Below are 55,122 nucleotides of genomic sequence, written 5' to 3'. Positions count from 1 at the left end.
CATTGCGCTTCACCGACCCGTAGACCTCTCCTTCAACCATGAACGAGCCATCTCGCTCTACGTCGATGATGCTCGGGGACACTCGGTTTCCGTTCACGTAGAACAGACCGAAGGCCAACTGCCAGTTTCCGAACCCTGCTGCGCCGAGGTAGGAGGCCTTCTTGATGTCCATCAGGCAGCCGACTTCGACGCCCGTGAGCTGACGGGCCGCGAACTCCCCGCTCGACTCGCTGATGATCCCGGCGCGGTGCGTGTGGCCGCAGACCACGTTCTTCTGGAACTTCCGCGCGGCGTTCATCGCGGTACCGCCAGCAAAGCGGGAGAGACTGATGCCCTTGGCGTGCCCGTGGGTGGCCGTCCAGCCCGGGGCGAAGTCGTACTTGAGGGGCTCGAAGTCGATGCCGAACTCGTCCAGTCGAAGCAGGTGGGGTTCCTGGAAGATGACCTCGTCATACATGGCCGGGCAGCGCTCCACGAGGTACTTGTGGGGCCGCTCGCCATGGTTGGACCCTAGGAGGGTGACCTTCTTGTCGTAGCCCTTGCGGAGCGGGCGGACGTGGTTGGCGACTGTGTAGCCGGCCTCTTCCTTGACGCTCATCCCGTACTCGGCGCGCTTGCCTGCGGACCAGCGGCCAGGGGCCGTGTAGTCGGTGATGTCGCCAATGTTGATCACCTCGTCCGGCTGGTAGTCGTGAATGAAGTTGATCAGGTTCCTGTTCGCCGCCTTGTGCTCCAGCGGCATTTGCAGGTCGGACACGATCACGATGCGCTTCACTTGCTGATCCTCTCGATCTCGCGGGAGATGTAGAACTTGGCCTTTTCGAGGTCCTGAACCGTCTTGTCGGAGTCCTTGAGACCCGCACGCCAGATGTACTTGATGGCGTTACCGAGGCAGAAGTTCAGGTGCTCTGTGATCTCGATGCACTCCGTCCCACTGGGGTGTGCTGTGTAGTGACTCGGGTGATTCACCACATCTTCCATGGATGTCAAGTCGAAGTCCGCAGAAAGATCCGCAGCCGCCTCGCGTCCACTGACGAACTTCGCCATCACATACCCACCTTGCTCAGCAGGGCTTCACGGCCCATGTCCTTGTGCGTCCTGTTCACGTCCATGCCCGGCGCCATCGGGACCTCCAGGGCGTTGGGGAGGAGCTTCGCTACGTGCTGGGCGAACCCCCTGCCGGCCTCGTCGCCATCGGAGAGGACGAACACCGTGCGGTAGCCGATGAACAGCTCCGTAAAGTAGTCCTTCCAGCCGTTCACTCCCTGAATCCCCACGGCCGGGATGCCGCACATCTCGGCCGTCCACGTGTCGGCCTCGCCCTCGCATATCGCGATCACGTCGGAGGAGCGGACGATGGCCTCGGTGTTATAGATCCGCGGGGTGTCGCTGGCCATCGACTGCATCTTGCCGTGGCCCACGTGGACTTCGTCCTTGGAGTCCCGGAAGGACCCGTCAGGGTTGCGCACGCACTCGTCCCGGATACAGCGGAAGCGCAGGGCCGCCACGCTCCAGATACCCGTCGCCCCTCGTCGGAGGTAGGGCACGCAGATCGTTCCCCGGTACTTGTCGAAGCCGCTAGGAGCCGAATCGTCGACGTACCCGAGACGGAACTTGTCGAGCTGGTCCGGCACCAGGCCCCGATGCACCAAATACTCTTCGGCCGGGCTCCCCTCGAACTGCTTGCGGGCCCGTACCGCGACCTCCATCAGCAATGTCTTGCGCTCTTCTGTGAGCCTCACGGAACGTGCAGCCTTCCTTGGTCATGATGATCGAGTAAGCCGAGCCCTTGAACGGGCATGCTTGGCAATTGATGCAGCCACGGTCGTAGTTGACGCTGGCCGATGGCCTGTCCTCCTCGTGTGCGGGGCACAGGCACTGAATCCATCCGGGCCGGTAGTCGGGGGCTTCCCAGTGCGGGTAATACCGCTCTACGACTTCCCGGATCGGCCCCGCCGGCTCCCGCTGCTCAGCGGGCCGACTGCCGAAGAGTCCCATCCAAACTTCCAAACTTCCTAACTTCCACGGGGAACACCCTGTGGGCCTGTGACATGAGGTTCCAGGTCGGATCCAACTGACCTACCGTCACGCGGAGATTCGAGCGCTGCGCCCGCCCAGTCCGCCGAGGTCCGTACTGGTCATCCATATTGACTGTCACTCACTCTTTCCATGGATGTCAAGTTGACTGCCGATAAAAACGCTGCCCGATCAACCGAACAGCGGGAGGGTCTTCCAGGTACGCGGCTGCACTTCTCGCGATCTCGGGATCATCCCGAAGCCCCTTGGCAAGCAACTGCCGATTGCACCTCGCACAGCAAAGTCCGCGCACCACCCCGGTCTTGTGGCAGTGGTCCACATCGAGGCGCTTCGAGCGGGACTGTCGGCAGATCGCACACGTCCCGCCTTGAAGGCGATACAGCTCGTCGTACTCCCCGGCCGCGAGGCCGTACGTCGCTTGGACTCTCGATTCGTGGGAGGACTTCGACCTTGCCTTCCGCTGGCACGTAGCGCAGATACGCCCCCGACTTCCAGAGTAGAACCTCAGCGCCCGACACCTGCCGCACCTCTCACACCTCTTAAATCCCGTCTTACACGCGGTAGACACTGCATTCCTTCCCGTAGGGCTGCCCGTTGAGGTACGTGTCGTGGCACACCGTGTAGTTCGACCGCTTGGGGGTCGGGGGCTTGGGCTTCGCCGGAGCCGGCACCTGTGTGGGCCTGGGCACCTGAGGCTTCTCCTGCACCTTGGGCGCTTCGGCCGGCGCTTGGGACGCCTCACTGGGGCTCGCCGTCGCGCTGGGGGCCGGCGGGCCCTCCGGGGTCCGACTCGGCTCGGGCGAGGGAGTCTCCTGTTCGGCCACCGCGGACTCCGGCTTGGCCTGCTCCTGGTCCTCGATGTGGAGGTACAGGCCGGTGATGAACACCGTCAGCCCGAGCACCAGGGCGGCCAGGGCCTTAGCGAACATCCCTTACCACCGAACCATCTCCAGTCGCCCCGTCAGGTCACTGGCAACCTCAGCGGACCCGTGTGGGATGCCGTACGCCTGACACCAGCGCTTGAGGGCTACGGCCAGCGTCGAACCCGTGGCTTCGATGTAGCGCCCGTTTCCGTTGAAGTCGGCGTAGACGGTCCACACACGCCCTTCCTTCGTCCCGTAGATCGACCAGTCACCCGAGTCGTCGTGCCGCTCCGCGACGTGCCCCACGGCACGATTCCGCTCCACGATGTCGATCACTGCGTCAGTCATGTTCACTCCCTCTCTCACTTCCGACCTTACTTTACATCCATGATGAACTCAACTCCATGGATGTCTAGTACGAGACCGAAGAAAAGGCGTCGTCGGTAAACGTCATGGTTGAACCGTCGAAGCCGAGTTCAACGAAGGTGTTGCCTGATGAATCAGACCGCCCAGCACGGTTCTTCACCGTGGATACCGCAAGCGTGGACTCATCCGGCTTGTGCAGCGTCAGCACGAGGGCAGGAACCCGCGTGATCTGTCCCTTGACCCCGTTCATGGGGATCGGACTATCTCCGTTGTTGTGGGGGCCCGTGGTGTGGTGGAGGCCGGCCACGTGGGCCCCGGTGACCCGCGCCATGTCGTTGGCCCAGTCCATGAGGCTCTCCAGGCCCGAGAAGGGGTCTTCCTCGTTACCCGCTCCCCCACCACGGATGTTCGTGATGTTGTCGAGCACGATCATGTGCGCGTCCTCGTTGTAGAGCTCGTACCAGGCGGACACGGTCCGCTCGACGTCGGCAACACTCGGGCTCGCGTTGTAGTTGAAGCGGATGGGGTTCTGGTCGAGGGTGGCCGCATAGTCGTAGATCCGCTCGCCACGGACGATCTCCTTGGACTCGTCCATCCGGAGACCGGTCAGCATGGACAGGGCCCGCGAGAGCTGGATGTCCGCACTGGAGTCCGCGCTGAAGTAGATGGCCGGGATGGGCTTGTCGGCCTTGATGATCCGGGCCAGGGTGTACGCGCTCTTACCCGTACCGCCTCCCGCCACGGTTAGCGACAGCTGTCCACGGATGTACTGCGTACCTGCACGCCCCATGGACTTGAACGCTTCCGGCAACGGCTCACCGCTATCACCGCGGGCTCGTGCCGACTGACTCAGGGTGTACAACCCGATCTCCTCTCATTCGTTGGTCTAGACCCGTTATCGCTGCCGACAAGGGGTGTCGTTCTTGACCTTGCGGTGCAGCTCGTCTCGGCCTGGTGCGAAGTGGCTGGCCGCGAAGGAAAGGCCGGCCCGCATCGAGGAGACCTCTCGCCGGAGCCCTTCGATCGAGGAGTGGAAGATGTCCGTGCGGTTCTCCAGCATGGTCCGCAGCTCCTGCTGCTCCCACTTGACGCGGGTGACCTGGCTCCGAAGGACTGCCCGCTCCTCAGCCGCCGCCTTGATGTGATCCATCATGTCCTGGTGCACGGACTCGATGTCCGTGGTGTCCATGCCGCCCTGCTCTCGGAGCATGGCCGCTATACGGTTGAGCTTGACTTCCATGGAGGCCAGGACATCAACCTTGACCTCTTCAGCGCGGTCCTCGATGTGCCGCTCGGTCGTCACGATCATCTGCGCACACGCCCCGGCAACGTCCGCCCGGGTCGCGTTCTCCCAACCGTCGACAACGTTGTCTTCAGCTACTTCCGCCGCCGCATCCACGTCGCAGGTCTGGATCATTTCGGCAGTGATCATCTCAGCGAAAGACTTGATCATGAGTGCTTCCCTATTCATGACTGGTTTTGGTTTTTATGACGGCTTTACGAGTGTGGACTAGACCTTTCGGCCTGTGCAAGCCAGAACCGAACGATCTGTAGTGATGTAAGAACCAGAGGGCTAAAGCCCTTGCCGGCCACGGGACTTTAGTCCCAGAAGATCATGCCGAGTACTGGCAACTTCGCTGCACCGGGCAGCGTCCGCAGGCTTCTCCCGGGGTGGGACGATAGTCCCCGGCCTTGATCCTCTGATCGGCAGTCACGAATACTTCCGCGATCTTGTCGGAGTTGGCTTCGAGCTTCCGGACACGGGACGGACGGCCCGTCTTCCCTGCCCAGAAGTCACCCGTGATGCACTCCGTGCCGTACTTCCGGTTGATGGCCACGGCGTACGTGTCGAGCTGGAACGTGTCGTCCATGCCCGGGATGGCCCCGGTCTTGATGTCCCGCACCCGAACATCCCCCTTGGGGTGGTCGATGACCTGGTCGATGAAGCCCAGCACCTTGACCCCGTCGAACTCAAGATCAAACCTTGCCTCGATGGCCGGCGAGTTGGTGACGGGATCGACCCATACCCGCTCACCGGGGTTGTCCTTGTACCACTGGAGATACTTCGCCACCTGGTCGAGCCCCACCCCGTACCGGCGATCCAGGTCCGTGAACCCCTGGTAGGGGCCGCTGGCCTGCCACCCCTCCTCGTCCGGCTCCCGCTCCAGGGCATCGTTCGCCATCCGGGTGTAGACCTTCGCGAACTCCGCCTGGGCGTCCTCCAGGGCCGCTGTGCGCCCGCTCTTCTCCCAGAGTTCCGCGGCCGCGTGGACGGCCACCCCCATGGGGAGCCAGGCCGCTTGCAGCTCCGGCTCCCGGGCTATCCGTGCGAGGTAGAACGCGTACGGGCACTGGTTGTACTGCTTGACCTGACTCACGCTCCGAGGCTTCGTCTTGTACGCTTCGGCCCGCTCTTCGATCGTCTTGCTCACGTTTCTAACCTCCCATTCTTTTTCCATGGATGTCAAGTTGATGTTCAATGTGAAGCCCCCACACGGGGGCTGTCACACCTTCTAGACCTAGAGACCTTCGAGGGTCAGCGCGGCCCGCTGTTCTTCCGTGATCTCACCGTGAGGCCGGACAACCAAGCCCGATTCCTCCGGCGTCCGCTCGTCGAACGCCCACCCACCGCACTTGGCTACCTCGTTCGGGGGCTGCTCGGGGTCGAAGATCAGGATCAGGCTTCGCACGGCCCGGAGTCCCCGCCACCACCCCTCAAGCTCCGTCTGCTTCGTCTTGCTCAGTGCGTTCGGGTCGAGGTGGTGCAGCAGGTGTGCCGACAGCAGGTTGTACTGGTTGCACTTCTGCATGGCGGTCGGAACCTGGAAGGGCCGGAGCGCCTTGGCCTTCTCCCGGGAGGTCATGCCCAACTGCCGCTTGTCTCCGTTGATGTGGAAGTACACGCCCTGCCGGGAGATGCCGAACAGCTTGGCGATTTCCGCCACAGGCATGGGCTGCGCCATGGTCCGCAGCTCACGGATGCTTTCCGGACTGACCCCCGCCAGACGCACTCGCTCGATGATCTGATCACGAGTCTCGCTCATAGTCCTTACACCTTGCACTGGTTAAGTCGCTTCCGTCTTACCGATCCCAGCGAAATCTGTGACGGCCGTCGCGATTACCAGAACAGTGTAGATCATTCCCATCGTGGATGTCAAGCTAAACAATGCAGTTCCCATGAACGTTGAACCAAATCCTACCGATACCAGAGATCCGGCTTCTCGCTTTCTTGAACTTGCAGCCATGAGAATCACAGTTGCCGGAAGAGAAGACACAAGAGCTTCAAGCCCATTCATCGGTAAGAAATTCCCTTGATTGCTTCTATGAAGTCTTCCGGCCACTCATCCGTAGGCATGATGGTCCCGCACCGATAGCGCGGGAAGCCCCACACATTGAACGGGACGACCTCCCGGCGACCACCCCCCACATCGTCGGTCCGGTAGGTGATGACGTAGCCGTCCCTGTCTGCGAGTTCAGTCGCTTCATGCCAGTCAGCCTTGACCGATTCCCAGTCCGCCCACCCCTGGTGGTAGTGACTGCCACCCGCGTGAGTGATGGTCACGGCGTACTGCCCCGGCTCTCCGATGGTGCCATATGTTCGGGTCATGGTTCAAATCTCCATGGATGTCTAGTAGCGGACCTGACTTCAAGATCAACTAAATGCCGGCCGGGGGCTTGCTCCCGGCGACCAGGGGGGTCGTTCCCGCGGCCTCAAGGGCCGCTGCCACGTCCCAGTGCGGTATCTCGTTCCGGTAGTCGGCCACCTGCACGTACCCGCCGGGCAGTACCGACATCGTGTAGTCGGGGCAGTCCTCCCGCGTGATGGGACGCTCCTCCTGGACCACGTACACACAGATCCGGGGGTCAGCGCCCGGAGACTGGTCATGCCACCGGCGAGCGAAGCTGAACGTATGCTCCATGCGCTCTGCCCAGAGGTAGGGGCCCACCTCGCTCACGTCGGAACCGGCGTTGACGAACTCGACTGCATACATCCCTAGTTCCTGATCTCTCGCTCGCGCATCGTGTGGTGGGGGTCTTGCATCTGCCAGTCCCCGTGGCCGTCGCAGTAGGCCGTACTCAGCCACCTACGAATGCCGTACCGCTCCATGTCCATCCAGCGGGTAGCGGGCTCTCCGCACTGGTGACAGCCGATACCGCCCCCGTCCAGAGCCTTGAACCACTGGACCGACCCTTTGGTGCCGCCCTTACCCATCAGGCGCTCACAGAGGCAAGCAGGTTCCGCGCTTCGCAAACGACCTGCTCGGCCGCCGCCGCAACGGCAGGGTCTTCCTCGATTTCCTCCGCTACCTCCTCAGTGAAGTGCATCAGCCCGGCCCGGATGAGCGTGTCGGGAGCAACCCCGTTCAGCCGCCCCAGGTGGAACAGGTTGGCCATGAGGTCCCCGGCGACCTCCCGCATGATGTCCCCACCCAGGTTGCGTGCCCCTATGGCGTCCTCGAAATACTCGTCCTGCCCCGTGTACCGCCCGAACTCTTCCAAGGCGCTCAGCGCCCACTCAGCACGCGTAAGGTTCGCTTCCATGGGGCCTTCGTCGTAGATGCTCATTGGTGTGTCTCCTTCGCAGAGTGTTGGGGGTCTTACTAGCCGCGCACGAGCGGCGCATGGCCGTCGAGAATCGCTACGTGCTTGAGGTAGTCGGCCGTCTTCCCGCCGAACTTCTCGACTGCCATTTCGTCGGAGTAGTCGCTAGCGTCGCCGGGGTTGTCCGCCCACACGTGGAACACCGTGGGCTCATCTCCCGCGTACGCCCGTAGGTCATCCGCTCCCGGTTCCCACCACTCGCACTTCCAGTCCAGAACGACCGTGTACGGGTTGACACCCCTTGCGCCCGTCGGTCGCACCGGGCCGCACCCTCCGCAGTTCTCCATCACGTGACCGCTTCAACTTCCTTGAAAAAGTCCATGATTGTGAGCTGCCCCGCGTTCCGCAGGTCGTCATGGAACTTGTCCGCGACCGCCCGCTTAACGGTGTCCACGTATTCGGACAGGTCTATGAAGTGGTCGCAGAACGAGCACTCAATGTCTTCCGTGGTCTCGTCAATGTCCCCGGAAAGCGCCCGGTAGTAGACCTCATCCCTGCATTCATGCGTGGATGCATCACAGGAACACGACTCGTCCGCGTAGCACTCGCGCTCTGACGGGTGGTTCTCTTCGTACTCGATCTCCGACGCCCGGTCCTCATCCAGGTACCCGTACGAGGCCAAGCAACCCTCTACCTCCTCCACTACCTCCACGACGCGCGCACAGTTCATGTCGTAGATGAAGGAGCGTCCCGGACCGTAGTCCCAGTGGGCCGCCTCAGGGTCCACGCGCTCAAGCTCAGAGATGATGTGCTCCGCGTTGGATGCGTACTTAGCGAACGCCCACGTCTCGCCGTAGTAGTGACGGGAGGAGGTTTCGCTAGACACCGGCCCATCGTCGTAAGGCTCGGTGATCATGCCGATCGCCTGCCACCCGTTCGACTCTGCCGCTTCCTCGAACTCCCACCGGCTGTAGCTGTAGTTCCGGCTAGCCCACTTGGTCACGTTCTCGTGAAACTCGATGCCCATTGCCCCGACCTCTTCCCTGTTTGTTACGCGCTAATTCCGGAAACTACGGCTTCGAGTTTCTTGGCCCAGCCGATCAAAAATTCCCTGTCCTCCCACGCCTGTTCGTTCTCCAGGAAGTCAAGGTCATCCGTATCCGCCCCGTCATCCGCGTTGTTGTACACGGGGTCATAGCTCGGAACCTCCGACTTGCGCTCCTCAATGTGCGCACCTTGCAACCATTTGAACTCTGCGACGAACTCGCGCACGGCCTCGACTGCGACAACGCTTTGATCCTGCATGGCCAGACTCTCCAGTTTCTTCATGGATGACAAGTTGCAGACCTGTTAAACAGGTCACCTCTAGTGCGAGGAAAACACGTACCCGCTACGAGTGATCGAGTGGTCACAGTTCCACGCGACTACGTCAATGCTCGGAGACCAGCCACGGCACGAATCCTGAGCCGCCCGATACTCTTCATCGGTTTCCATGAGCTGTTCATGGGCGAAGTCCTCCATGCTGTCCCACTGGCCACGGAAGCACTCTTCGAAGCGGCTGCCCGCTTCCTCTACGTCCCACGACAGCAGTGCCAGGTACTCCATGAACGCTGCGGTGTCCGACTCGTGTATGCCGTTCTCATCCATCACTCGGTAAGCGTTCAGGACGGCCCACAGCGGCTGGTCACAGTCCACGTGCGGAAACCAGTCCCCCGCGAATCCGCGGAGGTCCTCAGCGTCGAACTCGTGCTCTTCCGCGAAGATCGCGATCGTCTTCATGACACCCATGATCGTTGCCCTGTCTCTCGTGTAGTGGCTGGCTAGGTGCGCTCAGAAGCCCTTGCGGAAAATGACCCGCAGTGCATCAAGGCTGTTGGCTCGAAGGTCCCTCACGGCCCGCTCGTGAGCCGTGAGCGCACGCTCTACGGTCCGCGTGGTCAGGTTGTAGGTGTCGCCCTGCTTAAGGGTGATGCTCACGCCGTAGCTCCCGTGTGGGTTAGATGAAGTGGGGGCGAATCTCAGACTCGGGCAGATAGATCGTGCCGCGCTCACTGCGGCACTGATAGCTCATCTCGCCTGTCAGGTAGTGGGAGCCGTACTCATCCCACACAACGTACTCAACCCCGTTGAACATGAACCGCTTGTCAATCACGTGTGCGGTGTCTTTCGTGTGCTGCGTTGTTCTGACATTGAGAACACTACGGATGTTCTCCATGGGTGTCAAGTCAGGTTCTTCGCGCGCATATAGGGGACAAGCGTGTACACGTAGAACTGAGCGACTGGCGTCACATGCACACACTCAAGGTAGTGCAGTACTCAACGTTTCATCAATCAAAGCTAAACGATTGAAGAACTCAACGTTGAACAATTCAATCATGAACAATCAAAGGTTCAACACTTCACACACTCAAGCACTTAGGCAATCACTACACGCACACACATGGGCACAAGGGGTAGAGGTAGGTGGGCCATGCGCATGGTGAATGCATAAGTATTTGATTCATTTCATATCAATTCAAAGAGAAATCAAAACCAAAATGAAAATGAAAATAGAACGAAAATTCAAGGCAAGTTTTAAGGCGCGAAAAGTTTTCGAGGAAAAAGCAACGACATGGAGGGGTGGGGGGTACCCGAGATCAATTCAATTCCCGGCCGATGCGTCATAGCGGCTCCCATTGGCTACGGGTCCCCTGACGTTGAGTAAGTGCCGAATGACACTGCGCTTTCACCGCTAATCACCTCGAACTCCCTCCAGGTGAATTAGTGGGCGCCGGCCACAGTCCTCGCAGGTCAGCCCCCATTTCGAAACTCGCAGGTCAGAGAGGCGCAGGCTGCGCCTGCATGGTTATGCATGTGAACTGCGTCACCGACCTGTGTAGGTGGGGCCCGATGCACCGCTATGTAAGAAGTGAGGGTGGAACGCAGTGACACACGAGCCCAAGGAGGAGCGAGGTACGAGCGACGACGCGGGGCGAGTCACAGCCCTAAGGCCGCGCCTGAAACGCGGCCACTGAGTACAGAGACTAAGCAGCCCCTCGAAGGGCTGCTCTTGAGTAACTGATTAGCAGCCTCCTAAAGGCTGCTCTGAACTCTCTCCAAAAAGAACTGCTCCTGTTGGTCGCAGTTCCAAAAGGGTTCTCTCAACTTCACCTCACCTACCGGACCCCCTGAAGGGGTCCTCCTCAAACTTCCAAACTTCCTAACTTCCTAGGTGCGTGGCTCATGTCTGCTTCTCCTCCTGGACCTCGCTGGTCTCCTCCTGCTCCTCGTGCTCCTCTCCGCTCGCACGGCTGGGGAGGCCGGCAGGGTGAGCGCGAGGACCTGGGGCCTGGCTGGCGGAGACGTCGAGCTGCCGCCTGGCGAGAGGCCGGCGGGCTGTGTCAGCACCTCCGGTACGACACAGGGCTTCCGTGCGTCGCGGCTGGCGCCGCTGTCGACCACATCATCCCGGTGTCTCAGGGAGGCTCCAGCGAGCCTTCCAACCTCCAGGTGCTGTGCAAGTACCACCACGACAGGAAGACGGCCCTGGAGGCCGCGGAGGGGCGTCGTAAAGCCCGAGCGGCTCGCGACATACCGCGCGGGAAGCGCGTTCTTGGGTCCCTCTGATCCTGTGATCCAGTTCACCTTCCGCGGGTGACCTAATCACCTCGATGCACCCCTATATACAAGTGAGGGAAGAAAAACTTCCCGCTCCAATTTGAGTCGAGCGCCTTGAATGGGTCTGTCCTCGAATTGATGCTTCGGTTGAGAACCCCCGTTGAGATCCCTCCGGGGGTTCTCCCGTTGTTCCACTCATTTAAGGATGCAGAGAGCATGTGCGATGTCCGGTAAGTCTCGCAAGAAGTCCTCGTTCGAGGATCGCGCCGAGCGACTGCAAAAGGTCGAGATGAAGCAGGCCCGAGAGTTCGAGAACTACCTTGACGAGTTCAACGAGGTGTTTGACGACTCGGACCCTGCTGATGCTGGCGAGCACTGGTCGGCTCGCGACGAGGAGGTCTAGTGGCTCGGAACGGTTTCAGCGGCCCGGCCCCCAAGCGGCCGGAGGAGCGTCGACGCGTCAACAAGGACGTCATTGACCTCAAGATCGCACCCAAGCACTACGCGAACGTGGCCAAGGGCCGTGACGGCTTCGATGACTCCTGGCACCCGATCGCCCAGCGGATCTACCTCTCCTTCGTGGAGTCGCCGCAGTCGTTCTTCTTCGAGCCCTCGGACTGGGCTCAGCTTCGCCTGGTGGTCGAGTCCGCGCACATCTCGCTGACTCGGTACTACGACCGCGTGTCCATCGACATGGTGACTGCGGTCATCGACGCCCTACAGGACTTCCTAACGACGGAGGCGACCAGGCGCCGAGTGCGGGTGGCCGTTGAACCGACTCCGGTCGAGTGGCCGGCCTCCGAGGAGCACTGGCACGAGATCGCGAAGGCGTGGTTCGAGTCCCTGGCCAAGTCGGGCCAGGCCGCCTTCTACCAGCAGTCGGACATCGCGTTCGCCACCTACGTGGCTGAGGTGATGGACCGCTACCTGTCGGCCGGCATCAAGATGTCCGGTCGGCTCCTGGCGCTCATCACGAAGGCCTGCGGGCTGCTGCTGACGACGGAGGCCTCTCGCCGAATCGCTCAGATGGAGCTGACGAAGGTGGAGACGCGAGACATCGACGCTGAGGTCACCAAGCTCATGGAGCAGTACGCCAACGCCCTGTAGGGGGCGGGCCCGGTGCGTGAACACCGAGCCCGAGCCCGTTAGCTGTCCTTCTTGCGGAACTTGGTCGACAGCTTCTCGGCGGCCTTAAAGCCGATGAACTGTGCCACCCCCTTGAGGGCCGACCACGCGAGGTCCATGAACTCCACGATGCGGTCCTCCTTTCTGCCGCCGCTGGATTTAGCAGCTACACCCAATCTTTGGGCCTGCCAGCTACGCGTGAGGTGAGCGCTTGCGGTGCGTTCGCCGTTGCGGAGCTGGACGCGGTCCCCCTTCGGTGAGGTGCCATCGCGACGTGCTGACGGAACCCTATCCGCCGCGGCCGACATCGCACCGTCTGATACCAAACCGAGGCCCCGCGGCCTCTCCGAACCTCGAAGGAAGGAGGCCGGCGCGTGAAGCAGGTCCGCACCATCAAGGACGACTACGTTCCGGCCCCCAACCGAACCCTGGGATGGGTCATCCTCCGCTGGACGGCTGAGCACTTCCGTCCGGACTGGAAGTTCACGCCGTCCCAGGTGAAGCGCATCCTGCGCATGTACGAGATCGACGAGAACGGCCGGTTCGTCTGGAACCAGATGGTTCTACAGCTGGCGAAGGGCACCGGAAAGGGCCCGTACTTCGCCACCCTGGCAGCCATCGAGTTCCTCGCTCCGTGCAGGTTCAGCCACTTCGACTCGGAGGGCATGCCGGTCGGCAAGGTGCCCGACGAGGTGTGGGTGCAGCTCTACGCGACCAACGTCGAGCAGACGAAGAACATAATGCTCACGCTCCACTCGCTCTTCACCCCGGAGGCGAAGGAGAAGTACAGCATCGACCCGGGCCAGGAGCGCTACCACGCGCGGAACCCTGAGACCGGAGCCTTCTGCCTCCTGGAGGCGAAGACGGCCTCGTACCGCTCCGCCGAAGGTGCCCGACCATCGGCCCTCTTTGCCGACGAGACGTGGCACTGGAACGAGGCGAACGGCATGGTGAACGTCTTCAACACGATCACCGCCAACGCCGCCAAGGTCGGCGGCCGGCTCTTCTGCGCGACCAACGCGTACATCGTGGGCGAGGACAGCATCGCCGAGCGAATGCACACCGCTTGGCAGCGTCAGCAGGACGGCCGGCAGAAGCGGACCGGCTTCTACTACGACGCCGTGTCGGCTGACCCCGACTTCGACATCGAGGACGAGGAGGCCCTCAAGGCCGCCATCCTCGCCGCGTATGACGACTGCTACTGGGCGGACATCGACGCCATCATCGACCAGTGCTACTCCGGCGTGATCACCCACGACGAGGTGCTCCGGAAGTACTGCAACCTGGTCACCGCCTCCGGTGACTCCCTCGTGGACCCAGTGGCGTGGGGGAAGTGCAAGGTCGAGTCCGAACTCAGGCCCGGTGACCGGATCGTCATGGGTCTCGATGGAGGTGTCTCAGACGACGCCACAGCGATCGTCGCTCTGAGAATCCACGACTCGTTCATCCACCCCATCGCCATCTGGGAGAAGCCAGACGGCCCCGAGGGCAACACATGGAAGGTCGACCACGAAGAGGTCTCCGACCTCGTTGACTGGGCTTTCAAGACGTACAAGATCGAAGCCTTCTTCTCGGACGTCGCCTTCCTTGAGTCGTACGTCGATGTCTGGTCCGAGTCCTACGGCCCCCGCCTCGCCATCAAGGCGACTGGCAAGTCTTCTGTGGGCTACGACATGCGCGGAAACCAGGCTGAGATCACCAAGGCGAACATGTCGCTCGTTGGAGCCATCGAGAGCCAGCGGGTCTCCCACAACGGCCACTACGGCTTGAAGCGTCACGTGGAGAACGCGAAGAAGAGGCACAACAAGTTCGGTGTCTCCTTCGGTAAGGCGAGCCGAGATTCGAGTTACAAGGTCGATGCCTACGCGGCGTCCCTCTTGGCGTTCATCGCTAGAACGCGACTCGTTGAGTCCGGCAAGTTGAACAACGGCCCGGTCCGTATTCCGACCCTGACGTCGATTGGGGGTTTCTAGCAAGGAGGATGTGAATGGAGAACTCTGTTTTCCCCGGGGAGATAGCTGGTGTGCTCAAGCGTGCCAAGCACTCGCTTTCCATGATCCAGCGTGACCGTGAGGATCTGGAGAAGATCGATCGGTACGCGCGAGGGCTTCACAAGTCGCCCTTCATGCCGTCGAAGGCGAACCCCGAGTTCCTGGAGCTGTCCAGGCGAGCGATCCACAACATCATCCCCCTGCTGGTGGACGCCCCCACGAACGCGCTCGCGGTCGAGGGCTACCGACGTTCCGACGTCTCCGGCAACCCTGACGAGTGGCAGTTCTGGCAGGCCAACCGGATGGACCAGCGCCAGTCGTTCGTCCACCGCCAGGCCATCGAGGCCGGCCACGCGTACGTGACCGTGCTGCCGTCGAGGACGGAGCCAGGCAAGCCGGAAATCCGCGGGCACTCCCCCATGCGAATGTTCGCGGCCTACGACGACCCGATCTTCGATGCCTTTCCCATGTACGCGCTTCTGATCGAGTCGCCCGACTACAACCAGGACAACCCCACCAGGGGCAAGTTCTTCGATGACAAGCGCGTCTACGACGTGGTGATCGATGGCTCGGTTCGCGTGGTGGGCTCTCGCCCTCACGGGCTGGATGTCTGCCCGGTCGTTCGCTTCGCTCCGCGCCTGGACCTCCTTGGCCGCGCCTACGGCATGGTCGAGGGCCTCATTCGGCTCCAGGACAAGCTGAACCAGATGTGGCTGAACATGTTGATCGCCCAGCACTACACGGGCTTCGCGATCCGCACGGCGACAGGCCTGGCCCCGATGGAGCGCCTGGACGAGAACGGTATGCCGATGCTGGACGCCAACGGCCAGCCGACGTTCATCCCGCCCATCCTGGACCCGTCCACGATGCTGATGTCCCCCAACCCGGACACCAAGTTCGGGCAGCTGCCTTCGGCCGGCACCGAGGACTTCCAGACGGCCATCGAGCTGGTCGTCCAGCACATGTGCGCCGTGACGGAGACCCCGCCGCTGTACATGCTGTCGGGCAAGCTCTCGAACCTGAGCGCCGACGCCCTCGCGGCATCGGAGAGCGCCTTCACGCGGAAGTGCGACGAGTACCGGATGTCCTTCGGTGAGTCCTGGGAGATGGTCCTGCGGCTCTGCTCGCTGGTCTCTGGTGACCGTGACGGCTTCGAGGCCCAGGACGCTCAGGTCATGTGGTCCGACAAGGGCAATCGAAGCCTCGCCCAGGCCGTGGATGCGGGCCTCAAGCTCGTGCAGATGGGCGTCCCCACGGACATCGTTCTGACGAAGGTCCCGGGCTTCTCGCAGCAGGACATTGACGAGGTGCGTGAGCGCCAGGAGGACGAGGACGGCCTCAACGGTGCCGCCGAGAAGTTCGCGAACCGCCTCCGTGCTCGCGGTGCCGCCGAGGACCCGAAGGAGAAGGCCAGGGCGGTGAGGGATGAGCAAGCAGCGTGAGAGTGACCGGGCCCGCAGGTTCTTCCAGCGGGCCCAGGCCGCCCTTGGCGCCGAGGCTTACCGCCAGACGCTGCAACGGGTCGAGCGGACCAACCCTGCTGACTTCCTGAGGGACCCACTGCGGTGGGCTCTGGAGTGGCATCAGGACATCGAGGTCGCTCGCAAGAAGTCCCGCAGGCTCGGCCAGTCGTACTACCGACTGGAGCGGGCCATCTGGCTGGACGAGACGATCAACCACGACTCCTCGTTCGGTCAGCCCACCACGAAGGCCGAGCTGTGGAACGAGCTGTATAAGGCCGGCGGGTCGAAGCAGCGACTCAAGCCGGGCACCGTCACGATCCCCACGAAGAACGAGAACCCGTGGGCCGACTACACCGAGGACAAGTCGCTGAGCGAGGTCACGGCTGCCGTTCACTTCAAGGCCGAGCGCCGCGTGCGCAAGGCCGAACGCGAGGCCATGCAGAAGCAGGAGCTGACGCTTGAGTCCCTGGACGAGCTAGATGATCTTCTCGATTCCATCGGCACGAACCTCGCTGGTGAGGCTCAGAGCATCGTGGAGGACGGCGGCCGGGACGTGATCGGTGAGGGCGTCGACAACGACCCTGGAGCCCTCGCGTACATGCGCGTGACCGATGGGAACGCCTGCTACTTCTGCGTGATGCTGGCGAGCCGAGGTGCGGTCTACCGCTCCAAATCCACCGCCGGACACAGCCAGATCCGGAAGTTCCATCCGAACTGCGGCTGTTCCGCTGTGCCCATCTTCTCGCGCAAGTACGACTACCCGCAGGAGACGAAGGATGCCGTCGCGCTCTGGAAAGAGCACTGGAACGGCTCGATGAAGGACTGGCGTAAAGCCATCGAAGCCTTGAACAAGAAGAACCGTTAGACGGAAAGGGAGATCATGTCTGACTCTGTTGAGAATTCCGAGACCGCTACTGAGGAGACTCCGGTGGTTGAGGCTGAGACCCCGGCCGTTGAGGCCGAGGTCGAGACCCCTGAGGTAGAGGTCGAGAAGACCCCCCAGGAGGAGCCCGCGGAGATCGAGGAAGTTCCCGCTGAGGAACCCGTCGAGGACTTCAAGGGCAAGTACGACGAGGCCCAGTCTGAGCTTGCAGCGCTTCGCGAGAAGCTCTCCGAGGTCGAGGCGAAGGTCTCTGAGGGCGAGAAGACCAAGAGCGAGTTCAGCGACTTCAAGGCGAAGTCCGAGGCTCGGGAACTGGCCCTCACCAAGCAGATGATCGGCGCCAAGCATGGACTGCCGGCCGAGCTGATTGAACGCCTCTCGGGTACCGACGAGAAGTCCCTCACCGAGGACGCGAAGAAGCTGTCCGCCTTCGTGGGCAACGGCTCCAGCACGCTCGGCAAGGGCGGCCTGGACCCGAACGAGGACGCCTTCGATCCCAAGAAGCTCGCAGCCAGCTACCGAAAGATGGCCAACGGCAGCCTGTAGCAGCGCCTGCATCAACAATTCTCGCCCCCTCCTTGGGGGCTTTTTTCATGCCCTCTTTTAAGGAGATCCCACATGGCTAACACCATCATCAATTCCGACAAGCTCGCTGCGGCTTCGCTCGCGAACCTCGAAGCGTCTGCGGTCCTCGCTGCGACCGTCCAGAAGCAGGCCGCGGGCCAGTTCGATGGCACTGTCGGTCACGCGGTCAACATCCGCCGGCCTGCGATGCTCGTCGCGGACGAGGGCAAGATCGATGGCACGGGTACCGGCTTCCTCGGTGCTGCGACCATCAAGACCCAGTCGCTCAACGAGACCGTCCTCGCGGTCAAGCTCACCGATCACGTCTACAGCGCGGTCGCGCTCAACGACGCCGAACTGTCGCTGGAGATTCCCGAGTTCGCCGCCCAGGTCGCGCTTCCGCAGACCGATGCGGTTGTCGACAACCTTGAGCGCAAGGTCGCCAAGGCGATGACCGGCTTCGGCACCGACGTCAAGGCCCTGGAGCTGGACAAGGTCACCTACGGCGACAACCAGACCCAGCAGGTTGTCTCGGCCGAGCAGATCCGCTTCAAGGTTGCCGAGCTGGCCTCCGCTCTCACCGCCACCAACGTGCCGACCAGTGGCCGCTACCTGGTGCTCGGCGCCAAGGTCGCCGGCCAGCTCCTCAACGACCCGAACCTGGTTCGCGTCTCCGAGGCCGGCACCGGCTCCGCCCTGCGTGAGGCCGTCATCGGCAAGCTCTTCGGCTTCACCCTGATCCAGTCCAACCACGTGGACGCCGAGACCATGTACGCCTACCACCCGAGCGCCATCCAGCTCGTGACCCGGGCCCCGATGGTTCCCCCGTCCATCAAGGTCGGCTCCTCGCAGGCCGACTCGGGCTATGCCCTCCGCTGGGTGCGCGACTACGACTCCAGCATCGCGTCCGAGCGGTCCTTCTTCTCGACCTTCGTCGGCGTCGTCGCCGTGGACGACAAGTACCGCAACCCGAAGACCGGCGCCGTCGAGGACGACTCCAAGGTCCTTCGCGGTCTCCAGGTCAAGGTGACCGGCACCCCGAAGCCCGCCCCGGCCGCCAAGCCGTAACGATCGACTGAAGCGGGGTCCCGCCAAACTTCCAATTTTCCACGGTTCCTGGCGGGGCCCGGCTTCACCCCAAGGAGGTTCTTATGTGTGAGCCCCTAGGGACTCTCTCTGAGCTTGAGGCACGCATGGGCCGTCCGTTCACGGATGACGCCGAGCGAGGGCAGGCCACAGCCGCGCTTGCTGATGCGTCGGACATGGTTCGGGCTTACGGGAATCCGTACTGGAACTGCGCCTGTGATGACCGCAAGGTCGTCACTCCAAGGGCTGTTCGTGCAGTGGCGTTGGCGATGGCCGAGCGGCGGATGCGCAATCCGGAGAACTTCGTCTCGGAGGGTGCTGGCGAATACCAGTACCGCTACGCGGAGAACGGTGCCAACGGGGCCGCTCCATCGAAGGCCGAGATCGCACTCATGGAGAAACTCTCCAACAAGAACGGGCGCCTTCAGACTCCTGTCGTTGAGCGCAACCTCCGGATCAACAGCAGCTACATGTACCCGTACGGGGCCTCCGAGGCCAACACCATCGGCCACATCTTCTAGGGGGTTGTCATGGGACTTTTCGACTACCCCCCGGTGGAACTCTCGGTTTTCGAGTACGCAGAGGCCGACGACGGCTATGGCGGCAAGATCCCTTCTATCGGCAAGGAACACAAGATTCGGGCGTTCGTTCAGGCGATTGACGCTGACGACAACTCGTCTCAGGGGTGGACCGAGCCAGCGCGGTACAAGGTGATCGCCAGGGTCTTTCCGGCTCGACGTTGGGCCTTGGTCCGGCTGGATGGTCAGGACTTCACGTGCAGCGAGATCCCTCGCGTTCATCGCGGCTCGAAGCGGACTGAGTTCGTGTCAGCCGTGATTGAGAGGCGAGGCTGATGGGCTGGGTTCACCCGCGCACGAACGAGATCGCGGCCGGCCTGGAAGGCGTTCAGGCGGCGGTCGAGGCCCAGGCCCACGTGCAGCACTCGAAGGTGATGGCTAAGGCGGCAAACCACGTTGATACCGGCCGACTAATCAGCAACATCACCGTGCGACGACACAACAAGGGCCAGGCGATCGTCTTCAAGGACCCCAACATCCTGTCCATCAACTACGGCCATTTCACCAAGGACGGCACGTGGGTCGAGGGCATCCACATCATCGAGGAGGCCCTGAGCTGATGGCCATGATTCTGCCCGACTCCGAGTCTCTCGCTCGTGACGCTCTCGAACACCACCTGATACGCGACTTCAACCGGACCGACGCAAGCGTGCGCGTCATCATGCCGAACGACTGGATCAAGTTGTTCCCGCTGGTGACGATCCGCAAGAGCAGTGGCACAGCTAGGAATGCCCGCTATCTCGACTCGGGTGTGTTCACGGTGCACTGTCTCGCGGGCTCCCGGAAAGAGGCTTCACTCCTTGCCCGGCAAGTCCGTCGCGCCCTCGCTGACGCATGCCTTGAACGGTACAGCGACGGCGAAGGTGCCCTCACTTACTTCAAAGAGATCACCGGGCCTCTCTATTCGTCGGGCGATACGCAACTAAATCATCCCGACGTTCATCGATTCGTCGCCTCTTACATCTTGTATTCGCACCCGGCTAGCGGATGAGGAGAGGCGGCTTTCTTATTTCCCAGGGAGAAACATGAACACTTACGCAGGTGAAGAGAACAAGGCAGTCGAGAGTGACGCGATTGTCCCGAAGACTGGTTACATCTACGTCGCCCCAGTCGGCACCCCGGCCCCTAAGTTCCCGTTCCGTCCGGCCTCGGTGAGCGCGTCGCTGGACGGCGACGACACCGGCGTGGAAGAGGGGGACAAGGGGAAGCTCACGGGCGCCTGGAAGTCCGTGGGCAACACGTCACTTGAGAACGGCATCGAGATGTCCGTCGAGGGTGACGACCCCGAGGTGCTGGGTTCCTGGCAGGTTGGCGCTCTCGCCATCACCACGCCCGACAAGCAGTACTCGCTGACCATGAACCTCAACGACATCACCGTCGACACCATGAAGCTGTACTACGGCGGCGACGACTCCAACGTCGAGGGCGAGAGCTTCATCATCCCCGCGAAGCCGAAGCCGACCAAGAAGGCCCTCTTCATCATCGGCCTGGACGACGAGAACGCGGTGGGCTGGTTCTACCCGAACACCTCGATCATCGGCAGCGACGCCGTGACGATTGATCCCTCCGCCCTCACCGAGGTTCCGGTGAAGGCTCAGATCCTGGCCGGCCAGATCGGCGGCAAGGACACGATGGGCCGCGTCTACCCGAAGACCAAGCTCGCGTCCACGCGCGCGGACTTCATCACCGCCTGAGAGGCGTACCCAAACTTCCAAACTTCCAAAGTTAGGAACGTTGGAAGTTTGGCACTGACCACCCCCCGATCCTGTAACTCCCTTTCCGGGATCGGGGGGTTCTTCATCGAGAGGGAGATCACCACCACCTATGGACTTTCTGAAAGGGAGAAAGAATATGGCTACTCTGGACTTCAACACGATGCTCGCTGCGGCTGAGAAGAACCCCGGCGTCGAGATCAAGGCTTTGGACGGCAAGACCGTCACCCTCCGCCGGTTCGAGAACCTCCCCCGCAAGGACTTCAAGCTCGTGCTCAAGTACATGGGCATCCTCCAGGACGAACAGGTCAACCAGGAGGAGAAGATGGACGCCATGGATGCGTGCCTGATCGCTGCGGCCGACAAGAAGGACTCCCTCAAGGACTCGCTTGAGAAGATGCCTATCGGCAGCCGTAACGAGGTCTTCGAGACCTGGATGACCGAGGACGAAGAGCTGGGAAACTCCTAAGCCTCCGCGAGCTACTTGATGCGCACGGCGGGGCGATAGCTGCCGACCTGATGAGGTTCTACGGCATCGACGTCCGGGAACTCTTCACGGGCAGACTGTCACCCCTGTTCTGTGTCGCCTTGGTCGAGCATCTGCCGATCGAGTCGGCCTTCAAGACTGCCCTCATGTGCGATGGAGGCCATAGGGACTTCGGCTGGGACCGGAACACCTACATGCTGGCCGAAGTGGTTGATTCCTTGCAGGCGCTCAGTGCTGCCTTCATCCGCTCGAAGGTGAAGAACCCGAAGAGCGTGAAGCAGCCCAAGCCTTACGTGAGACCAGGGCAGCAACAGAAACGCGCTCTGAGTGGCAACCAGTTCGCCCGTGCTCTCGATGACAGCACCGGGCTTCCCGGCACCAAGACTTTCGCTATCCCCAAGGCCGTTCTGGACCGCTCCGCGTCCAGCGAAACCCATAAGGGCGGTGATGAACCTACCCCGTTTGTAGTGAAGTAAGGAGGTAGCTATGGCTGGTGGACCGGGAGGTAAAACTGTTGGTTCAGTGAACGTGCGTGTCGTGGCAGACACGTCCAGCTTCAAGAGGGACATCGCAAAACTTGTCGCGTGGTTTAACGGCAAGAAGGTCTCCCTAGAAGTTGATGCGGACACCAAGGCTGTCGAGGCCAAGCTCAAAGCGCTTGAGCGGGCTCGGTCGGCCACGGTGAACGTCGCCGCTGATACGGCTCGCGCCCGAGCCGAGGTTGAACGCCTGGCTCGTCGTCGCGAGTCGATGACCCTGGACGTGGACGTTGACCCGGACCGTGTCCGGCGTCAGCTCAACGCCATGTCCAACGGCGTCAACTCCATCCGGGTGCCCGTGGACATCGACACGGAGGAGATAGGCCGGCGCCTGCGGGATCGCTCGCAGTGGCAGGACATCTCGATCGACGTCGATGCCGACACCGCTCTGGCTACGGCCCAGATCCGCGCTCTTGAGACTGAGCGGATCGCCCTCCAGGCGGACGTCGATACGGCCCGTGCTCAGGTCGAGCTGGAGCGTCTGGAGCGGGCTCGCCGGGTCGAGCTGGAGGCCGTGGTCAACCCGATCAGGGCTCGTGCACAGATCGAGCTTCTGACACGTCATCGCCGCCTGGAACTCCAGGTCGACGCTGTGACCGCTCTGGCGGATGCCCGACTCGCAGAGGCAACCCGAGACCGCAGGGTTCGGATTACACCGGACATCCACGGGATCGCGACGGTCGCGGCCCGCTTGGCGGTGCTCACCCGGGATCGGGACATCAACATCCGGGCGAACTTCCGAAACAACGCCCTGCACGCGATCACCCGCGGCCTCAACGCGATGCTCCAGGGCTTCCAGAACGCATCCACGCTGGCCACTGCCCTGGGTGCCGGCGTGCTCAAGGTCGGCGCCTCGATCGCCCAGGTTGGCGCTCAGGGTGTCGCATCGTTCACGAGCATGTTCTCCGAGGGAAGCGGTGCTGCGGCCCGGTTCTTCGGGGCTGTGTCGTCCAGCGCGACGGAGGCCGGCTCTTCCCTCTCGTCCTTCGGGGCGAAGATGGGCGAGGTCATGGCCCAGGTCGCCGCTGAGGGGCCCATCGGCATCCTCAAGCTTGTCGGGGCGATGGCGCTGATGGCCACCAGTGCCGGTGCTGTCTCGGCTGCGGTCGGCGCCCTGGTCGGCGTCGTGTCCGCACTCCTGGCCGCGTTCCTGGCCCTGGCGTCTGCTCTCGTCGGCATCGTCGGGCTCCTCGGTGCGATGGCAACGGCCATGGCTGCTGCTGCGGTCGGTGCAGCTGCTCTGGCGGCTGTGCCGCTCCTTCCGATGGCTGCCGCTGCTCTGGTGGCTGCCGGGAACATGGATGAACTCCAGAAGAAGTTCGAGTCGGCTATGACGTCGATCTCGGAGAAGGTCAAGCCTGCCGCTCAGGGGCTGCTGGATCAGTTCGACAAGACTTTCTCCGGGCTCGGAAAGTGGCTCGACCAGTCGAAGGACAAGCTGAGGAGCTTCTTCGATGCGGGCGTCAAGTTCGTTCAGCCGCTCGCGGATTCCTTGACAGGGTTTGTCGACGTTCTTCTTCCGAAGCTGACAAACGCCCTGAATTCATCAGGGATGATCGAGTTCGCCGAGAAACTGAAGACCGCCTTCATAGGAATCGGATCTGCCATCGGTGAGTTCATTCAGATTCTCGCCGACAACGGTGGTCGACTGGGTGATGTCATCCAGACGATCAGCCAGAACTTCCAGGTTCTCCTTCCGGCGGTAGCCCGGTTCATCGTTGCGCTCTCGGCTGCTCCGGAGCAACTGGGCAAGTTCACAGAAGGGATTGCCTCCTTCCTGGATGCCCTCGGTTCTTCCATGGAGCGAGCCTTCCAGACAAAGGGCTTCGAGGACTTCATGTCCGGAGTCCAACGTGGGCTGACGACCCTGGGTGAGGCCATCGGAATCTGGGTGGAGACCGCCGCTAGTCACGGTGCCGAGTTCGGTACGGCCTTCGAGGCCGTGGCCCAGGTCTTCAAGGACACGGCCGCGCCCATGGCCGAGTTCATGGCAGCCGGCGCCCAGGTACTACCGACCGTGCTCCAGGGCATAACGGACGGGATCAACACGGTCCTGCCCGCCCTACAGCAGTTCATGACGGTCTGGGCTCAGGCTTCACCTGCGGTGATCCAGTCCTTGGCGGACGTCGTAGCTGCGCTCCTCCAGAAGCTCTCCGAGCCCGCCATGGTGGCCGGGATGCAGCAGATGATCGACGCGTTCGCTCAGCTCGCCATCGCGGTGATCAACTCGGGTCTGCTGGAGACCGTGGTCGAACTCGGCACCTCCTTCGCCCAGTTGCTGACCTCCATGCTCCCCATCATTCAGGTGGTGCTGAACATGGCGTCGGGGTTCATGCAGCTCCAGTCGATCGTTCTCGACACGGCGAGCTACCTGGCCGGCGGCGGGCTGATCAAGGACGGCATCGACATGATCGGCACTGCCTGGTCGTGGGTGACGGACAAGTTCAAGTCGGACTCCGAGTCTGCTGCGGAGGAGACGAAGACGGTCTTCGATGCGGCCGGTGAGGCCGTTCAGACCACCGCGGCTTCCATCGCCCAGCAGGCGGCGAACATGTACGCCCAGGTCGCCGCTGAGCACGGCCAGATGAAGGACGGTGTCCTGACCGACTGGACGTCCATCGGTCAGTACGCGGACCAGATCAACCAAGGCATCGGCACTGCGGCTGAGAACGCCCAGGTCCGTGTCGATGCTGCTGCGGCGGCTGCTGACGCGTCTTGGGCCGCTCACATGGCGACCCTCCAGAGCACCACCTCCACGGTGTTCGATGTCCTGACGTCCGGGTCGCAGGCTACGGCCGATGCGGTTGCTGCACAGGCAGAGCGGATGGCTCAGAGTGCGACTCAGGGCGCCGCTCAGGGCAAGGACGGCATCACCTCCAACATGGATGGGGCACAGCAGGGCGCCAAGTCCGCGTTCGACGGTATGTCCGCCGATTCGCAGGCCACTTGGTCGAAGATCGTGGCCGACGCCGCTACCGGTACGTCGAACATGAACACCACCTCTACGGCTGCTTGGGATGCCCTGGGGCAGCACATCAAGAGCACGCTGGACACGGCGAACGCTGCTGTGAAGACGTCCAGCGAGACTGCGGCCAAGGACCTCGTGTCCGCCCCCGACAAGGGCGCCCAGAAGTGGGGCGAGTTCCCTGGCAAGGTCCAGTCCGCCGCGAACTCGGCGGCCAGCTCCGTGCAGTCGGCCTGCAACCAGATGACGGCTGCGCTCAACGCTGTGACCAGCAAGACGTACGTCATCAACATCCAGGTCAACACGACGAAGGTCGTCACCGAGATCCAGCAGGCGGCCTCGTCGGCTGTCTCCGCTGCGGGTGGTTCTCCTACGGGGCCGATCGGCTACGCGGCCTCGTTCGACGCAGGCGAGTTCCGAGCTTCGGTGGCCTCCGCTGTAGGCGCCGGCCGATCCGGAGGGGCGACGCACGAGGAGGGTCGGAACCTCCTCAAGGCTCTAGAGCGCGCGACGCACGCCATCGAGCGACAGGCAGATTCCGGGGCTCGTTCTCAGAACGTCACCGTGAATGCCCGCACTGACGCCAATCCCTTCGAAATCGGCCGCGAGGTCGCTTGGGCTATGAGAGGAATGTGATGCTGAATTCGACTCGGGTTCCAGATGACCACATACCGGCATCGTGGACTCTGATGTCTAAGACGCTGCGGGGAAAGTTCTGCTTTGGTGGAGCTTTCCCCGTGGCGCCTGTTGAGGTCGTTGGCCTCACGTCGGCACCAGAGCTTTTCACGAACTATCAGAGAATGATCTCGCGCGACGGGATGTGGAAGGGCACGCAGTATCTGGGTGGCCGTTCCATCACGCTCTCCATGAACATCCTCGCCTCCGAGAACGAGAGCATCAACACCATCGTCAACGAGTTGTCGTGGGCCTTCCCTATCGGATACGGCACGAACCAGGAAGAGATCGAGCTTCACTTCAACATCCCTGGAATCGCCAATGGGGCCGCGGCCTACTTGAAGGGTATGGTCCAGAAGCGCGACATCAAGCTGGACAAGCAGTACGCCCAGCACGGGGCGGCCCGCATCGATGTTGAACTGTATTGCAACAACCCGTCGATGTTCGGCTACGGCAGGGCCCAGGCCCGCATGGACACGGCGGCCGGCTTCTTCAACGGCGGTGCTCCTGCCCCCTTCGTCTTCACGGACTCGGGGCTCGACTTCCCTGCTAACTGGGCGCCTGGCGTGGAACAGAAGGTGCTCGTCACCAACAGTGCCAAGGACACGGACGCCAACAACAAGCAGGTTGGTCCGCACTGGGAGGCCAAGATATTCGGCCCGGTGAACGACCCGAAGCTCGTCCGTCGTAACTACTTCGAGGACATCTGGTCGATCGGTCTCAAGGGCCAGTACGCGAACTTCTACCTGCGCGAAGGTCAGTCTTTGATTTACCAGCAGGTCAAGCAGGACCCTGCAACCTCCGAGAACCCTATCCAGCCCTTCACCTACATGAAGAAGGTCTGGTGGGTAGGAGGTGAAGGCACCAAGCCCATCGACATCACCGAGCACACGTACACGACCAAGCCTGGCGCCGAGGACGACAAGTCGGGCGAGTTCTGGAAGGACGTCGGGACTCTACGGACAAGCCCGAAGCAGATCGCCACGTCTGAGTACTGGTCAATTCTCCCCGGGCAGAGCAAGAGCCCCATTGGTGGAAATTCTCACGGCACGGTCGAGTGGTGGGGCGGAGAGTTCATTTAGTCATCGCGACAGCGATAAGGAGGCACATGCATGGAACGCGTTAGCTTCATGGACGGAAATCAGTACACCGCTCGTGAATTCCGCCGATGGTTCGGTACGCAGCAGGATGGCATCAAGGGATTCGCTACGACCGATGCGTTTACGGTCTCGGCGGGCAATGGCGTCGCCACGGTGAACCCGGGAATCGGATTCGCACAGGAACAGAATGCAGGTAACAGGGAACAGGGTCTCTATCAGATCATCGCCGACCAGGTCATGACGGTTCCCTATAGCGCGAGCGACTCCTACATCTGGATCATGCCGAACGACAAGAAGGACTACGACACCGAGGCGGACCTCGAATCGAGTGCCCATATGCGGCTCCTGGTGAGGTCCGACAGGAACACCCCTTCGCCTCGGGCGCTACTCCTCGCGAGGGTCCTGAACCACCAGGCGAGTGACGAGCGGACGAGTCCCGGCAGCGGGCAGTTCATCATCACCCGCTCGGGGCCGGCGAGGTACGGAGCCCCTGGTAGCAGTGCAGTTCCGCTGTCCGACCTGGCCCACCTCAGCCTCGGCACGCAGTACACCGACCTGGCCACCGGGCAGCGTTGGGTGCGCGTCGCCACGACCAACACGGCTGGCGACTGGTTCCGCGACCAGGGCGAGGTTGGCCCGACGGGCCCGCGCGGCGTACAGGGCCTCACAGGGGCTGCGGGTCCTCGCGGAGAGACCGGCGCGAAGGGTGACCTCGGAGACCTAACCACGGGCTACCCGCACGACATCAAGGTCACCGAGGGCAAGACCCTGCTCCTGGACCAGGTGGACGTGAAGGCCGCCCTAGCCAAACACGACCAGGAGCTCGTCTCCGCCAAGTCGGACATCGGAACCCTGAACGGCAAGGTTCGAGCACTGGAGACGGCGGTGTCCGATCTCCAGGGAAAAGTTAGCCCGGGTGTTTCGGCCCGGTCTAATGGTCTCTCCAACTCGACGCACAACAATGCTCCGCTGTATTGGACTGCTGCCCTTGCGTTGAACGGCTTCAAGGCCGATGCAAACAAGGGCTCGTTCGAGTGCAAGACTCCCGGCCGATATGCGATCTCGGTTACCGCGTCCACCTCGGTTACAGGCAGCAGTACGGGAACTCGAATTCACCTCAACGTAAACGGGTCGGACCAGTACCAAGGCTCCTTCGCTACGACGGGTGGGCGCCCCTCTTGCGGCGTGATGGTCACCCTCTACGACGGAGATCGGGTCTCGGTGTCGTTCACCAGCAACACCCGAATGTCTGTGACTTCCGAAGAAACGTTCTTGTCGATAACCAAGCTCGGCTGATCTAACGCACGACGTGAAGGGCCCTGGCCATTGAGGCCAGGGCCCTTTTCATGCCCTCGCGAAAGGACCAACGCATGAACTTCCAGCAGGCTCCCCGCGAGCTGGCAGCACCAAAGCCCTACAACCTCCCCGACTACTACACGATCCAGCCTCGCTCAGAGAAGCCTAAGGCCGAGTTCACCGGCGTGGGTTGGGAGGTCGGCATATACACCCGTGGTCCCCGGATGCGCGAGGTGATGGATGAGCCCGTGTTCGATGAGGCGGACCTCGCCTTCGGTTCGGAGACGAAGGGAACCAAGCGAATCTACTGGGGGTTCCGGTTCGGATTGAAGAAGGTGGTCCCGGCCCTTGAGATCAGCCTGAACTCTCAGATTGATGAGCCCAACACGGCGTCCGTCACGGTCCCACTGGGAGGCGATCCTGTGGGCATCCTCCGCGGCGAGGTGTACCCGTATGACACAGCGATCGAGGTCACCTTCAATGGGTTCAGCATGTTCGCGGGCATCGCGTGGACCTGCCGGGCCAACTTCGCCAGCCAGTCTCTCACGATCAACGCGGGCGACTTCCTCTCGTTCCAGAAGTACCGCACCAGCGACCGGACCCGCATGAAGGGTGAGAACAAGCAGGCGCGGGACATGGACATCGTGGATGCCCTGTGGTGCTGCGCGATGCGGTCCTCCAACCTGAACGCCGGCATCCACGCTGCGGTCCGACGTGATGCTGGCCGGCCTGAGCGTCGCCGCGGTGTCGCCTTCGGCTACGGGCAGTTCAACACCGTCCTTGACCTGCTGTACGAGTGGGCGGACAACCGGGATGGCTTCTACATCTACGACGCTCCGGTGCGAGTCCCTCCGTCGAACATCAACCACAAGATGAGCGACGAGGCCGAGAACAGCTACACAGGCAGGTACCCGGACACGGTGCTGATCCCCCAGGTGTGGTTCACCAAGAGTCGGGAGCCTGTCCAGCTCAAGGTCCCGGTTGATGACGCGATGCAGCCCCTCAAGCTCGTGGACCGAGAGAACTGCGAGATCACCGACCTCCTGATCGACGCTTCGTCCTACGCGAACATCTCGACGGCAGTGGGCACGCCCGGCTCGCTCACCAATGACCGGCAGTCGACGGAGTGGCGCCCGTGGGTCTCAGAGTTCTCCCCGGGCATGGACCCCGAGGACGGATCGGCCTCCCCCGTCCCCATCAAGAACATCGTGGTCAAGCACAACATTCGCATTGACCCCAAGGACCCCATGGGCAAGGTCAACCTGTCCCTACTGGCAGACAAGGCCAGGATTCAGCTCAACCGCGCGAAGGAACCCGCGATCATCCCCACCGTGCGGGTGTATCCGGATCAGATTCACCCCGGGTTTTTCCGACAGGCCAACATGGGCCAGTATCTACGGCTTGAATCTCGCACGAATGACTACGCGCAAATCGACGGCGATTACATGGTCGTCGGGTCCAAGATTACGGCCGAGAAGGACGGGTCTTCGATTGTGGATCTGAACCTTGTACAGAAGTCGAAATTCGAAGTCCCTACTACGTAAGAAGGTATTTTCATGATGACCAGTCTCGGAGCCCCTTCTCTTGAGGGGATGCTCAAGGATCTCGAAACCCGAGTCAAGGCACTCGAAACCGCCCCGATGCCTACGATCCCCGACCACCTTGAAGTGGAGTCGATCTCGTTCCGCAACACGGACCGGCCTTCCTCTGCGTGGGTCAAGCTCGCCATGGCTGACCGTGACAACGGTGCGGGCCGAAAGCAGGGCTTCGGCTCGTTCTACATCTCGGAAGGAAAGGAAACCTTCCAGGGTTGGGTGATGGTCAACTCCAACGGCCCGGGTGGATACGCGGCGGTCCCGTATGAAGGCTGACAACATCCGCGGGTTCACTTACCTGGCTCTGGCGATCGGCGCGATCCTTACATTTTGGATTCCCTCCCAGGTCCTTGTGGAGATCGGGGGGCAGTCGACGGACGCTGTCTTCGCCGCCTTCCTTGCAGCGGCCGGCGCCCTGATGGCCTGGGGTGCCTTCCGGCGAAAACCACTGCTTGAGTACACCGCCGCACCGCTCGGCATCACCGCCTTCATCGTGTACGCCGTGTGCTCATTTTGGCTCGGCAAGTACGGCATGGGCCTCGTAGTGAGTGCTCACGCCGGATGGTTCCTGGCCCGATATATGACGCTCCGAAGGGAGCTGGAAGACTTCAAGAAGGAGAAACGAGGATGCAGGCAGTAGAGATCGTCACCGCCCTTTTCGGCGCGGGTGGCCTGGCTTCGCTCGGGCTGGTCTTCCGGGCAATGCAGGCCCGAAAGGACGGCTTCAACCGGGTCCGCGCTCAGCACATCGAGGATCTCGCGGCCTGGAAGTCCGAGCTACAGAGCACGGTGCGGGAGCTTGAGGGCCTGGTGAGGTTCTACCGCACGCAGGCGGCTGACTACGAGTACCAGCTCCGAGCCAACGGCCTGACTCCCGAGTCGTCTGCGGTCCCACCTCCGAAGGCTCCCGAGTGAGGTCGGTCACGGGGCTGACCTAGGGGGGTCAGCGCAGCGCTATGTAACAGGTGGGGGTCACCTACTCGGGGTGAAGGTCACTGGTTCACGCATGGGCCCGGCTGTCGACGCAGGCAGCCGGGCTTTGCCATGCCCGCAAACTTCCAAATTTCCAAACTTCCTTGAGGAGGCGTCGCCCCATGGCGAACACTGCCGCGTCGATGATCAATCTTGCGCGCACTCAGATCGGGTACCGCGAGGGCCCCCGCGACAACGAGAACAAGTTCAGCAAGGAGACACCTTCGCTCGGCTGGTCTGACCAGCAGCCCTGGTGCCAGACCTTCGTCTCGTGGCTGGCGTGGAAGACGAACAACAAGGACGTCATCCCCACCACGGCGTCTTGCCTGACGTGCACCAACTACTTCAAGTCTCGTGGTCAGTTCCACTACCAGAACCCGCAGCCGGGCGACCTGGTGATGTACGGGGCCAACGGCGGGACGCACGTGGACATGGTGACCGAGGTGTCGGCTTCCAAGATCCGCGTGATCGGCGGTAACACCGGCGGCAACCTGGCCGGCGCCTACTACAACGGCAACGGGGTCTACGAGAAGTGGATCGACGCGTCCTCTTCCAAGATCCACGGCTTCGGCCGGCCTGCCTACTCGGGTGCCGGGAACATCAACGGCGGAGGCACCACGATCCAGCCCCCGATCGGGAAGCCCGACAAGCCCCTGGTGGCGGACAACAAGTTCACCGTGAAGAAGGGGATGACCCTGCTGGGTATCGCCGCCCTCCTGGGCGTGACGCTCCAGCAGCTCCTTGGCGCCAACCCGGACGTCAAGGACCCTGACAAGATCACCGAAGGGCAGGAGCTGAACATCCCGAGCCCCGACAAGCCGCCGGCCAAGCCTGACCCTGAGGTGTCCAGGCCTCCGACGACGAGCAAGCCCACGGGCGAGAAGCCCGGCGAGGGAGGCGGGACCACGAAGCCGGTGACTGGCGCGAAGCCCACTGGGGAGAAGCCGACTACCGGCGGGAACGGAGGGGGCACGGTGACCACCAGGCCGACGACGAGCCACGACCAGACGACCACGTATGTCGTGAAGGCCGGTGACACCCTCTGGGGTATCGCTACCCGTCACGGCATCACCCTCCAGAAGCTCCTGGACCTGAACGCTGGCCGCTTCCCAAACCCGGACCTGATCTTCTCGGGGCAGAAGGTGTTCCTGACCGGGGACGCCATCAAGGTCCCGGACACAATCAACAAGGTCCGTCCGAGCAAGCCGACCCCTCCGGTGGTCAAGCCGGTGAAGCCTGTAACCCCCAAGCCGGTGGTCGAGGAGACGAAGAAGCCCGAGGTCGAGAAGCCTCCGGTGAACCAGGTCAACCTGACCGGCCTCGATCAGTCGACGGGCGGCCAGCGAGCCTGGGACCGCCCCCTGACCGCTGCCGAGAAGGCGAACGCCCGGGTCATCTACGACGTAGCACTGGAGAAGTTCGGGGCCACTGACGGCCCGCGCGCAGCGGTCATAGCCATCGCCACCTCCTACCAGGAGAGCCGTCTCCAGAACCTCCGGCACGGTGACCGTGACTCGCTGGGGCTGTTCCAGCAGCGCCCCTCGATGGACTGGGGTTCGGCCACTCAGATCATGGACCCGCGCTTCGCGGCCACGAGCTTCTTTGACGGTCGCGGTACGAATCCAGGTCTCAAGTCGTTCAACTGGAAGTCGATGACGCTGACCCAGGCCGCACAGAAGGTCCAGCGGTCGGGGACGCCCAACGCTTTCGCGGCGTGGGAGCGCTCGGCTGCTGCTGAGGTCCGCTCGTTCGCTGGCTCGAAGGGCGGCAAGCACGCGGCCCCGTACGACGAGGCGAAGGACAAGCCCAAGGGTGAGTCCGAGAAACCCGTAACGAACTCCGCGGGTTGGGTCCGGCCGGTGGCCGGGGCCGTGGGTACGCCGTTCGGGAAGCCCGGCTCGATGTGGTCCTCGGGCTACCACACGGGTACCGACTTCCCTGTCCCGCATGGCACGGCGGTAGGGGCTGCTGGTCCTGGGAAGGTGATCAAGACGGGCTGGGGTGGCGCCTACGGAATGATGGTCGAGATCCAGCACGCGGACGGCATCGTCTCCCGTTACTGCCACCTGTCGGCCCTCGGTGTCGGTACTGGAGCGGAGGTGAAGGCCGGTCAGCAGGTTGGCAATGTTGGCTCTACTGGAAACTCTACTGGTCCCCATCTGCATCTTGAGTTTCTTGTGGGCGGCAAGCAGGTAGACCCGATGAAGTTCATTCGATAACTGCATGACATTGAGGGGCCCTGACTTCGGTCGGGGCCCCTTTGTGTTGGAAGGGAGTCTCATGGAGACACGGCTCATTGTGGGCGATGTGTATGACCCCAACGGGGAGAAGGCTGACGGACGCATTGAGTTCTCAGTTCCGAACGGTGCGTTTCTCCCGAGCGGCTTTATGGGCCCTCGGAAGTTCTGCGCGCCGATCAAGGAGGGTCACTTCGAGGTGAAGCTCGTTCCGGGCAACCTCGATGGCGGCAACCCGAAGGAGTGGCCGTACGACGTCGCGATCTACTTCGACGGGTATGCCCAGCCGGAGCGCTTCCGCTCGTTCATCTCGAAGGACTACCGAGACGGCTTCAACTTCTTCGACACCGTGAACACCGACCCCCTTGCGTCGGAGTTCCTTCCCGTCCGTGGCGTCAACGGTCTGTCGGCCTACGAGGTGGCTGTCGCCTCCGGCTCCTGGAAGCCGCAGCCGGGGGTTCCGCCGCTTGAGGACGAGCATGACTGGGTTGAGTCCCTCAAGGGCGGCGAACGGGGCGAGAGGGGCCCTCAGGGCCCTCCCGGCGAGAAGGGCACCCCTGGTGACGCAGGCCCTCAGGGCGGCCCCGGTCCGAAGGGCGATGACGGTCCCGCCGGTCCCGCTGGCCGCGACGGTGAGCGTGGCCCTGCTGGTACTCCTGGCCCTCAGGGAGTGGAAGGTCCCCGCGGCCTCCAAGGCGAGGCCGGCACTCGTGGGCCGCAGGGCGAAACGGGGCCTGCGGGACCTAAGGGGCCGACTGGTGAACCTGGCCCGGACGGCAAGCAGGGGCCTCAGGGACCGCAGGGTCTTCGTGGCCCGCAGGGCGACCAAGGCCTCAAGGGTGAGACAGGCCCGGAAGGGCCGAAGGGCGAGCCCGGCAAGGATGGCTCGGTTGGCAACCTCGCTGAGATCATCGACAACCACCTGACGCGAGATGGCGTCGCGTCGATGAAGTTCCGCGCCAAGGGGTCTGCGCCTGAGACGGTGCTCGACTCCGAGAAGATCAAGGAGCTGTCGGAGAAGCCCGGCCAGAAGGGCGACAAGGGCGAGCCGGGTGACCGAGGTCCCGCAGGACACGACGGGGCACAGGGGCCGGCGGGCGCTGACGGCCAGCAAGGGCCGCCCGGCAAGGACGGCGAGCGCGGGACGATCGGTCCACAGGGAGAGCCTGGTATGCCTGGCCGCGACGGCGCGAACGGGAACGACGGTAGTACGGGCCCTGCGGGCAAAGACGGGCCTAAGTGGTACATAGACACGGGTGAAAACGGCCCGTGGGATGCACAGGAGGGCGACTTCCACCTGCACAAGGTTCGATTTGATCTTCAGCAAAAGCAGGGGGGTGTCTGGGTTGAGATCGGCAGGATCAAGGGCGATCAGGGGTGGCCGGGGACTGCTGGGCCTAAGGGCGAGGACGGCATACCAGGACCTGCGGGTGAGAAGGGCGACTCCGGACCGTCAGGCCCACCCGGTGCTCCCGGCGCAACGGGTCAGCCGGGCAAGCAGGGAGAGAAGGGCGACACAGGCGCCAAGGGTGAGCCCGGACAGCCGGGCCCGCAGGGTAACCCTGGCACCCCTGCGGACATGTCTGTGGTCAACGCCAAGGCGGACAAATCCTGGGTCGAGACACAGTTCACCGACGCGCTAGGTGAGGTCAACCGAATCGCTCTGGACGTCCAGACCCTGATGGCTCGACCGCAGGTGTTCGTGGGCTCGTCCGAGCCAGCCGTGGGCACTGCGGACGTCAATGACGTGTGGGTGCAGCCGTGACGGATTACAGCTCATACAAGGTGTTCGACGGGCAGTCGTGGAAGCCCGCCCAAGCCGCCCACCGCTTCAACGGCCAGACGTGGGAGAAGGTCTGGCCGCTAGGCATCCCAAAGGTCAAGATCCTGAGCGTCGAGCAGAAGGAGGTCGAGGGAGTCGGCTACGCCGCAGTCGTCAAGTGGGAGAAGCTCCCCGGTACGTACGTCTACCGTGTGGGCCTCAGGGTGGGGTCCCCTGCGGAGAAGGTGGACCTTCGCGACGAGGAGCCCGGTGATACGGCAGCGCTCTTTATCGGCAGGCCGGACTGGTTCGGTCAGACCATCTTCATTGGTGTCGTGGCCGAAGACACCCAGACGGGCAAGTGGGGCGACGAGATCGCCAGCATGTCCACGGTTGTGCAGGCGCCGGCACCCGTTGCGCCCACGAACCTGAAGGCCGCCCTCACGCCCGGTTCCCTCACCGCCGCTCTGTCCTGGACGGAGTCCGTGTCGGCGTTCGTCCAGGGCTACGAGGTGCAGGGCGGCAACACCAAGGGTGGGTCCCCCTGGAACACCGCCTTCAACGTCACGGGCAGCACCTTCGAGTTCGATACGAGCCAGTACAGCCTGTCTGGCTTCGGTGAGTCGTGGGAGTTCCGCGTCCGGACCAAGGGGTTCGGCACGAACAACTTCAGTGGCTGGACATCTGTGGTCAGGCCGGGTCCGTTCGAGGATGCGGTCCATCAGCAGGGTCAGGTGATCGGCGTCGAGCCGCGCCAGCCCCAGGGACAGCGACGGGTGACCGTCACGTGGTCGGCGCCGGCCAACGGAGTCACGCCCAAGCGGTACATCCTCCAGTGCGGCCGCAGCGGCTACGCCTGGAGCCCGGAGTTCACCATCCCCCACGATGGGAGCAACACCTACGAGTTCCCCGAGAGTCTGTTCGTGGACGAGCGAGACGGGGCGCTGTGGAACTTCCGCATGCGCGCGATGAACAACGAGGGCGAGGGACTCAACGGCGGTTGGTCCGCTAACCAGCAGCTGACCTTCCGCAATGTCGGAATGCCTAACCGACCCCCGGGCCCGCTCAAGCTCGTGTCGGTCGAGCGCGGAGGCAGCACGACCATCAACATCCGGTGGACTCCCCCGGACTATGGCGGGGACGTGAGGACGAACAAGCTCTACCTGACGAACGTCAGCACAGGTCGCAGCCGAGAGACCACGCTCGACGGGGATACGCACCACCCCAACGGGGATCGGCAGTCCAACGTGAGTGTCAGTGCGGTCGGAGGCTCTCCGTACGTCACGTGGCGTGTGCAGCTCACTCCGACGAACAACCACGGCGACGGCCCCACGGCTGATCAAGAGTTCACCGTCAACCGCCTCGCCAGCCCGACGAACCTTCGGGCAGGTGCAGTGACACATGACTCCATCGAGATCCTCTGGGACCCGGTAGAGAGTGCCACGGCCTACGCCGTGTTCAGCAACGGTCTCATGCGCGGTTTCACCCCCGTGCCCGACGCTGGGACACACGCAGAGGTGGGCGCCCTCCTACCGGACACGGAGCACGTCTTCCAGGTGGTCTCGGTCTTCAACGACGAGGTCAGCGAGGGCTCCGAGAAGCTGCCGGTGCGCACCGCATCAGCGCCTGACGAGGGTCTGGCCCTTCCCGCCCCTGTGGTGACGCTGGAGCGGAACAAGCCCGCCTGGAACAAATGGCAGGCCTCATGGACGGCCGTGCCGGCCGCTGTCGCCTACCGGCTCAAGTGGACCGGGGTAACGCCCGAGGGTGGCGGCCACGGCAACCACACCGTCCCGGACCTGGACGGCCTGAGCTACCAGTACAGCGGGACCGATCTGGCCTGGAACGAGACGGTCACCTGTCAGGTAGCCGCGGTGGACGCAGCGGGCAAGGAAGGCGAATGGTCGCTGCCGCAGAACGCGGTGTGAAATCAACGAGAGGAACATCATGGTGGAGATCAGAAACAACCCAGCCAGGTACCTCGGCATCGTCGGCGCACTGCTCGCCCTGGCTGCTACGTACATCCCGGGCCTGCCTACCGAAGCGATCCTCGCTGTGGTGGCCGCGCTGATCGGTGGTGGTGTGGCTGCTCAGAAGATGGAGGACGGCAAGACAGAGGAGGCCCTCATGGAGGCGACTCCAGACGAGATGGCCATGGAGCGGCAGATGAACCTTCTGGCGTCGGAGAACGCGATGCTCCAGGAGCAGCAGCAGGAGAGGCCGGCGGAGTGCGCGTGCGCTCCCCCTGAGCCCCCGGGCGAAGAGCACACGGCAGAGCTGGAACCCGTGAGGGGTGGCCCCCTCCGGAAGCCGAACGTCGAGGAGTTCTCCCTTGACGATGGCCGAGCACTGTTCCGCCTGTAGAAGCACGAAAGAGCCCCCGAAGGGAAGAGGATCAACCTCAACCCAACGGGGGCCTTTCTTCGTTTCGGGCAGGCTACTCGGCGGCCTGGTCCTCTTCCTTCACGAGCACCGCCATCTGGCGGGGCTTGGTCGCGCCGGGAACCTTGACCTTGATGATGTCGGCTCCGAGGTCGTTCAGCATGGCCGTGATCTCTGCCGAACTCCTGCGGAACCCGAGGATCTTGATGATCTCGGTCCGGCTGACGCCTTCCGGCCCTGCGGAGGTCAGCACTTCGAGCAGGGTCTTCCTGTCGTCCGAGAGCTTGAGCGCCCGGGGGCCGGGTGTCGCCGCCGTGTTGAATTCCTTGGAGACGTACCGCGCGCTCTCGATGGCGTAGTCCACGACCGCCTTGGCAGCCTCAAGGTCCGCCTTGCTCACCTTCAAGCGCCCGTTCATCAGGGCGTAGATGGCTGCCACGCGGATGACGTACGGGAGGCGTCGAGTCGTGAACTGCTTCATCATCTCGGAGTCCGACGAGGTGTCGTTGTACTCCTCATAGATGGTCTCCACGTAGTACTTCTTCGCCGGAGGCGTGAAGCTCACCCGCCGGTCTTCACCCGGCTCCTTGGCGAACTCAACCGCTTCACCCAGACGCTTCCCGAACGCCTTGAGCTGGTCGCGCCAGTCGTCGGGGTAGTCGGGCCACGCGACTTCCTTCGTCATGTGGACGAACATCGGAAGGAACCGGTTGTAGGTGCCTCCGGCCATCTCGTGACTCTTGAGTCGAGCGGCGAACTCTTCCGGCGTCACGTGCCCGATGATCGTGATGTGGGGCTCGGTAGCAGTCTCCGACTCCCGCGTCTTGATCGTGAGGCTCTTCCCGTCCCAGGCGTCCCGGAGGACTGGACCGAGGGTTCCACCGTGAGCCTTGGACATGACGACCGCGAACTCACTGGCCGTGACGAGCAGACGCTTGTCCGAGACTCCGTAGTCGATGAGCGCACCGGATTCCATGCGGCGCTCGATCTCGTCTTCATCCATGCCATCACGTACGGCGTAGATGAGACCTTCACCAGACGACAGGGACGGGGTGCGGTTGTGCTCCCAGAATGGGATGTCTGCGTGACGGAGAACATGCTCTCCAAGGTCAGTCGCAGTTCCCTTACGACCCTTGCCGGTTTCACCCATGATGATGAACCAGGCATTCACCTGCTGATCGATGGAAGCGGACGCGAGGCGGTAGTAGCCCGCCATGCAGGAGAATCCACCGAGTAGCGTGGCGAGGATGCCGGCCGGGTCAGCCTCTGTGTGGGGTTCCACGTAGTCCAGGATCTCCCCCGCGATCCCGTGGAACGCCTTCCTGTCTAGCTGAGGACGCCCTTGAGGTTCTTCAAATGCCATTACTCGGAGTACTCCTTGAAGTACTTGTAGACCGCAATCCAGTCAGCTGACTCGATTTCGGCCGTGCTGAGTTCACTACGATCGCCAAGCCACCTTACCGCAGCCAGGGGGAAGGTTTCGGGTGAAGCCTCAACTCCCCTGAGGCGCTCACCCACTACTTGCATGTAGTAGTCGGGGTGCTCCTTCTGCATCTCTCGGAACACCTTGCTCGTTGCTGGACTCTCACGCATCACATGCCCCTCCTCGATCCGGGCCTACCTTGCGGCTTCTCGTTTTTCAGACGGAGTTCATACGGTCCCATTGGTAGAGATTCGATGTACTGGACATAGATTTCACGCACCATCCTGCGCACGTGAACCCTCTCTTCACGCGGCATGCGCGCAGCCACGCCATGTCGTGAGTTCATGGCTCGATCGAGCATCTTCCCGAGGCGCTTGTTTCTGACGGCACTCAGGCAGCCGTCACAGCAGGCCCACGGTGATGAATAGTCGTGGATCACTCCGCTGAGTGGTTCGGTGATTCGGATTTGCTTTCGAGGGACGAACACGTACTTCGGGTTGGGGTAGTGGCAGAAGTCGCACGGCGTTTCGGCGTCAAGGGGGTTCCCTTCAACCGGCACCGGCTCGTGATCGCGTTCAACACCAGAGAGGTTGATGACTTCACGAGCTTCGCTGAGAGTTTCGAGTGGGTGAAGGTAGACGACCTTCTCTTCCTGCCACTCATCATCGCTCTGCACGAGCGAGTAGAGGTTCAGCGGCTCCTGGCACTCCCGACAGACCATGTACGGGCCGACCTGCCCCAGACGAGGGGACTTCCTGTCGGTAGCCATGGCTGGAACCTAGCACGACCCCCACTCAAACTTCCAAACTTCCAAACTTGCTCGCTCAGGCCGTCTGAGCTGCGCTAATGTTTCTTCCAACGTGGGCGACATGCGGGTACGCGGCTTCGTACACCTCGGCGGCGGTGGCGTCGAGGGAGGGCAGCCCGCCGGTGATGAGGGCGGCGGCCAGCCCCTCGGGGGCGGCGCCCAGGTAGTGGGTGACGCAGAAACCGCCGAAGCTCTGGCCGAGGACGGTCCAGGGCGCGCCGCCGGTGAGGAGCGGGCGGATGGTCTCGGCGTCGCGCACGATGGAGTCGGCGCGGAAGTGGGCGAGGTACTCGGCCTGCTGCGCGGGGCCGCCGCGCAGCGGCAGGGTCTGCCGGTTGACCGGGGTGGAGCGGCCGGTCCCGCGCTGGTCGAGCAGCAGCACCCGGTACTCCGCGAGGGCCCGCTCCAGCCACGCCTGCCGGCCGACGAACCGGCGGGCGCCGAAGCCGGGTCCGCCCTCCAGGTAGAGCAGCCAGGGCAGGGACTCCGGGTCCTTGCCGGTGGCGACCAGTTCGCGGGCGTACAGCTCGAGCCGCTCGCCGTCGGGGCGGGCGTGGTCGAGCGGAACGGTGAAGTGGTGGTCGGTGAGGACGACACCGGGCTGGCGGTAGCTGCCGGCGGCGGCGCTCTCGGAGGGCACGGGGTTCACGGGGGTCACGGGAGGTCCCTGGGGTCGGCGCGGTGCGGTGGTGTACGCGGCAGCCGTCCCGGGGCCGGTGGGTGATGACGAACCGGGACGACGGGCCCGCCCGAGCTTACGCGAGGCCCCCGGCCGGGGGCGGGGCCCCGGGGCTCCGCCGGGATTGCTCGATGAGGGCTTCCACTCCGTCCAGCATGCGCGCGAGCCCGAACTCGAACAACGTGCCGAGTTCCAGTGCGAACTCCTCCCCTTCGAAGAGGGTGGACAGGATCGGGAAGGAGCCGGCGGTCTGGATCGACTCCATCCGCGGTTCGTTGGCGGCCATCCATTCCTCGGGGGTCATGCCGGTGTCCTGCCGCGCCTGCGATTCCAGCTCGACGGCCGCCGCGACGCCCTGGGCGTACCCGAGGAGGGCGAGGTGGATGTGGATGATCTGGTTCGGTGTCAGCCCCAGGCCGTGCAGCGCACCGAGGACCCGCTCGGTGTACCGCATCGCGTGGGGCGAGGCCATCGGCCGGGTGAGGCCGGCCGTGGCTCGCGCCAGCCAGGGATGGCGCTCGCACAGGCCCCACAGCCACCGCGCCTCCTGCTCCAGCTGCGCACGCCAGCCGAGCGGTCGCGGCCCCGGCGGCTCTCCGCTGAACACCGTCTCCGACATCAGCCGTACGAGTTCGCCCTTGCTCGGGACGTGGCGGTAGAGCGCCATGGTGGAGACGCCGAAGTCGGTGGCGACTCGGCGCATGGACAGTGCGGCGAGCCCTTCGCCGTCGACGAGAGCGATCGCGGCGCGGACGATGCGGTCCCGGGTGAGTCCGTGAGGAGGAGCCGGGGGTCGTTCTCGTCCCGACTCGGCGACGACAGTGCCGACACCGGGTACGGGCCGCACCAGGCCCTCCTGGTTCAGGGTGGCGAGCGCCTTCGTCGCGGTCGCCATGGCGACCCCCCACTCCTGGGTGATCCGCCGGGTGGAGGGGATGCGGGCACCGGGTGCGAGCTCGCCCGTGGCGATCCGCCGACGGATGTCGCCGGCGATGCGGAGGTAGGGCGGTTCCATGGCCATGAGTGCACTGTACTAGTGCACTCTCACAGCGTTCAGGCCGCTCCAAGCCGTGTGTTGGCGGAGTGCACTAGGCATCTGTTTGCGGCGCACACCACGGCCCCGGTCTCCTGCCGTTCATGGACAACACGCCAAGCCCCCGCGCGGGGCGCAAGGAATGGACCGCCCTCGGGGTCCTGATGCTGCCCCTGCTCCTCGTCTCGATGGACGTCTCGGTCCTGTACTTCGCGATCCCCTACGTCAGCCGGGACCTGGAGCCCAGCGCGACGCAGCAGTTGTGGATCCTCGACATGTACGGCTTCGTCCTCGCCGGGCTCCTCGTCACGATGGGCGCCCTCGGTGACCGGATCGGCCGGCGCACGCTGGTGCTCGCGGGAGCGGCGGTCTTCGGAGCGGCCTCGATCGCGGCCGCGTACGCGTCCTCGGCCGAACTGCTCATCGCCGTGCGCGCGCTGCTGGGGCTGGGCGGCGCCGCCTTGATGCCCTCGACCCTCGCCCTGATCCGCAATCTCTTCCACGACGAGGAACAGCGCGGCAAGGCAGTGACCCTGTGGACCGCCGTCATGACGATGGGCATCTCCCTGGGGCCCGTGGTCAGCGGTCTGCTGTTGGAGCACTTCTGGTGGGGCGCGGTCTTCCTGATCAACCTGCCCGCGATGGTGCTGCTGCTCGTGCTGGTGCCGTTCCTGGTACCGGAGTTCAAGTCGGCGAAGCGCGAGCCCTTCGACCTGCCGAGTGCGGTGCTGTCACTCGGCGCGGTGCTCCTGGTCATCTACGGCATCAAGGAATGGGCCCGGCACGGGTACGAGCCGCTGCCCGCGCTCGCCATCGGCATGGGGCTCGTGTTGGGCTTCGTCTTCGTCTTGCGGCAAAAGCACCTCGCGCATCCGATGATCGACCTCGGCCTTCTCGGCCGGCGCAGCTTCGGCGGCCCGGTGTTCGTCGGTCTCCTCGCGATGTTCGCCACGGTCGGGATGGCCGTCTTCCTCACCCAGTACCTGCAGTCCGTCCTCGGCATGAGGCCGTTCAACGCCGCGCTGTGGAGCCTGGTTCCGGCCGCCGGAGTGGCCGTCGCGGCCCCGGTCGGAGCCGCCCTCGCCCAACGCGTCGACCGTGCGTACGTCATGGGCGGCGGCTTCCTCCTCTCCGGGTGCGGCTTCCTCTGGCTGACCCAGGTGCGCACGGACTCGGCGCTCTGGTTCACCCTCGCAGGCGCCTCCCTGTACGTGGGCGGCCTCGTCGCCGCGATGACCCTCGCCAACGAACTCGCCCTCGGCGCGGCCCCGCCGGAGCGGGCCGGATCAGCCGCGGCCGTGGTGGAGTCGGGCCAGGAGCTCGGCGGAGCATTGGGCATGGCGATCCTCGGATCCGTCGGGGCGGCGGTCTACAGCCGGGAGATGGCGGGGGCGCTGCCCGCCGGCGTGCCGCAGGCCGAAGCCGTACGCGAAACGCTCGGCGGCGCCATGGCCGCCGCGTCCCAGCTTCCCGGAGGGGCCGCGGATGCCGTACTGACGGCCGCGCGCGACGCCTTCACGCACGGGATGAGCTTCGCGGCCGTGGGCGCGGCCGTCGCCATGGCCGGTGCCGCCTTCTTCTCGTTCACCTGGCTGAGGGGTGTGGGCACGACGGGACGCCCGGCGCCCTCACCGGCCGCCCCGCGGTCCGCCGCCCGCACACCCTGACGGCCGGATTCAGCGGGCGTCGCGCCACCAGTAGCGACCGACGATGAGCTCCTCCAGCGAGCGGAGCCGGTCCGCGGCCATGCGCGCGTGGACCTCGGGGCGTTCCAGTGCGACGCGGAGGTCGGCTGCGAGGTGGGTCGCTTCGCGCACCTCGCAGCCTGCCCGAAGGGTGTCCGGAGAAGTCCCCGTCGCACGGGCGACGACGTCGAGGACGGTCTCCATGTGCGGTCCGCTGAACCGGATCAGGAAGAACCAGTCGTCGACCGGGTCCCCGAAGCGGGCCCATTCGAAGTCCAGCAGGGCCGTCACGCTCCGGCCGTGCGCGAGCCAGTTGTCCCAGTGGCAGTCCGCGTGGACCGGGACGACCGTACGGCCGTGCGGGGGTGCGTCGTGCGCGATCGCCCGCAGTCCGTCGAGCAGGTGGGAGGGTACGGTCCCGTGCCGGTCGTGATCGGTGAGGCCCTCGATCCCGGCGAGGAACGCGGCCCGGCCGGTGAACCCTCCGTGGTCGAGGGTTTCCCTCAGCGTCCGGTCGGCCCGGCCCCCGGGCACCCAGGCGTGGAGCCGGCCGAGCCGCTCGACCGCCTCCTCGGCCAACGCGCGCGCGGTCGCCGCGTCCACGCCGGGCATGCCCATGCCGGGAGCAGCCCCTGGCACGCGGGCGTAGCAGGCATAGCGGACGTCACCGGTATCCATCCTGTGCGTCCCGCTGTCGAGCAGCGGGGCCGTGAGGTAGGCGGGCAGGTGGGGCGCGAGCGCGATCTCCCTGTTCAGCCGCGCGTGGGAGGTCGCATCGATGAGCTTCACGACCGCGTCCGAACCCACGTACACATGGTGGGAACCACTTGCGGCGGTGTCCATGGGACCGGGGTCCCGACCCAGGGCCGCCGCCGCGATCGCGCGAGCGGCGGCGTGGGCCTGCCCCGGGTCAGTCATCGGTTCGCGGGCGGTCAGGGGCCCGTCGGCGGTCAGGGATCCGTCGGCGGTCACGGGCCCGTGCGTGCTCAGAACTCGACCACCGAGCGGAGCACCTCGCCCCGTTCCATGCGTGCGAAGGCCGCCTCGACCCCGTCCAGGGCGATCCGCTCCGAGACGAACGCGTCGAGGTCGAGCCGGCCTTGCAGGTAGAGGTCGACGAGCAGCGGGAAGTCCCGCTCGGGCAGGCAGTCCCCGTACCAGGAGGACTTCAGGGCGCCGCCGCGTCCGAAGACGTCCAGCAGCGGGAGTTCGAGCTGCATCTCCGGCGTGGGGACGCCGACCAGCACCACCGTGCCGGCCAGGTCGCGCGCGTAGAACGCCTGCTTGTACGTCTCGGGACGGCCGACCGCCTCGATGACCACGTCCGCCCCGTTGCCGCCGGTCAGCTCCTGGATGGCCTTGACCACGTCCTGCGTACCGCCGTTGACGGTGTGGGTGGCGCCGAGTCCCCGCGCCCACTCCAGCTTCCGGTCGTCCAGGTCCACGGCGATGATGCGGGAGGCTCCGGCCAGCTTGGCCCCGGCGACGGCGGCGTTGCCCACTCCCCCGCAGCCGATCACGGCCACGGAGTCGCCGCGGCCGACGTTGCCGGTGTTCAGGGCGGCGCCCAGGCCGGCCATCACCCCGCAGCCGAGCAGCCCGGCGGCCGCCGGCGAAGCGGCCGGGTCCACCTTGGTGCACTGACCGGCGGCGACCAGGGTCTTCTCGGCGAAGGCGCCGATGCCGAGGGCCGGGGAGAGCGGGGTGCCGTCCTCCAAGGTCATGGGCTGGGTGGCGTTGTGCGTGGCGAAGCAGTACCAGGGGCGGCCGCGCTTGCAGGCCCGGCAGCTCCCGCACACCGCGCGCCAGTTGAGGACGACGAAGTCGCCGGGGGCCACGGAGGTGACGTCCGGGCCGACCGATTCGACGACCCCGGCCGCCTCGTGGCCGAGGAGGAAGGGGTACTCGTCGTTGATCCCGCCCTCCCGGTAGTGCAGGTCGGTGTGGCAGACCCCGCAGGCCTGGACCCGTACGAGCGCCTCGCCGGGGCCCGGGTCGGGCACGAGGATCGTCGTGGTCTCCACCGGTGCGCCCTTGCTCCGGGCGATGACCCCTCGTACGCGATGCGTCACGTGCTACCCCGTTCTCGATCACGGTCTCTTCGACTGCGCCGGAGGCCCCCCGAGGGTTCCACCGGTCCCCCGCCAACGTACACGCGCTGTCCCGCGTGCGGGAGTTGCACCGCGCCCGGGTGCGGTGGGCGGCCCGTCCGGGTGGGGTGGGTGCCAGGCCTAGGCCGTCTCTTTCGGATCTTGTCGGCCGTGCCCGCGGCGTCTGGTGCCGGGCCTGGCCGTGCTGTCAGGGCGTCCGCGTACTGGACGTACTCGGTTGCCCTGGCAGTGCGGCCAGGCGCGGTGCCAGGCGTCGCGGGCCCGGCAAGATCCGAAAGAGACGGCCTAGGCGTGGTCCCCGGACAGTTCGGGGGGCAGCGCCGCCCGTAGGGCCGCGCCGAAGGCGGCCACGGCGGGGTGGGCCGCGGCGCCGCTGCGGAAGGCCACGTTGGTGCGGCGCTCCATGACGAGGCGGGTGAGCGCCACCGCCGGGTCCGCGTGTCCGGTGATCCCCAGCTGCGGCACCACGGCCACCCCCTGACCGGCCGCGACCAGGGCGAGCACGGTGGCGAACTCGTCCACCTGGTGGCGGATCCTCGGCAGGAACCCGGCGTCCTCGCAGGCGCGCACGGTCATGGCGTGGCAGAGCGTGCCGTGCGTGGCGGTGATCCAGGGCGAGTCGGCGTGCGTACGGAGCAGCGCCCGCCGCCCGGCTCCGCCCGGCCCCGCCGGAGCCGCCCCGTCGGCCGGGACGACCGGCCCCGCCGGGGCGGTGGGTGTGCGCGTCCACTGCGTCGGTGTCGCCAGGTACATCGCCTCGCGGTAGAGCGGCTGCGTGGCGAGGCCCGGTTCCTCCGGCGCGGGGACGAAGTCGTACGCGTTGATCAGGGCCACGTCCAGATCCCCGGCCCGCAGCGCATCGGCGACCGCCGCCGGGTCGGTTTCGGACACCATCGGCTCCAGTCCCGGGTGCCGGCGGGCCAGCTCCGCCAGGGCCGCCGGGACGACGGCCCGGGTCGCGGTCGGGAAGGAGCCGATCCGCAGCGCTCCGGCCAGTCCCCCGCGCGCCTCCGCGAGCTCGGCGTCGGCCCGCTCCAGCAGTTCCAGCACCGCGTCGGCGTGCCGGACCAGGTTCTGGCCGGCGGGCGTGAGCCGGACCCGGCGCCCGGTGCGTTCCAGCAGGGGCAGACCGGCCTCGCGTTCGAGGACCGAGAGCTGCTGGGACACCGCCGAAGGGCTGAAGGAGAGCGCCTCGGCCACCGCGGCGATGGTCCCGCGGTGGCCGAGTTCGCGCAGGAGGCGCAGGCGTCGTACATCGAGCATCGGATCAGCTTACGGTTCAGGTAAGAAAGGCGAACTGGATTCGATGCTCGGGGCGGGTCAGGCTCGTTCCATGACCCAGACGCTCAGGACCTCGTCCACACCCACCGCCTCCTCCACCGCCTCCTCCACCTCCATCTCCGCCCCCGCCGCCCCCGACCCGTACGCCCCGCGCGGGATCCACGTGCCGCTGATCACCCCCTTCACCGCCGCCGGCGAAGTCGCCGCCGACGCCCTGGAGGCGCTCGCCCACGAGGTGCTCGACGCGGGAGCCACCGGGATCGTGGCGCTGGGCACCACCGGCGAGCCGGCCGCCCTCGACGAGGCCGAGCGCGACCTCGTCACCGACGTCTGCGCCCGGGTCTGCCGGGAGCGCGGGGCGGCGCTGACCGTGGGCGCCGGGGCGAGCGGGACCCGGGCCGCCGAGGAGTCGCTCGGCCGACTGAAGCGGTGGCCCGAGGCACGGGCCGCGCTGGTGACCGTGCCCGCGTTCCTACGGCCCGCGGCCGCCGGGGTGCTGGCGCACTTCGAGCACCTGGCACGGGTGAGCCCCGTACCGCTGATCGTCTATCACGTCCCGTACCGCACCGGGCAGCCGTTGGACGCGCCGCTGCTGCGGGCGATCGGTGCGCTGCCCGGGGTGGCCGGAGTGAAGTACGCCGTCGGCTCGCTCGACGGGGATGCGGTGGCCCTGCTCGGCGATCTGCCCGACGGATTCGCGGTGTTGGCGGGCGACGACACCTTCCTGTCGCCCCTGCTCTCGCTCGGCGCGGCGGGCGGGGTCCTCGCGTCGGCCCATCTCGCGACGGGCCGGTTCGCCGAGCTCGCGGCCGCCTGGCGGGCGGGCGAAGCGGACCGGGCCCGCCCCCTGGGCCATGCGCTGGCCCGGCTCTCCGCGACCCTCTTCGCCGAGCCCAACCCGACGGTGATCAAGGGGGTGTTGTACGCGCAGGGCCGCATCCCGACCCCCGACGTACGCCTCCCCCTGCTGCCCGCGGGCAGGGAATCGGTGGCCGCGGCACTGCGGGAGCTGGCGCGGCTTCCCTGACCTCGGCCTCCCTTCCGGCCCGGTTACCACAACCTCGCGCATCCCGGGTCCAGTTGACGATGCTGCGGCGGCCCGTCGGCAACCGGACCCAGAATGCTCGCCATGAGCAGCGAGGTACCCCCCGGGCGCGAGCACCTCTACATCAACGTCGAGCCCGCGGAGCATCCGGTGGCGGCCGCGCAGGAGGCCGACGCCTCCGACGCCGCGCAGCGGTACACGCGCTGCATCATCCGGGGCCCGCTCTTCGGGATCGCCTCCCAGGAGGCGGGCGGCGGGCACCGGTGGCAGGTGCCGGCCCCGGTCACGTGCGGGTATCCGCAGGACGCCCGGGACCGGCTGAACTCCGCCCTGTGGTTCCGGGCCAAGGACGACACCGCCGACCGGGCGGTCCGCCGGGAGCTCCTGGCCGCCGTCGCGCGGCTGGAGACCGAGGCGGTCGACGAGGTCACCGCGGCCGGTACGCGCTACCGCGTGGTGCGCTGCGAGGAGATCGTCTACAGCAACGGGGACGGACCGGAGCCGCCCCGCCCCACCGATCCGGAGCCGGTCGTGCGCGACTGGGAGCTGGGGACCCGGGACCCGGAGGTCGACCTGGGCTTCGTGATCGACCACATCGCGGCGGCGAGCGTCATGGAGGCCTCCGAGCGGCTCGCACTGATGGGCCTGCACTACCGCAGCCCCCGCTACCCGGCCGCGGTACGGGCGGACTCGCGGCGCGCGCTGCGCACGCACGCCGGGACCGTGCTGCTGCCGACCGGCTACCGGGTGCTGGAGCGCACCGCGACGGGCTGGGAGCCCGCGTCCGCGGTGCTGCCGAGCCCGCACGCGGCCCGCAGGGCACTGGTGCACATCCTGACCTGGCTCTGGCCCGCCACCTCCGCAATGCAAGGGGCCGAGCTGCCCGAGGCCCGGCGGGCGGGGTACGAGCGGGCGGCGGCGGAGTTCCGGGCCGCGGGGGACGCGAACGCGGTGCGGCTCGACGACGGCCGGGAGCTGCGGCTCGTCCGGATGCGCCGGCTGGTGCGGATCGGGCCGGACGGGCCGGAGGGCCCGCGGCCGTCGGACGAGGAGGAGAACGGGGAGGGACCGACCAGGATCCACCCCGCGATGGACGAGGACGGGACGATCACCTACGAGGGCTGATTGACCCGGGATGGGCGATTCGCCGCCAACGGGCGGGTCGCCCGAATCGGCCCCGGCGACGGGCGACTTGCCCGGATTGGGCCGTCGCCCTCCGGCCCGTGATGTGAGTCACGCCGGAGGCGTCAACATCATTTCCCCGTGAGGGACGATTCCCTTTTCCCGGTTGGATATTCACGAATTCCCGGATCTCTTTTCAAGGTCATCCACCGGGCCGAATGCGGGAAGTGGATCTCCCGGTCGAATTCGTGTCTTGTTCCGGCCCGTCGGGCTCGCCTACGGTCACCTCATTCCCGGTGGTCAGCTGCCGAATCCGGCCTCCGCCAGGGCTCTTCCGTCCCCCACGTGAGGAATTCCGCCATGCCCGCACACGGAAAGCACCGTCGGCCGAAGCAGCACCACGCACTCACCCGCAAGCTGGCCCTCGCCGGTACCGGCAGTGCCGCGCTGGCCCTCCCGCTGATCGGCGCGACCACGGCCGGGGCGGCCGAGGCGGCCATCGCCCCGACGACGTATTCCGTGGTCAGCGGTGACACCCTGAGCAAGATCGCGGCCGAGCACTCCATCGGCGGCGGCTGGCAGCAGCTGTACGAAGCCAACAAGAGCATCGTCGGCGCCAACCCCTCGGCCATCCGCCCCGGCCTGAAGCTGAACCTCACCGGTTCCGCCCCCGCCGCCGCTCCGGCCGCGGCCAAGGCCGCCAAGGTCACCACCGGCTACGCGAACAACCTCGACGGGTGGATCCGGGAGTCGCTCGACGTCATGGCGCAGCACGGAATTCCCGGAAGCTACGAAGGAATTCACCGCAACGTCATGCGCGAATCCTCGGGGAATCCGCTGGCCATCAACAACTGGGACTCCAACGCGGCGGCCGGCATCCCCTCCAAGGGGCTCCTCCAGGTCATCGACCCGACCTTCAAGGCCTATCACGTCCCCGGCACCCCGATGGACTCCTACGACCCGGTCGCCAACATCACGGCCGCCTGCAACTACGCGGCGGCCCGCTACGGTTCGATCGACAACGTCAACGGCGCCTACTGAACGAGCGCGGGACACCGCCGACTCAGCTCCGGTAGACCTTCTTGATCTTGAAGTCGGTACCGGCGAGGACGTAGCCGCCCTGTCCGTACTCGTCGCTCAAGTAGGGCCGGACCGCCGGGGAGTTCATCCAGGGCGAGACGTTGAGGTAGCGGGAGCTCGGGTTGTCGACGCCCAGCTCCTTGGTGGACTCGGCGAGCAGGGCGGGCAGGGCGTCCCAGTCGAGCGCCGCCATGTCCATGAGCGGATCGCCGGGCTTCACGGTGCCGGACGGGCCGGTGCGCTTGGCGACGCCGCCGCGGTACTGCCAGGAGTCGACGGTCTTGGCTCCGGGTGCGGTGGGGATGTCGGCCAGCACGTACTCGTCGTAGACCCGCATGTCGACGAAGGTGGTGGTGCCCGTCTGCTGCTTGAGCGCCTCGACGGCGGTACGGATGTTGGCCGGATCGATCAGGCTGCCCTTGGGCGGGGTGACCGGCTTGGGCGTGCTCGCCTTCGGGGTGGGGGTGGGCGTCAGGGCCACGGCGGTGCCCTGGGCCGGGGAGGCCGGGCCGGAGGCGGACGGGATGTCCGCGGCCTTCGTGTCGCCGCTCTTGCCGGCGGAGCCGCCCGCGTTCCCGTCGGGCAGCCACTTGACGAGGCCGACGACACCCGCGGCCAGGACCACCGCGAGGAGTCCGGCGAGCAGGGCCGGGCGACGGCGCCGGCGCGGGGGCGGCGGCGCGGGGAGGCTCACGGGGACGGTGAACGCGTACGGGTTGCCCCCGCCCGGAACGAACGGAGTCGGCGTCGGCGGTGTCTGAGCGGGACCGTGCGCCGCCGCCGGTATCGGTACGGACCCCATGGCGGGACCGGGGGCGGGGGCGGCCGGGCCGAAGCTCCCGAGGGCGACCGTCGGCACCACCGGGGAGCCGCCGTCGAGAGCACTGCTCGCACTGCGGAGCAACGCTTCCAGTTCCTCGGCGTCGGGCCGCACGGACAGGTCCCGCACCAGCAGCCGTTCCAGTACGGGTCCCAGCGGGCCGGACCGGACCGGCGCGGGGATCGGCTCGTCGAGCACCGCGACCACGGTGGCCAGCGTGGTGGCCCGGCGCAGCGGGTGCACCCCCTCCGAGGCCACGTACAGCAGCATCCCGAGCGACCAGAGGTCGGAGGCGGCCAGTCCCTCCTCGCCGCGCGCCCGCTCGGGCGCGATGTACTCCGGCGAGCCGATCAGGGCTCCGGTCGAGGTCAGCCCGGTGGCTCCGTGCAGGGCGGCGATCCCGAAGTCGGTGAGCACTGCGGAGCCGCCGGGGCGCAGGAGCACGTTGGCCGGTTTCACGTCGCGGTGCAGGACCCCCTCCGCGTGTGCGGCCCGCAGCGCGGAGAGCACGTCGAGCCCGAGGCGCAGCACGTCCGCCACCGGCATCGGCCCGGCCTCCAGCCGGTCGGCCAGGGAGCCGCCCCTGACGAGCTCCATCACGATCCACGGATGGCCGTCGGAGCCGGGCTCGGGCTCCACGATGTGGTGGATCGTGACCACGTTCGGGTGGGCGAGCCGGGCGAGGGCCCGGGCCTCGCGGACGGCCCGTTCGCGCAGTTGGACGACGAGCCCGGGCTGCGCTGCGGCGGTCGCCGGGTCCGGCGGCCGCACCTCCTTGAGGGCGACCTCCCGGTCGAGCGCGATGTCGCGGGCGAGCCACACCGTCCCCATACCGCCGCTGCCCAGGGGACGGGCGAGTTCGAATCGCCCGTCGATCAACCGTCTGCCGGCCTCACTGCTGTCCATGGCCGGTCATCGTAAACGCCACCACCGACGCCGGTGCACCCGTACCGGGACGTGGACATCACGGCCCCGGGCCCGGGCCCCGTACGACCGGTTACGCCTGCCTCTACTTCATCTTCGACGGAGGCACCCTCACCGACGCACAGATCGCCGCCATCGTCCTCGACCCCGAGGAGCACGGCGAGGTACGGGTCCACTCGGTGCGGGAGTGGGAGGCGCTCGTGGAGGTCTGACCCGACCCGCAGGTCAGCTGCGGGAGTTGCCGAAGAGCAGGCGGTAGGCGATGAGGAGGACCAGGGAGCCCGCGATGGCGGAGCCCCAGGTCGCGAGGTCGAAGAAGTCGTTCTGGATGGACCGGTCCAGGAACTTCGCCGAGAGCCAGCCGCCGGTGAAGGCTCCGGCGATGCCGATGAGGGTGGTCCCGATCAGGCCGCCCGGATCACGGCCGGGCAGCAGGACCTTGGCGATCCCGCCCGCCAGCAGTCCGAGGATGATCCAGCCGATGATGCTCATGCCCGTTCACTCCGCTTCGATGTGCGCGCCTCTTCGTGCGCGCGACGTCCGTTCAGGTCTCACGAGGAGAGACGCGTGAACAGGCGAAACGGTTCTCAGCCGGGCCGCCGGGACGCTGCGGCGGGCCGGAAGGCGGCCAGCGCCACGAGGCCCAGCACCGCCGCTCCCGCACCCGCTCCCGCCGCCAGGAATCCGCCGCGGGAGCGCCAGGACAGCACCGACAGCGTCGACTGGGCGGAGGCGAACGAGCCCGCGCTCAGCACGGATCCCACCGAGGCGGCCGACAGTGCCGAGCCGATCGAGCCGACCGACAGGACGCTGCCGACCGATCCGATGGAGAGGATCGAGCCCACCGAACCGATGGAGAGGATCGAGCCCTTGGAGCGGAGCGAGAGGAACGAACCGTCGTCGGGAGTCACGCGGCTCATGCTGCCACACCGGCCATCGGCGTGGGCTGCGGCGCGGCCTGGGGTGCGGCGACCTTCGTCTGCTGCGGGGTCCGGGTGAGCAACAGCACGCCCCGGGCCGCCGCGAGCGCCCCGGCCACGGCCAACAGGACGCCGAAGGCGCCGCCGTGGATGCGTTCACCGAGCAGGATCATGCCGATCGCGGCCGCGGCCAGCGGGTTGGTCAGGTTGACCACCGCGAGCGGGGCGCCGAGGCCGCCCCGGTAGGCCCGCTGGGACAGGAGCATCCCGCCGACCGCGAAGATCACCACGAGCAGCCCCACCGAGACGACCCGGACGCTGAGCAGGGACCCGCCCCGGCCGCCCGCCACGGCGACGGTCTGGGTCAGGGCGGAGGCGGCCGCCGAGGCCAGCCCGGACGCCGTCGCGTGGCGCAGCCCCGAGCGGGGGTCCCTCCGAGCGGTCAGCAGCATGATCACCGCGGCCGTGGCTCCGGAGACGGCGAGCGCCTCGGCCAGGGTCAGGGTCTCGTCGGGGGACGGGCCGGAGGCGGGCAGCAGGAGCAGGCCGAGGCCGACGACGGTGGCCAGGGTGCCGCGCCACTCGCTGGCCACGACCCGCCTTCCGGCGCCGCGGGCGCCCAGCGGAACGGCGGCGACGAGGGTGAGCGCGCCGAGCGGCTGGACCAGGGTGAGCGGCCCGTACCGCAGGGCGGCGGCGTGCAGGAGCGCGGCGGCGGCGTTCAGGCCGGCCGACCACCACCAGGCGCCGTTGCCGAGCAGCGCCACGGTGCTGCGGGCGACCGCGCGGCGGGCGAGGCGTTCCTGGGCCACGGCGGCCGCCGCGTAGGTGACGGCCGCGGCGACGCAGAGCAGGACGGCGAGGACCGTGGCGTTCACCGGACCGCTCCTACGGGCTCCGCCGGCTCTACGGGCCTCAGCGCGCCCGGACCCGCACCCGTCGGCACGGGCACGGGCACCGCCGCGGAACGCGGGACCGGCACGCTCCGCCGGGCGACGAGCGACCGGCCGACCGGGCGCGGGACCAGCAGCAGGGCGGCTCCGAGGAGCAGCGTGGCGACGATGGCGTCGAGCCAGTAGTGGTTGGCCGTGCCGACGACCACGAGCAGGGTCACCAGCGGGTGCAGCAGCCACAGGGCGCGCCACCGCGAGGAGGTTGCGGCGATCATGCCGAGGGCCAGCATCAGCGCCCATCCGAAGTGCAGCGAGGGCATCGCGGCGAACTGGTTGGCCATGGTGTCGGCGGCGGGCGCGGCCCCGTAGACGGTCGGGCCGTAGACCTGGCCGGTGTCGATCAGGTGGGCCTCGCCCAGCATCCGCGGGGGCGCGAGGGGGAAGGCCAGGTGGATGACGAGGGCCGCGCCGGTCAGGACGGCCAGGACGCGGCGGGTCCAGAGGTAGTGCGCGGGACGGCGTACGTAGAGCCAGACGAGGAAGAGCACCGTGGCGGGGAAGTGCACGGCCGCGTAGTAGGTGTTCGCGGTGTGCACGAGGGCGTCGCTGTGCAGGAGCAGGCGCTGGACCAGGCCTTCGCCGGGCAGGTGCAGGGTGCGCTCGGCGTCCCAGATCCGGGTGGCGTTGCGGTAGGCCTCGTCCGTGCGGCCGGTGGCGAGCATGCGGCCGCACTTGTAGACCGCGAAGAGGCCCACGACGAGCAGGAGCTCGCGCATGAGGCGGCGGCGGGCGCCCGGCCCCGCGCCGGCCCCGACATGTGTGGTGTGGGAGGTCATCCCCCGGTCTCGCTTCCTGTACACAGCTCTGGCTCACAATCGACACACCAGTGTATCGATACATTCTCGTATCGATACGAGTGTGTACCGATACGCTCGCGTTCCCGTAGACTTTCACTAGAGCCCACTGCACCGCGACCGAAAAAAATCGGCCATCATGGCGAGGGCCCACCCGGCCACACAGGCCTGCACGCAGCATCGAGGAGAGCCGCCCCATGACGTCGCCGACGCCGGAAGCCGCCCCGGCCCCCGCGCGCCGCTCCAAGATCACGCCGGAGCGCGAACAGCAGCTCTACGACGCCGTCCTCGAGCAGCTGCGCGAGGACGGCTACGAGGCGCTGACCATGGAGAAGATCGCCGCCCGGGCCACCTGCGGAAAGTCCACGCTCTACCGGCAGTGGAAGACCAAACCGCAGCTCGTCGCCGCCGCCCTGCGCGCGGACCGGCGCGGGACCCTCGCCGCGGTGGACACCGGAACCCTGCCGGGCGACCTGCGCGAGGCGGCCCGGATCGCCGCCTGCACCTCGGGGCGCGACACCCGGCTGATGCAGGCCCTCGGGCACGCGGTGCTGAGCGACGAGGAGCTGAAGGCGGCCCTGCGCGAGGCTCTGGTGGAGCCGGAGCTGGCGGCGTTCGATTCGATCGTGGCGCGGGCCGTGGCCCGGGGCGAGCTCGCCCCGGGAAACCCCGCCGTGGAGTTCCTGCCGGCGCAGCTGATGGGCGTGCTGCGCATCCGGCCCGTACTGGAGGGCCGCTACGCCGACGCCGAGTACCTCGTGCGGTTCGTCGACGCCTGCCTGCTGCCGGTGCTGGGCGCGGCCCCGCCGGAGGCGGACCGGGCGCCCGGACCGGGCGTGTGAACCGGGCCCTGAACCAGGTCCCCTGAACCAGCGGGCCGCCGCCCCCGATGACCGGACGGCGACCCGCTCGCGCTGCCTCGTGGGGACGGTGGCAGCGCAGCCCCCGGACCGGACGGCGGGCACTCCCTCGCGGAGTGACCGCCGACCGGTCCGTGCGGCTGTCCGGGCTGTGGCCCGGGCTGTCGTCCGGGCAGCTGCCCGCGCGGCCGGCTCAGTTCCGGGCCGCGCCCATCGCCCGGGCGAACTCCTCCGGGTCGGCGTCGAAGCCCCGTAGGGCCGGATCCAGGGACCAGACCCCCTCGCCGTCGCGGGTGAACTCGGCGACCGTGACCGCACTCGCCGCGCCGAAGCCGGTGAGGTCGTCCACGGCGAGATCGGTGTAGCCCTCCCGGATGCGCAGCCCCTTGCCCGCGACCTCGGCGAAGGTCACCGCCGGGCCGTCGCCCGGCCGCTGGATCACCACGCCCACCACGACCCGGGTCAGCGCGTCGGCGATCCGGGTGAGTTCGATGGTCATGACCTCGTCGAACCCCAGCCCCAGTCCGGTCCTGCTGTCCCGGTTCAGCGTGATGGTGCCGTCGGGCGACCGGCTGCCGAAGTGGACCAGGTGGACGGGGTCACCGTACGGGTCCGCGGCCCGGTAGACCGCGGCGATCAGGTCGAGGTCGTGGACGGGCGCTCCCGCCGGGCTGGGATCCCACCGCAGCGCGATCTCCACCTTGGCCAGGCCCTTGCGTACTCCGCTCACCGAACTCCCCCTCCGAACACCGTGCGTTGCCCTCCCA

61 protein-coding genes and 3 pseudogenes (1 of these 64 running past the window's edge) are annotated in these 55,122 nt (G+C 65.7%); 31 read left to right on the top strand and 33 right to left on the bottom strand.

Annotated features, from left to right (window positions below; genetic code table 11):
* The 19 genes and pseudogenes from ACFRU2_RS01405 to ACFRU2_RS01315 all read right to left on the bottom strand — a co-directional run.
* A protein-coding gene (locus ACFRU2_RS01405; protein WP_382966528.1) for a hypothetical protein crosses the window boundary here: on the bottom strand, nt 1-775 show its 5' portion. 32 nt of this gene lie to the left of the window's left edge; the window shows 775 of its 807 coding nt (coding positions 1-775); it begins with the start codon at nt 773-775; its stop codon lies beyond the left edge, outside the window.
* Nucleotides 772-1,047 carry a DUF3310 domain-containing protein gene (locus ACFRU2_RS01400; RefSeq protein WP_382966527.1) on the bottom strand — a complete coding sequence of 92 codons (276 nt, stop codon included), beginning with the start codon at nt 1,045-1,047 and terminating at the stop codon, nt 772-774. The genes ACFRU2_RS01405 and ACFRU2_RS01400 overlap by 4 nt, the downstream gene beginning before the upstream one ends.
* Complete coding sequence (locus ACFRU2_RS01395) at nt 1,047-1,742, bottom strand: topoisomerase (protein WP_382967853.1); 696 nt, start codon at nt 1,740-1,742, stop codon at nt 1,047-1,049. Before ACFRU2_RS01395 ends, ACFRU2_RS01400 begins: the two co-directional genes overlap by 1 nt.
* 40 nt (nt 1,743-1,782) lie before the next feature.
* A pseudogene (locus ACFRU2_RS01390) lies at nt 1,783-1,998 on the bottom strand (hypothetical protein); the annotation flags it as partial.
* Nucleotides 1,999-2,176: 178 nt separating this feature from the next.
* Nucleotides 2,177-2,605, bottom strand: coding sequence for an endonuclease VII domain-containing protein (locus ACFRU2_RS01385; RefSeq protein ID WP_382966526.1), 429 nt, complete (start codon nt 2,603-2,605; stop codon nt 2,177-2,179).
* Complete coding sequence (locus tag ACFRU2_RS01380; protein WP_382966525.1) at nt 2,589-2,966, bottom strand: hypothetical protein; 378 nt, start codon at nt 2,964-2,966, stop codon at nt 2,589-2,591. The genes ACFRU2_RS01385 and ACFRU2_RS01380 overlap by 17 nt, the downstream gene beginning before the upstream one ends.
* A 3-nt stretch (nt 2,967-2,969) precedes the next feature.
* Nucleotides 2,970-3,248: a hypothetical protein gene (locus tag ACFRU2_RS01375; RefSeq protein ID WP_382966524.1), complete on the bottom strand. Its 279-nt coding sequence runs from the start codon at nt 3,246-3,248 to the stop codon at nt 2,970-2,972.
* A 64-nt stretch (nt 3,249-3,312) separates the two neighbouring features.
* Nucleotides 3,313-4,056, bottom strand: a complete 744-nt coding sequence (locus tag ACFRU2_RS01370) for an AAA family ATPase (RefSeq protein ID WP_382966523.1) — start codon at nt 4,054-4,056, stop codon at nt 3,313-3,315.
* A gap of 105 nt (nt 4,057-4,161) precedes the next feature.
* Nucleotides 4,162-4,719: a hypothetical protein gene (locus ACFRU2_RS01365; protein WP_382966522.1), complete on the bottom strand. Its 558-nt coding sequence runs from the start codon at nt 4,717-4,719 to the stop codon at nt 4,162-4,164.
* A gap of 160 nt (nt 4,720-4,879) precedes the next feature.
* Entirely contained in the window at nt 4,880-5,698 is an 819-nt protein-coding gene (locus ACFRU2_RS01360) for a RecB family exonuclease (protein ID WP_382966521.1), read from the bottom strand.
* A gap of 87 nt (nt 5,699-5,785) precedes the next feature.
* Nucleotides 5,786-6,310, bottom strand: coding sequence for a hypothetical protein (locus ACFRU2_RS01355; protein ID WP_382966520.1), 525 nt, complete (start codon nt 6,308-6,310; stop codon nt 5,786-5,788).
* 248 nt (nt 6,311-6,558) lie between these two features.
* The gene (locus ACFRU2_RS01350; protein ID WP_382966519.1) at nt 6,559-6,873 is read right to left on the bottom strand and encodes a hypothetical protein; all 315 of its coding nucleotides are present in this window, start codon (nt 6,871-6,873) and stop codon (nt 6,559-6,561) included.
* Nucleotides 6,874-6,922: 49 nt separating this feature from the next.
* On the bottom strand, nt 6,923-7,258 hold the full coding sequence (locus tag ACFRU2_RS01345; RefSeq protein ID WP_382966518.1) for a hypothetical protein: 336 nt from the start codon (nt 7,256-7,258) through the stop codon (nt 6,923-6,925).
* Between the two features lie 220 nt (nt 7,259-7,478).
* Nucleotides 7,479-7,832 carry a hypothetical protein gene (locus tag ACFRU2_RS01340; RefSeq protein ID WP_382966517.1) on the bottom strand — a complete coding sequence of 118 codons (354 nt, stop codon included), beginning with the start codon at nt 7,830-7,832 and terminating at the stop codon, nt 7,479-7,481.
* A gap of 35 nt (nt 7,833-7,867) precedes the next feature.
* Nucleotides 7,868-8,158: a hypothetical protein gene (locus tag ACFRU2_RS01335; protein ID WP_382966516.1), complete on the bottom strand. Its 291-nt coding sequence runs from the start codon at nt 8,156-8,158 to the stop codon at nt 7,868-7,870.
* On the bottom strand, nt 8,155-8,835 hold the full coding sequence (locus tag ACFRU2_RS01330; RefSeq protein ID WP_382966515.1) for a hypothetical protein: 681 nt from the start codon (nt 8,833-8,835) through the stop codon (nt 8,155-8,157). Before ACFRU2_RS01330 ends, ACFRU2_RS01335 begins: the two co-directional genes overlap by 4 nt.
* 23 nt (nt 8,836-8,858) lie before the next feature.
* The gene (locus ACFRU2_RS01325; protein WP_382966514.1) at nt 8,859-9,137 is read right to left on the bottom strand and encodes a hypothetical protein; all 279 of its coding nucleotides are present in this window, start codon (nt 9,135-9,137) and stop codon (nt 8,859-8,861) included.
* Nucleotides 9,138-9,173: 36 nt separating this feature from the next.
* Nucleotides 9,174-9,602, bottom strand: a pseudogene (locus ACFRU2_RS01320) (antirestriction protein ArdA); the annotation flags it as partial.
* Between the two features lie 36 nt (nt 9,603-9,638).
* Nucleotides 9,639-9,785 carry a hypothetical protein gene (locus ACFRU2_RS01315; protein WP_382966513.1) on the bottom strand — a complete coding sequence of 49 codons (147 nt, stop codon included), beginning with the start codon at nt 9,783-9,785 and terminating at the stop codon, nt 9,639-9,641.
* Nucleotides 9,786-11,030: 1,245 nt separating this feature from the next.
* On the opposite strand from ACFRU2_RS01315, the gene ACFRU2_RS01310 reads away from it, so the two are divergent.
* The 26 genes from ACFRU2_RS01310 to ACFRU2_RS01185 all read left to right on the top strand — a co-directional run bounded on the left by ACFRU2_RS01310 (nt 11,031) and on the right by ACFRU2_RS01185 (nt 36,799).
* Nucleotides 11,031-11,414: an HNH endonuclease gene (locus tag ACFRU2_RS01310; RefSeq protein ID WP_382966512.1), complete on the top strand. Its 384-nt coding sequence runs from the start codon at nt 11,031-11,033 to the stop codon at nt 11,412-11,414.
* Between the two features lie 214 nt (nt 11,415-11,628).
* Nucleotides 11,629-11,808: a hypothetical protein gene (locus ACFRU2_RS01305; protein WP_382966511.1), complete on the top strand. Its 180-nt coding sequence runs from the start codon at nt 11,629-11,631 to the stop codon at nt 11,806-11,808.
* Nucleotides 11,808-12,512, top strand: coding sequence for a hypothetical protein (locus tag ACFRU2_RS01300; RefSeq protein WP_382966510.1), 705 nt, complete (start codon nt 11,808-11,810; stop codon nt 12,510-12,512). The genes ACFRU2_RS01305 and ACFRU2_RS01300 overlap by 1 nt, the downstream gene beginning before the upstream one ends.
* Nucleotides 12,513-12,904: 392 nt before the next feature.
* Nucleotides 12,905-14,503 carry a terminase gene (locus ACFRU2_RS01295; protein ID WP_382966509.1) on the top strand — a complete coding sequence of 533 codons (1,599 nt, stop codon included), beginning with the start codon at nt 12,905-12,907 and terminating at the stop codon, nt 14,501-14,503.
* A 50-nt stretch (nt 14,504-14,553) separates the two neighbouring features.
* Nucleotides 14,554-15,963 (top strand): phage portal protein, encoded by a 1,410-nt coding sequence (locus ACFRU2_RS01290; protein ID WP_382966508.1) that lies wholly within the window; start codon nt 14,554-14,556, stop codon nt 15,961-15,963.
* Nucleotides 15,947-16,849 carry a hypothetical protein gene (locus tag ACFRU2_RS01285; protein ID WP_382966507.1) on the top strand — a complete coding sequence of 301 codons (903 nt, stop codon included), beginning with the start codon at nt 15,947-15,949 and terminating at the stop codon, nt 16,847-16,849. The genes ACFRU2_RS01290 and ACFRU2_RS01285 overlap by 17 nt, the downstream gene beginning before the upstream one ends.
* 63 nt (nt 16,850-16,912) lie before the next feature.
* Nucleotides 16,913-17,413: a hypothetical protein gene (locus ACFRU2_RS01280; protein WP_382966506.1), complete on the top strand. Its 501-nt coding sequence runs from the start codon at nt 16,913-16,915 to the stop codon at nt 17,411-17,413.
* Nucleotides 17,414-17,485: 72 nt separating this feature from the next.
* The gene (locus tag ACFRU2_RS01275; protein WP_382966505.1) at nt 17,486-18,499 is read left to right on the top strand and encodes a P22 phage major capsid protein family protein; all 1,014 of its coding nucleotides are present in this window, start codon (nt 17,486-17,488) and stop codon (nt 18,497-18,499) included.
* A gap of 125 nt (nt 18,500-18,624) precedes the next feature.
* Nucleotides 18,625-19,038, top strand: a complete 414-nt coding sequence (locus ACFRU2_RS01270) for a hypothetical protein (RefSeq protein ID WP_382966504.1) — start codon at nt 18,625-18,627, stop codon at nt 19,036-19,038.
* 9 nt (nt 19,039-19,047) lie between these two features.
* Entirely contained in the window at nt 19,048-19,371 is a 324-nt protein-coding gene (locus ACFRU2_RS01265) for a hypothetical protein (RefSeq protein ID WP_382966503.1), read from the top strand.
* Complete coding sequence (locus ACFRU2_RS01260; protein ID WP_382966502.1) at nt 19,371-19,655, top strand: DUF5403 family protein; 285 nt, start codon at nt 19,371-19,373, stop codon at nt 19,653-19,655. Before ACFRU2_RS01265 ends, ACFRU2_RS01260 begins: the two co-directional genes overlap by 1 nt.
* A complete protein-coding gene (locus ACFRU2_RS01255; protein WP_382966501.1) occupies nt 19,655-20,086 on the top strand; it encodes a hypothetical protein in 432 nt (143 codons plus the stop codon). The genes ACFRU2_RS01260 and ACFRU2_RS01255 overlap by 1 nt, the downstream gene beginning before the upstream one ends.
* Before the next feature lie 160 nt (nt 20,087-20,246).
* Nucleotides 20,247-20,789: a hypothetical protein gene (locus ACFRU2_RS01250; RefSeq protein WP_382966500.1), complete on the top strand. Its 543-nt coding sequence runs from the start codon at nt 20,247-20,249 to the stop codon at nt 20,787-20,789.
* Nucleotides 20,790-20,946: 157 nt separating this feature from the next.
* Entirely contained in the window at nt 20,947-21,276 is a 330-nt protein-coding gene (locus tag ACFRU2_RS01245; protein WP_382966499.1) for a hypothetical protein, read from the top strand.
* 50 nt (nt 21,277-21,326) lie between these two features.
* A complete protein-coding gene (locus ACFRU2_RS01240; RefSeq protein ID WP_382966498.1) occupies nt 21,327-21,770 on the top strand; it encodes a hypothetical protein in 444 nt (147 codons plus the stop codon).
* 61 nt (nt 21,771-21,831) lie between these two features.
* Nucleotides 21,832-25,434: a hypothetical protein gene (locus tag ACFRU2_RS01235; protein ID WP_382966497.1), complete on the top strand. Its 3,603-nt coding sequence runs from the start codon at nt 21,832-21,834 to the stop codon at nt 25,432-25,434.
* A 53-nt stretch (nt 25,435-25,487) separates the two neighbouring features.
* Nucleotides 25,488-26,555 carry a hypothetical protein gene (locus ACFRU2_RS01230; protein ID WP_382966496.1) on the top strand — a complete coding sequence of 356 codons (1,068 nt, stop codon included), beginning with the start codon at nt 25,488-25,490 and terminating at the stop codon, nt 26,553-26,555.
* 30 nt (nt 26,556-26,585) lie between these two features.
* Nucleotides 26,586-27,869 carry a hypothetical protein gene (locus ACFRU2_RS01225; protein WP_382966495.1) on the top strand — a complete coding sequence of 428 codons (1,284 nt, stop codon included), beginning with the start codon at nt 26,586-26,588 and terminating at the stop codon, nt 27,867-27,869.
* A 74-nt stretch (nt 27,870-27,943) separates the two neighbouring features.
* The gene (locus ACFRU2_RS01220; RefSeq protein ID WP_382966494.1) at nt 27,944-29,413 is read left to right on the top strand and encodes a hypothetical protein; all 1,470 of its coding nucleotides are present in this window, start codon (nt 27,944-27,946) and stop codon (nt 29,411-29,413) included.
* A 12-nt stretch (nt 29,414-29,425) separates the two neighbouring features.
* On the top strand, nt 29,426-29,740 hold the full coding sequence (locus tag ACFRU2_RS01215; RefSeq protein ID WP_382966493.1) for a hypothetical protein: 315 nt from the start codon (nt 29,426-29,428) through the stop codon (nt 29,738-29,740).
* Nucleotides 29,730-30,104, top strand: a complete 375-nt coding sequence (locus ACFRU2_RS01210) for a hypothetical protein (protein WP_382966492.1) — start codon at nt 29,730-29,732, stop codon at nt 30,102-30,104. The genes ACFRU2_RS01215 and ACFRU2_RS01210 overlap by 11 nt, the downstream gene beginning before the upstream one ends.
* On the top strand, nt 30,092-30,379 hold the full coding sequence (locus ACFRU2_RS01205; RefSeq protein ID WP_382966491.1) for a hypothetical protein: 288 nt from the start codon (nt 30,092-30,094) through the stop codon (nt 30,377-30,379). Before ACFRU2_RS01210 ends, ACFRU2_RS01205 begins: the two co-directional genes overlap by 13 nt.
* A 179-nt stretch (nt 30,380-30,558) precedes the next feature.
* Entirely contained in the window at nt 30,559-32,655 is a 2,097-nt protein-coding gene (locus tag ACFRU2_RS01200; RefSeq protein WP_382966490.1) for a peptidoglycan DD-metalloendopeptidase family protein, read from the top strand.
* A gap of 61 nt (nt 32,656-32,716) precedes the next feature.
* Nucleotides 32,717-34,438, top strand: a complete 1,722-nt coding sequence (locus ACFRU2_RS01195) for a hypothetical protein (protein WP_382966489.1) — start codon at nt 32,717-32,719, stop codon at nt 34,436-34,438.
* A complete protein-coding gene (locus ACFRU2_RS01190) occupies nt 34,435-36,363 on the top strand; it encodes a hypothetical protein (RefSeq protein ID WP_382966488.1) in 1,929 nt (642 codons plus the stop codon). The genes ACFRU2_RS01195 and ACFRU2_RS01190 overlap by 4 nt, the downstream gene beginning before the upstream one ends.
* Nucleotides 36,364-36,382: 19 nt before the next feature.
* Nucleotides 36,383-36,799: a hypothetical protein gene (locus ACFRU2_RS01185; protein ID WP_382966487.1), complete on the top strand. Its 417-nt coding sequence runs from the start codon at nt 36,383-36,385 to the stop codon at nt 36,797-36,799.
* 73 nt (nt 36,800-36,872) lie between these two features.
* Here the strand turns inward: ACFRU2_RS01185 and ACFRU2_RS01180 are convergent, their stop codons facing one another.
* The 5 genes and pseudogenes from ACFRU2_RS01180 to ACFRU2_RS01160 form a co-directional block, all read right to left on the bottom strand.
* A complete protein-coding gene (locus ACFRU2_RS01180) occupies nt 36,873-38,180 on the bottom strand; it encodes a DUF3987 domain-containing protein (protein ID WP_382966486.1) in 1,308 nt (435 codons plus the stop codon).
* Nucleotides 38,180-38,410 (bottom strand): hypothetical protein, encoded by a 231-nt coding sequence (locus tag ACFRU2_RS01175; protein WP_382966485.1) that lies wholly within the window; start codon nt 38,408-38,410, stop codon nt 38,180-38,182. Before ACFRU2_RS01175 ends, ACFRU2_RS01180 begins: the two co-directional genes overlap by 1 nt.
* A complete protein-coding gene (locus ACFRU2_RS01170; RefSeq protein WP_382966484.1) occupies nt 38,410-39,009 on the bottom strand; it encodes a hypothetical protein in 600 nt (199 codons plus the stop codon). Before ACFRU2_RS01170 ends, ACFRU2_RS01175 begins: the two co-directional genes overlap by 1 nt.
* 97 nt (nt 39,010-39,106) lie before the next feature.
* Nucleotides 39,107-39,706: pseudogene (locus tag ACFRU2_RS01165) on the bottom strand (alpha/beta fold hydrolase); the annotation flags it as partial.
* Nucleotides 39,707-39,803: 97 nt separating this feature from the next.
* Entirely contained in the window at nt 39,804-40,748 is a 945-nt protein-coding gene (locus ACFRU2_RS01160) for a TetR/AcrR family transcriptional regulator C-terminal domain-containing protein (RefSeq protein ID WP_382966483.1), read from the bottom strand.
* A gap of 116 nt (nt 40,749-40,864) precedes the next feature.
* On the opposite strand from ACFRU2_RS01160, the gene ACFRU2_RS01155 reads away from it, so the two are divergent.
* Entirely contained in the window at nt 40,865-42,427 is a 1,563-nt protein-coding gene (locus tag ACFRU2_RS01155) for an MFS transporter (protein WP_382966482.1), read from the top strand.
* Between the two features lie 9 nt (nt 42,428-42,436).
* On the opposite strand, the gene ACFRU2_RS01150 is transcribed toward ACFRU2_RS01155, so the two are convergent.
* The 3 genes from ACFRU2_RS01150 to ACFRU2_RS01140 form a co-directional block, all read right to left on the bottom strand.
* On the bottom strand, nt 42,437-43,417 hold the full coding sequence (locus ACFRU2_RS01150; RefSeq protein WP_382966481.1) for a phosphotransferase family protein: 981 nt from the start codon (nt 43,415-43,417) through the stop codon (nt 42,437-42,439).
* Between the two features lie 14 nt (nt 43,418-43,431).
* A complete protein-coding gene (locus ACFRU2_RS01145; RefSeq protein ID WP_382966480.1) occupies nt 43,432-44,517 on the bottom strand; it encodes an S-(hydroxymethyl)mycothiol dehydrogenase in 1,086 nt (361 codons plus the stop codon).
* Between the two features lie 324 nt (nt 44,518-44,841).
* Complete coding sequence (locus ACFRU2_RS01140; RefSeq protein WP_382966479.1) at nt 44,842-45,819, bottom strand: LysR substrate-binding domain-containing protein; 978 nt, start codon at nt 45,817-45,819, stop codon at nt 44,842-44,844.
* A gap of 70 nt (nt 45,820-45,889) precedes the next feature.
* On the opposite strand from ACFRU2_RS01140, the gene ACFRU2_RS01135 reads away from it, so the two are divergent.
* The 3 genes from ACFRU2_RS01135 to ACFRU2_RS01125 all read left to right on the top strand — a co-directional run bounded on the left by ACFRU2_RS01135 (nt 45,890) and on the right by ACFRU2_RS01125 (nt 49,045).
* On the top strand, nt 45,890-46,864 hold the full coding sequence (locus tag ACFRU2_RS01135; protein ID WP_382966478.1) for a dihydrodipicolinate synthase family protein: 975 nt from the start codon (nt 45,890-45,892) through the stop codon (nt 46,862-46,864).
* A 102-nt stretch (nt 46,865-46,966) separates the two neighbouring features.
* Entirely contained in the window at nt 46,967-48,007 is a 1,041-nt protein-coding gene (locus ACFRU2_RS01130) for a DUF5954 family protein (RefSeq protein WP_382966477.1), read from the top strand.
* 357 nt (nt 48,008-48,364) lie between these two features.
* On the top strand, nt 48,365-49,045 hold the full coding sequence (locus ACFRU2_RS01125; RefSeq protein WP_382966476.1) for a transglycosylase SLT domain-containing protein: 681 nt from the start codon (nt 48,365-48,367) through the stop codon (nt 49,043-49,045).
* 22 nt (nt 49,046-49,067) lie between these two features.
* Here ACFRU2_RS01125 and ACFRU2_RS01120 read toward each other — a convergent pair whose 3' ends face one another.
* The 5 genes from ACFRU2_RS01120 to ACFRU2_RS01100 form a co-directional block, all read right to left on the bottom strand.
* Nucleotides 49,068-50,810 carry a serine/threonine-protein kinase gene (locus ACFRU2_RS01120; protein WP_382966475.1) on the bottom strand — a complete coding sequence of 581 codons (1,743 nt, stop codon included), beginning with the start codon at nt 50,808-50,810 and terminating at the stop codon, nt 49,068-49,070.
* Between the two features lie 243 nt (nt 50,811-51,053).
* Nucleotides 51,054-51,320, bottom strand: a complete 267-nt coding sequence (locus ACFRU2_RS01115; RefSeq protein WP_382966474.1) for a GlsB/YeaQ/YmgE family stress response membrane protein — start codon at nt 51,318-51,320, stop codon at nt 51,054-51,056.
* A gap of 95 nt (nt 51,321-51,415) precedes the next feature.
* Entirely contained in the window at nt 51,416-51,739 is a 324-nt protein-coding gene (locus ACFRU2_RS01110; protein WP_382966473.1) for a hypothetical protein, read from the bottom strand.
* Nucleotides 51,740-51,744: 5 nt separating this feature from the next.
* Complete coding sequence (locus ACFRU2_RS01105) at nt 51,745-52,626, bottom strand: hypothetical protein (protein ID WP_382966472.1); 882 nt, start codon at nt 52,624-52,626, stop codon at nt 51,745-51,747.
* Complete coding sequence (locus tag ACFRU2_RS01100; RefSeq protein ID WP_382966471.1) at nt 52,623-53,477, bottom strand: phosphatase PAP2 family protein; 855 nt, start codon at nt 53,475-53,477, stop codon at nt 52,623-52,625. Before ACFRU2_RS01100 ends, ACFRU2_RS01105 begins: the two co-directional genes overlap by 4 nt.
* Nucleotides 53,478-53,692: 215 nt before the next feature.
* Between ACFRU2_RS01100 and ACFRU2_RS01095 the strand changes: the two genes are divergently transcribed.
* On the top strand, nt 53,693-54,337 hold the full coding sequence (locus ACFRU2_RS01095) for a TetR/AcrR family transcriptional regulator (RefSeq protein WP_382966470.1): 645 nt from the start codon (nt 53,693-53,695) through the stop codon (nt 54,335-54,337).
* A 211-nt stretch (nt 54,338-54,548) separates the two neighbouring features.
* On the opposite strand, the gene ACFRU2_RS01090 is transcribed toward ACFRU2_RS01095, so the two are convergent.
* Entirely contained in the window at nt 54,549-55,085 is a 537-nt protein-coding gene (locus ACFRU2_RS01090) for a TerD family protein (protein WP_382966469.1), read from the bottom strand.
* Nucleotides 55,086-55,122: the final 37 nt, after the last annotated feature.

The sequence above is a fragment of the Streptomyces sp. NPDC056883 genome (assembly GCF_042788835.1).
GTDB classification, from domain to species: domain Bacteria; phylum Actinomycetota; class Actinomycetes; order Streptomycetales; family Streptomycetaceae; genus Streptomyces; species Streptomyces stoeckheimensis.
This window is presented reverse-complemented; position numbering and strand designations above follow the sequence as displayed.

Coding starts and splice junctions, on each gene's coding strand:
- ACFRU2_RS01340 (WP_382966517.1), bottom strand. CDS start 7,832: ATGAGCATCTACGACGAAGGCCCCATGGAAGCGAACCTTACGCGTGCT.
- ACFRU2_RS01370 (WP_382966523.1), bottom strand. CDS start 4,056: ATGGGGCGTGCAGGTACGCAGTACATCCGTGGACAGCTGTCGCTAACC.
- ACFRU2_RS01260 (WP_382966502.1), top strand. CDS start 19,371: ATGGGCTGGGTTCACCCGCGCACGAACGAGATCGCGGCCGGCCTGGAA.
- ACFRU2_RS01310 (WP_382966512.1), top strand. CDS start 11,031: ATGTCTGCTTCTCCTCCTGGACCTCGCTGGTCTCCTCCTGCTCCTCGT.
- ACFRU2_RS01330 (WP_382966515.1), bottom strand. CDS start 8,835: ATGGGCATCGAGTTTCACGAGAACGTGACCAAGTGGGCTAGCCGGAAC.
- ACFRU2_RS01265 (WP_382966503.1), top strand. CDS start 19,048: ATGGGACTTTTCGACTACCCCCCGGTGGAACTCTCGGTTTTCGAGTAC.
- ACFRU2_RS01140 (WP_382966479.1), bottom strand. CDS start 45,819: ATGCTCGATGTACGACGCCTGCGCCTCCTGCGCGAACTCGGCCACCGC.
- ACFRU2_RS01115 (WP_382966474.1), bottom strand. CDS start 51,320: ATGAGCATCATCGGCTGGATCATCCTCGGACTGCTGGCGGGCGGGATC.
- ACFRU2_RS01180 (WP_382966486.1), bottom strand. CDS start 38,180: ATGGCATTTGAAGAACCTCAAGGGCGTCCTCAGCTAGACAGGAAGGCG.
- ACFRU2_RS01285 (WP_382966507.1), top strand. CDS start 15,947: ATGAGCAAGCAGCGTGAGAGTGACCGGGCCCGCAGGTTCTTCCAGCGG.
- ACFRU2_RS01120 (WP_382966475.1), bottom strand. CDS start 50,810: ATGGACAGCAGTGAGGCCGGCAGACGGTTGATCGACGGGCGATTCGAA.
- ACFRU2_RS01175 (WP_382966485.1), bottom strand. CDS start 38,410: ATGCGTGAGAGTCCAGCAACGAGCAAGGTGTTCCGAGAGATGCAGAAG.
- ACFRU2_RS01380 (WP_382966525.1), bottom strand. CDS start 2,966: ATGTTCGCTAAGGCCCTGGCCGCCCTGGTGCTCGGGCTGACGGTGTTC.
- ACFRU2_RS01185 (WP_382966487.1), top strand. CDS start 36,383: ATGGTGGAGATCAGAAACAACCCAGCCAGGTACCTCGGCATCGTCGGC.
- ACFRU2_RS01240 (WP_382966498.1), top strand. CDS start 21,327: ATGAGGTTCTACGGCATCGACGTCCGGGAACTCTTCACGGGCAGACTG.
- ACFRU2_RS01225 (WP_382966495.1), top strand. CDS start 26,586: ATGGAACGCGTTAGCTTCATGGACGGAAATCAGTACACCGCTCGTGAA.
- ACFRU2_RS01200 (WP_382966490.1), top strand. CDS start 30,559: ATGGCGAACACTGCCGCGTCGATGATCAATCTTGCGCGCACTCAGATC.
- ACFRU2_RS01270 (WP_382966504.1), top strand. CDS start 18,625: ATGGGCCGTCCGTTCACGGATGACGCCGAGCGAGGGCAGGCCACAGCC.
- ACFRU2_RS01255 (WP_382966501.1), top strand. CDS start 19,655: ATGGCCATGATTCTGCCCGACTCCGAGTCTCTCGCTCGTGACGCTCTC.
- ACFRU2_RS01325 (WP_382966514.1), bottom strand. CDS start 9,137: ATGAAGAAACTGGAGAGTCTGGCCATGCAGGATCAAAGCGTTGTCGCA.
- ACFRU2_RS01345 (WP_382966518.1), bottom strand. CDS start 7,258: ATGTATGCAGTCGAGTTCGTCAACGCCGGTTCCGACGTGAGCGAGGTG.
- ACFRU2_RS01375 (WP_382966524.1), bottom strand. CDS start 3,248: ATGACTGACGCAGTGATCGACATCGTGGAGCGGAATCGTGCCGTGGGG.
- ACFRU2_RS01125 (WP_382966476.1), top strand. CDS start 48,365: ATGCCCGCACACGGAAAGCACCGTCGGCCGAAGCAGCACCACGCACTC.
- ACFRU2_RS01365 (WP_382966522.1), bottom strand. CDS start 4,719: ATGATCAAGTCTTTCGCTGAGATGATCACTGCCGAAATGATCCAGACC.
- ACFRU2_RS01355 (WP_382966520.1), bottom strand. CDS start 6,310: ATGAGCGAGACTCGTGATCAGATCATCGAGCGAGTGCGTCTGGCGGGG.
- ACFRU2_RS01170 (WP_382966484.1), bottom strand. CDS start 39,009: ATGGCTACCGACAGGAAGTCCCCTCGTCTGGGGCAGGTCGGCCCGTAC.
- ACFRU2_RS01245 (WP_382966499.1), top strand. CDS start 20,947: ATGGCTACTCTGGACTTCAACACGATGCTCGCTGCGGCTGAGAAGAAC.
- ACFRU2_RS01210 (WP_382966492.1), top strand. CDS start 29,730: ATGAAGGCTGACAACATCCGCGGGTTCACTTACCTGGCTCTGGCGATC.
- ACFRU2_RS01305 (WP_382966511.1), top strand. CDS start 11,629: ATGTCCGGTAAGTCTCGCAAGAAGTCCTCGTTCGAGGATCGCGCCGAG.
- ACFRU2_RS01195 (WP_382966489.1), top strand. CDS start 32,717: ATGGAGACACGGCTCATTGTGGGCGATGTGTATGACCCCAACGGGGAG.
- ACFRU2_RS01350 (WP_382966519.1), bottom strand. CDS start 6,873: ATGACCCGAACATATGGCACCATCGGAGAGCCGGGGCAGTACGCCGTG.
- ACFRU2_RS01275 (WP_382966505.1), top strand. CDS start 17,486: ATGGCTAACACCATCATCAATTCCGACAAGCTCGCTGCGGCTTCGCTC.
- ACFRU2_RS01130 (WP_382966477.1), top strand. CDS start 46,967: ATGAGCAGCGAGGTACCCCCCGGGCGCGAGCACCTCTACATCAACGTC.
- ACFRU2_RS01135 (WP_382966478.1), top strand. CDS start 45,890: ATGACCCAGACGCTCAGGACCTCGTCCACACCCACCGCCTCCTCCACC.
- ACFRU2_RS01230 (WP_382966496.1), top strand. CDS start 25,488: ATGTCTAAGACGCTGCGGGGAAAGTTCTGCTTTGGTGGAGCTTTCCCC.
- ACFRU2_RS01215 (WP_382966493.1), top strand. CDS start 29,426: ATGATGACCAGTCTCGGAGCCCCTTCTCTTGAGGGGATGCTCAAGGAT.
- ACFRU2_RS01400 (WP_382966527.1), bottom strand. CDS start 1,047: ATGGCGAAGTTCGTCAGTGGACGCGAGGCGGCTGCGGATCTTTCTGCG.
- ACFRU2_RS01155 (WP_382966482.1), top strand. CDS start 40,865: ATGGACAACACGCCAAGCCCCCGCGCGGGGCGCAAGGAATGGACCGCC.
- ACFRU2_RS01100 (WP_382966471.1), bottom strand. CDS start 53,477: ATGACCTCCCACACCACACATGTCGGGGCCGGCGCGGGGCCGGGCGCC.
- ACFRU2_RS01095 (WP_382966470.1), top strand. CDS start 53,693: ATGACGTCGCCGACGCCGGAAGCCGCCCCGGCCCCCGCGCGCCGCTCC.
- ACFRU2_RS01205 (WP_382966491.1), top strand. CDS start 30,092: ATGCAGGCAGTAGAGATCGTCACCGCCCTTTTCGGCGCGGGTGGCCTG.
- ACFRU2_RS01220 (WP_382966494.1), top strand. CDS start 27,944: ATGAACTTCCAGCAGGCTCCCCGCGAGCTGGCAGCACCAAAGCCCTAC.
- ACFRU2_RS01160 (WP_382966483.1), bottom strand. CDS start 40,748: ATGGCCATGGAACCGCCCTACCTCCGCATCGCCGGCGACATCCGTCGG.